The organism is Paracidovorax sp., assembly GCF_057642795.1.
On sequence record NZ_JBXYZY010000037.1, the window covers coordinates 280,991 to 337,075 of the forward strand.

Sequence of the window (56,085 nt, forward strand, 5' to 3'; positions counted from 1 at the left end):
GGGCTGTGGCGCAGGTCCTCGTGCATCACCACCCAGGTCTCCAGACCCCAGGCGAAATCCCCGGGCAGTACGCGCACCAGGGCCGGCGCGCGCAGTGCCAGCCCGGTCTGGCAGATGCCCAGACCCAGTCCTGCGCGGATGCAGGCGAGCTGCGCCAGGTCGCTGTCGCTGCGCAGGCTGAAGCGCTCGCGCTGCCAGGCGGGGAAGCGCTGGCGTGCCGAGCGGATGAAGGGCGTCTCCGCATCGAAGCCGATCAGCCGGTGCCCCTCGAGTTCGGCCAGCGACTGCGGGGTGCCCTGGCGCCGCAGGTAGTCGGGGTGGGCATGGAGGCCCAGATCGACGGCACCCACGCGGCGCGCCACCAGCGCCTCCTGGCGCGGCTCGGTCATGCGGATGGCGATGTCGGCCTCGCGCTGCAGCAGGTCATGCATGCGGTCGCTCAGCGCCAGTTCCACGGTCAGCGCCGGGTAGTCGGCCTGCAGGCGCGCCAGCACGGGCGGCAGCACCTCGGTGCCGATGACGTGGCTGGCGCTCACGCGCACCGTGCCGCGCACGCCGCCGCCCTGCGCATGGGCGGCGCGCACCAGGGCCGCCGCCGCATGGCCCATGGCCTCGGCATGGGACTGCAGCGCGAGCGCCGCCTCGGTGGGCAGCAGGCCCTGCTGCGAGCGGGTGAAGAGCACCAGGCCCAGCGCCTCTTCCAGCGCCGCGATGTGCCGGCCGATGGTGGGCTGGGTCAGGCCCAGGGCGCGGGCCGCCGCGGAGAGCGAGCCCTCGCGCAGCACGGCGAGACAAGAGCGGTACAGCTCCCAGCCGATGTCGTGGGTACGGGGCGAATCCATACGCCAATGTATAGCCGCCCCACTTTTTTAGGCAATTTCCTTTTGACCGCCGCAGACCCAGACTGGCGCCATTCCTTCCAGGAGCACGGACATGGCAGACGACACGGCAGACGGCAGAACGGTTCTGGTCCTCGGGGCCACGGGCGGCATCGGCGGCGAGGTGGCGCGCCAGCTGCGCGAGCGGGGCTGGCAGGTGCGCGCGCTGCGCCGCAGCCTGCCGCCGGGGGCGCCGGCACGCACCACCCGCTGGCAGAGCGAGGGCATCACCTGGCTGCGCGGCGATGCGATGCGGCGGGGCGACGTGCTGGCCGCCGCGCGCGGCTGCGCCGTGATCGTGCATGCGGTGAACCCGCCCGGCTACCGCCGCTGGAACGAGCTGGTGCTGCCCATGGTGGACAACACCATCGCCGCCGCGCAGGCCGAAGGCGCCACCGTGGTGCTGCCCGGCACGGTCTACAACTACGGGCCGGGCGCCTTCGGCGCGCTGCATGAAGATGCGCCGCAGCAGCCCCTGACGCGCAAGGGCGCGATCCGTGTGGAGCTGGAACGCCGGCTGCGCCAGGCCACGGTGGAGCACCCGCTGCAGCGCGGCTGCCGTGTGATCGTCGTGCGCGCCGGCGATTTCTTCGGGCCCCGGGCGGGCAACAACTGGTTCGCACAAGGGCTGGTGCGCCCAGGCCGCCCGGTGGCGGTGGTGCGCAACCCCGCCGCGCCCGGCACGGGCCACCAGTGGGCCTACCTGCCCGACGTGGCGCGCACCATGGCGCTGCTGCTGGAGCGGCGCGCCGGCCTGCCGGCCTTCGCCACTTTCCATATGGCTGGCCACTGGGACGCGGACGGCACGCAGTTGGCCGCCGCCATCCAGCGCGCGGCAGTGCAGCAAGGCGACAGCGCCGTGCCCCCGGTGCGGCCGTTTCCGTGGTGGCTGGTGACGCTGGCCTCGCCCTTCGTCCCCACGCTGTGGGAGATGCGCGAGATGCGCTACCTCTGGCGCCAGCCCGTGCGCCTTGGGGGCGAGCGGCTGCGCAGCGTGCTGGGCGCGGAGCCGCACACGCTGCTGGACGAGGCCGGGCGCACCACGCTGCAGGGACTGGGCTGTCTTCGGGCGCCGCACGGGCGCTGCTGAGCGGGGCCGGCTCGCCGCTTTACCGGGATCGCTTCGCCCCCACATCAGCGGACTGCGGGCGACGCAGCCCCTTCCATGCGCCTCGGTGCTACCAGCCGAAGAACGCCGCCAGCACCAGCGCCGCCTCGGGCGTGAAGGCGCCGGCGGCCAGCCGCGCCTGCAACTCGGCCGGGGCCAGCGCCTCGAAGCGCTCGACCTCGCCATCCTGGTTGGCGGGTGCCAGGCCGTGCGGCACCGTGGCGCGGAACCAGTCGATGCGCTCGACCATGTACCCGGCGCCAGCCGCCTCGGCGCCGGCGCCGCCATCGCCGCCGGCCTCGCAGGGTCGGGCGAAGTCCACATGGCCGCCATGCTCGACGGTCTGCAGATCGGCAATGGCGAGGCCCGCCTCCTCCCAGGTCTCGCGGGCCAGCGCCTCTTCGAGCGTGTCGGCGGCGGAGACCATGCCGCCCATGAGGGTGTCCCACTGGCCGGGGTGCGTGGCCTTGCCGAGCGAGCGCTGCTGCACCCACATCGCGCCCTCGGGCGTGCAGGCCACGAGGTGGACGGCGCGGGTGGCTATGCCCAGCGGCCGCACGGCGCCGCGCTCCACCGTACCGACGCGCCGGCCGGCCGCATCGGCCACGGCCAGCTGCTCGTCGCGCCAGGGGCCGCAGCGGCCGGCGGTGCGCAGGAGCCGGGCCAGGGCATTGAGCGCGGCGGTGGCATCGCAGGCGCCGGCATCGGCCCGGCGCAACTGCCAGACTCCCGAACCGGATTGCTCCTCTTTTGATAGCGAAAGGCCGAGATCAATCAAGGGCAGCAGGTCGATTCCATCGAAAACATCGGCAGCCACCGAGCCCACCACCTGCCCCGCCACCGCGAAAGGCAGCCGGGGCCGCACGGGCGGACGCTGGGCGGCGGCGCGGGCCGGAGCGACCCACGCCGGGCGCGGCGGGCAAGGCTGCGCGCTCACGACAGCGTGAGGATGGTGCAGCCGGTGGTCTTGCGCGCTTCCAGGTCGCGGTGCGCCTGCTGCACGTCGGCCAGCCGGTAGCGCTGGTCGATGTGCATCTTCACCGCGCCGCTCTCCACCACCTTGAAGAGGTCATCCGCCATGGCCTGGGTGGCCTCGCGGCTGGCGATGTGGGTGAACAGCGTCTGGCGGGTGACGTAGAGCGAGCCCTTGGCGCCCAGGCTGCCGGGCGCGAACGGCGGCACCGGGCCGGAGGCGTTGCCGAAGCTGGCCATGAGGCCGAAGGGCCGCAGGCAGTCGAGCGATTTCTCCCAGGTGTCCTTGCCCACCGAGTCATACACCACCTTCACGCCTTTGCCGCCGGTGATCTCCTTGACCCGCGCGGCGAAGTCGTCCGTGGCGTAGTTGATGGCGTGCGCCGCGCCGTTATCCAGCGCCAACTGGCATTTGGCGTCGGAGCCGGCTGTGCCGATGAGCTGCAGGCCCAGCGCCTTCGCCCATTGGCAGGCGATCAGGCCCACACCGCCCGCAGCGGCATGGAACAGCACGAAGTCGCCCGGCGCGAGGCCTTCGACCGGCAGCGTCTTCTTGAGCAGGTATTGCGCGGTGAGGCCCTTGAGCATCATGGCCGCGCCGGTTTCGAAGTCGATGCCGTCCGGCAGGCGGCAGACGTTCTGCGCGGGCATCACGCGCACCTCGCAGTAGCTGCCGGGCGGGTTGGCGGCATAGGCAGCGCGGTCGCCCGCGCGCAGGTGGGTAACGCCCTCGCCCACGGCCTCGACCACGCCGGCGCCCTCCATGCCGATGCCGGCGGGCATCTGCAGCGGGTAGAGCCCGGTGCGGTGATAGACGTCGATGAAGTTCAGCCCCACGGCGTGGTGGCGGATGCGGATCTGGCCGGGGCCGGGCTGGCCGACTTCGACGTCGGCCACATGCAACTCTTCGGGGCCGCCATGCTGGCGGATCTGGACGGCGAGGCTCATGGGGAAGGTTCTCCGGAAAAGAAGAGAAAGAAGCGGAAGGACGGACGATGGCGCGCGCAGCATCCTGCCATGTTTCAGGGCGCACTGCAGGGCGGGCTGCGCGGGCCAGCGGCTACAGTTGCGGCCCATGACGCAACGACTTTCGCCCTCCACGGTGGGCATGCTGACCGCCGCGCCGCTCCTGTGGGCCGGCAATGCCGTGGTGGGCCGGCTGGTGCACACGATGGTGCCGCCGCTCACGCTGAATTTCATCCGCTGGGTGCTGGCCTTCGCGATCCTGCTGCCGCTGGCGTGGCGCGTGCTACGGCCGGACAGCCCGCTCTGGCCGCACTGGCGGCGCTATGCGCTGCTGGGCCTGCTGGGCATCGGCTGCTACAACGCGCTGCAATACCTGGCGCTGCAGACCTCCACGCCGCTGAACGTGACGCTGGTCGGTTCGGGCCTGCCGGTGTGGATGCTGGTGATCGGCGCCCTCTTCTTCGGCGCGCCGGTCACCCGCCGGCACGTGACGGGCGCGCTGCTGTCCATTGCCGGGGTACTGGTGGTGCTGAGCCGGGGGGAATGGGGGCAGCTGCTGGCGCTGCGCCTGGTGCCGGGCGATCTCTTCATGGTGCTGGCCACCGTGTGCTGGGGCTTCTACAGCTGGCTGCTGGCACGCACCAGCGAACCCGCCTCGGTGCGCACGGACTGGGCCGCCTTCCTGCTCGCGCAGATGGTGTTCGGGCTGGCCTGGTCGGGCGCCTTCACGGGTGCCGAATGGGCGCTGGCGCCGCGGCACATCGCCTGGGGCGGGCCGCTGGCGGCCGCGCTGGCCTTCATCGCCGTGGGTCCGGCCGTGCTGGCCTACCGCTGGTGGGGCGTGGGCGTGCAGCGCGCGGGCCCGGCGGTGGCCAGCTTCTTCATCAACCTGACGCCGCTCTTTGCGGCAGTGCTCTCGGCCGCGTTCCTGGGCGAAGTTCCGCACCTCTATCACGCGGCCGCCTTCCTGCTCATCGTGGCGGGCATCGTGGCCTCTTCGCGGCGGTGACGGCCCCGACCCATCCCCCTCCGGATAGCCCCCAGCGCTCACGAGGGCGGCACCAGCAGCTATTCAAACGATAGCATCGGGATCCACCGCCGGTGCCGTGACCTGCTGGACCTGGCCCTGCTCCAGCGACCGCTCCAGGGCCAGCGCACGCAGTTGGTCGGCCGGCATGGGCCGGCCCAGCAGGTAGCCCTGGTAGAGGTGGCAACCGAAGCTGGCGAGAAAGTCGCGCTGCGCCTCGGTCTCCACGCCTTCGGCGATCACTTCGAGTTCCAGGTTGCGTGCCATGCCGATGATGGTCTGCACGATCACGCTGTCGGTGTGGCGCACGCCCAGGTTGCGCACGAACGACTGGTCGATCTTGAGCTGTTGCAACGGCAGCTGCGTGAGGTAGGCGAGCGACGAGTAGCCGGTGCCGAAATCATCCACCGAAAAGCGCACGCCCTTGGTGCGCAGCAGGTGCATCTTCGCCACGGATTCCTCCACGTTGTCCAGCACCAGCGACTCGGTCAGCTCCAGCTCCAGCAGGTGCGGGCGGATGCCGGTCTGCTGGATGACCTGGATCAGCTGGGGCACGAAGTCGGCCTGGTGGAACTGCCGGGCGCTCACGTTCACGGCCAGGTGGAGGTGGCGCAACAGCGGGTCGCCCTCCCACAGGGCCAGTTGCTCGCAGGCCGTGCGCAGCACCCATTCGCCCAGCGGCACGATGAACTCGCTGTCCTCGGCCACCCCGATGAACTGGCCCGGCATCACCAAACCGCGCTCCGGGTGCTGCCAGCGGATCAGGGCCTCCACGCCCACCAGCCGGCCCGCGAGCGTGCATTGCGGCTGGTAGTGCAGCACGAACTGCCCCAAAGTCAGCGCCTCGCGCATGTCGGCCTCCAGCTTGGCGCGTGCGCTGATGGCCTCCTGCATGGCCGGGTCGAAGAAGCACAGCCCGTCGCCGCGCTGCGCCTTGACCTGGTACATGGCGATGTCGGCCTGCCTGAGCAGTTCAGCCGCTGGCTGCGGCTTATGGCCGAACAGGGTCACGCCGATGCTGCAGCTCTGCTGGTGCGCATAGGCGCCCAGCTGGTAAGGCTGGTTCAGTTGATGCAGGATCTTCTCGCCAATGCGGCGGGTGGTGGCGGCCGCCTCCTCGTTGTCGCTGGAGAGGTCGCGCAGCATGACGACGAACTCATCCCCGCCCAGCCGGGCCACGGTATCGGTGGAGCGCACGGCGCCCGCAAGACGCCGCGCCACCTGCTGCAGCAGCTGGTCGCCCACCTCATGGCCCAGCGTGTCGTTGAGCGTCTTGAATTCGTCCAGATCGAGGAACAGCAAGGCGCCGCGCTCGCCCGAGCGCTCGGCAGCAGACTCGGCCTGATTCAGCCGGTCGAGCAGCAGGCGGCGGTTGGGCAGGCCGGTGAGTGGGTCGTAGAAAGCCAGGCTTTCGATTTCGGCCGAGGCCCGGCGCATGTCGGTCACATCGTTGTAGGAGATGACCATGCCGCCGTCGGGCGTAGTGCGCTCCGTGATCTGGATGCAGTGGCCATTGGGAAGTGCCTGCTCGTGCGTGGCCCGCGGAAAACGCTGCTGCAGCATGCGCTCCGCTACCCACTCGCTGCGGGCAGCTCGATCTCCGTTGGGCAGCAGGTGGCGCGCCGACTCCTCCAGCAGCTCCTGGAACGGCATGCCGACGCGCACCACCGGCCCCAGCCACGGATAGATCTCCACGAACCGCGGATTCCACTGCAGCACGCGGTGCATGGAGTCGAGCAGCAGAAACCCCGTGATGAGCGAGGTCAGCGCCTGCTGCAGCGTGGCCTGCGACTGCTTCATGGCCCGGCGCGCCCGGTTCATGCGGTTGAGATAGGCGACCGAGAACCCGGTCGCCGCCAGCAGCGTGACGCCGAACATCAGCGTGACCAGCACGATGGCGTTGCGCTCCGAGCGCCAGTTCGCCAGCGCGGCTTTCACCGGCAGGCTGGCGGAAACCCACAGGTCCGGGTAGAGGATGGGCCGGGCCACCACGAGCGCCGGCATGCCGGACAGGCGCGCAGGCAGGCTCCAGCGCGCAAGGCCGCTGTTCACCTGCAGCGAAGCGTCCGGATCGCTGTGGCCGCCCGAGGCGCCGAGATCGCTCGGGTCGCTGGCAGAGGATTTGGACTCGCGGCGGGCGCCTGGAGCGGCCGCGCCGGACATCAGCATCAGGTCGGCCAGCGGCATCACCGCTGCTGAGCGGCGCATCTCTCCCCGACCAGAGACGCCCAGCAACACGTCGCCCGCACCGTGCTCCATCGTCACTTCGAGCGCGGGAATGTCGGCCCCCTGCATGAGCACCGCCACCAGCATGCTGACCGGCACCTGGGCCAGCGCCAGCAGCTGCCGCTCCGGGGCCACCCGCAGTGTGCGGGCGAAGAAGATCACCCGCTCCGAACTGGAGAAGCTGACCGTGGGCTGGCTGGCCACCAGCACCGGTACGGGCTGGCTCATGGCCTCGTCGAAGAAGCCGGCCGGCAGGTCGCGCGCCGCGTTGAGCCCCGACAGATCAGACGCTGCCACGACCTTGCCGCGCTCGTCCATCACCGCCACGTAGCGCACCAGGAGGTTCTGGCGCGCCGCGCTGCGCAGCAGCTGCCGCACCCCATCCTGTCCCGACGGCCCCTCATCGGGGGCGCCGGGCAGTTCGAGCAGCTCGCCGGTGCTGGCCAACAGCACGTCGAACGACAGCAGCGAACGGTTCATCGCCGCCTCCGCCCCCGAGATGAAGCGCACCACCTGGGCTTCGCTCTCGGACAAGGCCGTCTTGCGCACATTCCAGATCAGCAGCGTGGTCGCCAGTACCAGGGCCACCAGCAGGCAGCCGGCCACCGCCCACAGGGCGATGCGGGTGTTGGTGGAGCTGGGCTCGAATTGCTTCATGGTCCTACGGATAGGTCCGCGCTGCGGCCCTGGGCACCGATGGTACGTGCCCAGATCTGGTCACAGCGCCCGGCGCAGCGGCGCAGCCAGCGGGGCAGCACGGCCGTGCGGAAGATTTCAACGCGCTGGCGCTCGTCCGCAGGGGACACGGGCACCAGCGTCATGGAGCCTCGCCGGCCGGTGCGGCAATCCGCACGGCCGAGGTTGCAGGCTACGCCCTCTGCAGTCTCACGCTCGGCGTTGTCCCAGATCGCAGCCTCCAGCCGGGCGAGCTCGGTGCGCAGCAACTGGCGATCCGCCGGCGGCAGTGCGTTCCAGGCCGCGCGGTTGGCCCCGAACACCGCCATGCCCCAATTGAGCGGCAGCGGGTGGAGATAGCTGGTGAGAGTGTCCACCCCGAGCGTGTTGCCCGCCATGCCGCCCGTCACCGCGCATTCGGTCTCGCCCGACTCCAAGCTGTTGCGCTGTTGCGTGAAGCTGGTCACCACGGGCTCGGCACCTACGGCCGCGAGGAAGTCCGCCTGCGCCGAAGAGGACACGCGCACGCGCCGGCCCTTGAGGTCGCCCAGCCCCTTCAGCGGACGTTTGCAGAACGTGATTTGCGCGGGGTAGATGTAGAGCGCGAGCATCTCCACGCCCTGCTCCTGCCGCAGCGCCTGCTCAAGATACGGACGGAACGCAGCAGTCGTCACACGCAGGCCGGCGACGTCGCCGCTCAGGCCCGGCAGATCGGCTGCGGTGTATTGCGGATAGAACGCAGAGAAGGAACTCATCAGCGCGGTCCCGAACGGCACCACACCCAGCTGCAGCAGCCGCAGCATCTCGACGCCGGGAATGCCGGCGCGATCGAACGGCACGATGTCCGCGGAGAGCCGGCCGCCGCTCAGGCGGGGCAGCTCGGTGGTCCAGAAAGGCTGCTCGAAACGGGTGTACTGGCTGATGCCGCCCAGCCCGCCCACCACGCGCAGGCGGATGGGCGCACCGGCATACTGGACCGCACGCTGCTGCGCGCTGGACGCACTCGCCGATGCTGGTCCCGATCCAGGCGCTGCAGAAGCCGATGCCATCTGCACGGCCGCTGCAGCCGATGCGCACACGTACGCACACAAACCCGCCGCCAGCGGACGGGGGCCGCACCGGCCCAGGAGCGCAAGCAGTGAAAGCGACAAATACGGCATCTGCGGCATGGCTTCCTCCCTTGGATCGGACACAACCTAGGCAGCAGTCTCCCGGCCCGTATGGCCGCCATTGTGCGCGGAGACGGTGCCGAAAGGTGCAATGACCACCCACAGCATATCCACGCAAGAGGCCCGCCCCTGGAGCATCCGCCCGCGCCTCAGAAGGTGCCGCTGTAGGCGCCTCCGTCCGCCAGAACGTTCTGGCCTGTCATGTAGCCGGCCTGCACGCTGCAGAGAAAGGCGCAGATGGCGCCGAATTCCTGCGGCGTGCCATAGCGTCCGGCGGGGATGGATGCCTGCTGCGCGCGGCGCACATCGTCCACGCTCTTGCCCGACTTGGAAGACGCCGCCATCACCGTGGCGGCAAGACGGTCGGTGTCGAACTTGCCGGGCAGCAGGTTGTTGATGGTCACACCCCGCGCCGCGATGCCGCTGCGCGCCGTGCCGGCCACGAAGCCCGTGAGCCCGCTGCGAGCGCCGTTGGACAGGCCCAGGATGTCGATGGGCGCCTTCACAGCGCTGGAGGTGATGTTGACGATGCGGCCAAAGCCGCGCTCGGCCATGCCGTCCACCGTGGCCTTGATGAGTTCGATGGGCGTGAGCATGTTGGCGTCCACCGCCTTGATCCAGGCCTCGCGGTCCCAGTCGCGGAAGTCGCCCGTGGGCGGGCCGCCCGCGTTCGTGACCACGATATCGAACGCCGTCCCAGGCCCGCCCGGCACCGCGAACGCGGCGGCGCGGCCCTCGGGCGTGGTGATATCGGCTGCCACAGAGAGCACCACGGGCTGCGGCCCTTTCATGCCGCCGGCCCGCGTGGCGTCTTCGGAGGCTGCGACCAGATGCCCGACGGAACGGTGCAGCGCCTCGGCATTGCGCGCATTGATGACGACGTTCACGCCCTCGCGCACCAGGGCCTCGGCGCAGCCCAGCCCCAGCCCCTTGCTGGCGCCACACACCAGCGCCCACTTACCAGCGATACCCAGATCCATAAATCAAACGCTCCTTTGGTGGCCTCGGGGCCGGGATGTCAGGTCGCAGGAATCATAGTGGCGAACCACGCGATCCGGCTGCTCCAATGGCTATGGCACGGCGCGACCGGTAGCCTTCACCTCAGCCCCCGCGCACCCGGGCCAGGCGCGTGAATACGAAGATCCCCACCAACACCAAAGCCGTGCCCGCAGCGATGGCCGGCGTGAAGGGCTCGCCCAGCAGCCACACCCCCAGCAGGATGGTGGAAAGCGGCCCGATCATCCCGGTCTGCGCCGTCAGGTCGGCGCCGATGCGCTCGATGGCCAGCATCACCAGCAGCACCGGAACCGCGGTGCAGAGCGTGGCGTTCAGCAGCGACAGCCCGATCACCTCAGGCGCCACCCACGCAGCCGACAGCGGCCGCAGCACTACGAATTGCACCAGACAGCACAGGCACGCCACCGTGGTGGCCAGTCCCACCAGCCGCAGGGCGCCCAGGCGCCGCACCATCTCGCCGCTATAGACGAGGTACACCGCATAGCTCACCGCCGAGAGGAACACCAGCAGCACGCCCCAGGCCACGTGCGCGCCCTGCAGGCGCACCTCGGTACCGAACACCAGCAGCACGCCGCAGTAGCTGATGACCATCCCCAGCAGCTGCCCCCAGCGCACGCGGCGCCCGTAGAGCCCCCAGCCCAGCAGCACCACCAGCGTGGGGTTGAGATACAGGATCAACCGCTCCAGACCGGCGCTGATGTAGGCCAGACCCGCGAAATCGAGAAAGCTCGCCAGGTAGTAGCCCGTGAAGCCCAGCCACGCCACCCCAGCCCAGTCGCGCCGCGTGAGCGGTGCGCAGCCCCGGCTGGCCCACCAGGCCATGGCCGCGAAGATGGGCAGGGCGAACAGCATGCGGTACATGATCAGCGTCACGGCATCCACCCCGTGCCGGTAGGCCAGCTTGACGATGATGGCCTTGGCGCTGAAGGCGATGGCGCCGAAGAAGGCCAGCACCAGCCCCAGTCTGAGCGAAGGAGTGCGCTGCTGCGGCGGAGGTGGGGAGGAGGTATCGAGCGGCATGGGGATGGGAAGTGGCGAGAAGGGCGCAGCGCCAAGGCGAGGGATCAGCGCACGGGCAGTCCCGATTGTGGTGGCGTGCCGGCGACCCCAATGCAAACGGCACCCGAAGGTGCCGTCTTGTTGCAGCAGGCCAGGCACCGCCAGTCGCGGTGCCTGCCTGCGGGAAAGGCGCCGGTCAGTCCTCGACGAAGGCCTCTTCGCGCTTGTTCTTCACGGCCGGCAGCAGCACGATGATGAGCAGCAGCACGGCGGCGGCCAGCAGTCCCGCAGAGATGGGACGCGTGACGAACACACTCCAGTCGCCGCGCGAGAGCAGCAGTGCCCGGCGCAGGTTCTCTTCCATCATCGGTCCGAGGATGAAGCCCAGCAGCAGCGGCGCAGGTTCGGTGCCCAGCTTGTGGAAGATGTAGCCGATGAAACCGAAGATGCCCACCAGCCACACGTCGAAGGTGTTGTTGTTGGTGCCATACACGCCCACCGCGCAGAACAGCACGATGGAAGGGAACAGCCAGCGATAGGGCACGGTCAGCAGCTTGATCCACATGCCGATCAGCGGCAGATTCAGGATGATGAGCATGGCATTGCCCAGCCACATCGAGGCGATCAGGCCCCAGAACAGCTCGGGGTTGCTGGTCATCACCTGCGGGCCCGGCTGGATGTTGTGGATGGTCATGGCACCCACCATCAGCGCCATCACCGCGTTGGGGGGAATGCCCAGCGTCAGCAGCGGGATGAAGGAGGTCTGCGCACCGGCGTTGTTGGCCGACTCGGGAGCCGCCACGCCGCGGATGTTGCCCTTGCCGAAGGGCACTTCGCCCGGCTTCAGCTTGGTCTTCTTCTCGATCGTGTAGGCCGCGAAAGCCGCCAGCAGAGCGCCGCCGCCGGGCAGGATGCCCAGAGCGGAACCCAGAGCCGTGCCGCGCAGCACCGCGGGAATCATGCGCTTGAAATCTTCCTTGGTGGGGAACAGGCCCTGCACCTTGGCCGTGAACACCTCGCGGTCTTCCTCGGGCTTGGAGAGGTTGGCGATGATTTCACCGTAGCCGAAAACGCCCATGGCGATCACGACGAAGTTGATGCCGTCGGTCAGCTCGGGGATGTCGAAGCTGTAGCGGGCCACGCCCGAGTTCACGTCGGTGCCCACCAGGCCCATCAGCAGGCCCAGCACGATCATGGCCACGGCCTTGAGCAGCGAGCCCGAGGCCAGCACCACTGCGCCGATCAGGCCCAGCACCATCAGCGAGAAGTATTCGGCCGGGCCGAACTTGAAGGCGACTTCGGTCAGCGGCGGGGCGAAGGCGGCCAGGATCAGGGTGCCCACGCAGCCCGCGAAGAACGAGCCCAGGCCGGCAGCGGCGAGCGCGGGGCCCGCACGGCCCTTGCGCGCCATCTGGTAGCCGTCGATCACGGTGACCACCGACGATGACTCGCCCGGCAGGTTCACCAGGATGGCGGTGGTCGAGCCCCCATACTGCGCGCCGTAGTAGATGCCGGCCAGCATGATGAGCGCGGCCACGGGGGGCAGCGCGTAGGTCGCGGGCAGCAGCATGGCGATGGTCGCCACAGGCCCGATACCGGGCAGCACGCCGATCAGCGTCCCCAAGATACAGCCGATCAGGCAGTAGATGAGGTTCTGGAAGGTGAAGGCGACGCCGAAGCCAGTCGCCAGGTTGTCAAACAATTCCATGGTTTTCGATGCTCCCGCTCAACCCGAAATGAAACTGGGCCACACGGGGAACTGCAGTTTCAGCGCCCAGACGAAAGCCACGTAGCTACCCACCGCCAGGATGGTGGCGAGGATGAAGACTTCCTTGGCGTTGAAGGTGTCGCCGGCCAGACTGGCGATGAACACCAGCGCGTAGATGGCCACGATCAGCCCCATGGCCGGCACGCCGAAGCTGGGCAGGCCCGCCAGCAGCACACCGAACGCGAAGTTGGAAGCGAGGATGAAGAACAGCGGCTTCCAGGCCCACTTGCCGATCTTGTCGCCGTCGGCGCTTTCCACCACGGTGGAATAGAACACGATGGCGCCACCCAGAATGGCCAGGAGGATGCCCAGGATCAGCGGGAAGTAGCCCGGGCCCATGCGCGCACCGGAGCCCACGCTGTAGGTGGTGGCACCCACGGCGAACGCGACCCCCACGCCCATGAACATGAGCCCTGAGAAGAAGTCTTTCTGACTCTTGATTTTCACGAAAACATCTCCTTACGGGAAATTGACAGGCGATTGTGCAGCCCGCTCTTGCCCGTATCGTTGTGGATACCACCTACCGGGCGCCTAGGGAAAACCGCAGGTCGCGCAGGGCCCGCGACGCTCACTCCATCGGAGGGGTAGAGGCGATGACTTCGTCGAGCGTGGTCAGGCCCTCGGCCACGCGCAGCGCGCCCGCAAGGCGCAGCGGGCGCATGCCGTCCTGCACGGCCTGGCGGCGCAGCTGGTCGATGGAGGGCGTCTGGTGGATACGCTCCTTGAGCGCCTCGCTCACGGTCAGCAGCTCGTAGAGGCCCATGCGGCCGCGAAAGCCGGTCATGCGGCAGTCCACGCAGCCCGCCGGGCGGTAGGGCTGGTAGCTGCCGTTGAGCTTCCAGGGCTTGACGACCTCGGCCAGCGCCTCGGGCCGGGCCTCGGTATCGCGCACGCGGCACTGGCGGCAGAGCGTGCGCACCAGCCGCTGCGCCAGCACGCCCAGCAGCGTGGCGTTGATGAGATAGGGCGGCACGCCCAGCTCCATGAGCCGGGTGACGGCGCTGGGCGCATCGTTGGTGTGCAGCGTGCTGAAGACGAGGTGGCCGGTGAGCGCGGCCTGCACCGCCATGTCGGCCGTAGCCAGGTCGCGGATCTCGCCCACCATGAGCACGTCCGGGTCCTGGCGCATCAGCGCCCGCAGGCCTTCGGCGAAATTGAAGTCCAGCTGCGGCTGCACCTGCGTCTGGTTGAAGCTGGGCTCGATCATCTCGATCGGGTCCTCCACCGTGCTCACGTTGACCTCTTCGGTCGCCACGCGCTTGAGCGTGGAATAAAGCGTGGTGGTCTTGCCCGAGCCTGTGGGCCCGGTCACCAAAATGATGCCGTGCGGACGCTTGACGAGCTGCTCCCAGCGCTGCGCGTCGTGCTGCGAGAAACCCAGCGCATCCAGGTCCTTGACGGCGTTGTCGGGGTCGAAGATGCGCATCACCATCTTCTCGCCGAAGGCCGTGGGCAGGGTCGAGAGGCGCATTTCCACCTCTTCGCCGCGCGGGTTGCGGGTCTTGATGCGGCCGTCCTGCGGGCGGCGGCGCTCCACCACGTCCATGCGGCCCAGCAACTTCACCCGGGCCACCATGGCGTTGAGCACGCCCATGGGCATCTGATAGACCGGGTGCAGCACGCCGTCGATGCGGAATCGGATCACGCCCTGCTCGCGGCGCGGCTCCAGGTGGATGTCGCTGGCGCGCTGGTCGAAGGCGTACTGCCAGAGCCAGTCCACCACGCGGACCACGCCCTGGTCGTTGGCGTCGAGCTGCTTGTTGCTCTGATTCAGCTCCACCAGCTGCTCGAAGCTGCTGGCACCGCTGTTGCTGCCGGATTTCTGCGCAGCGCGCACCGACTTGGCCAGCGCGAAGAATTCGGCCGTGTAGCGCTGGATGTCCAGCGGGTTGGCGACCACGCGACGCACGCGGCGGCGCGACTGGCGCTCCACCTCGGTCACCCAGTCGTCGATGAAGGGCTCGGCCGTGGCCACCACCACTTCCTGCGGCGTCACCTGCACGGGCAGCACCTTGTGGCGCTCGGCATAGCTCGCGCTCATGGCGTCGGCCACGCGGCCCACATCCACCTTCAGCGGGTCGATGCGCAGATAGGCCAGGCCGCTGCGGTTCGCCACGTACTGCGTGAGCATCTCCACGTCCAGCGGCTTGCCGTCGGCCGCGCGCGCCATGGCCACGTTGGCCAGCCGCACCAGCGGGTGCTGGCGGCTCTCGGCCTGGGCGCAGCGGGCGATGGTGCGGTCGGCCTCCTCGCTGGCGATGACGCCGTCAGAGCGCAGCCATTCGACGATGCGGCGCCAGTCGAGCGGGCCGGCTGGGGTGGCGGGAGCGGCAGCAGCGGTGGCGGGGGCATCCATGGCAGGTCTTTCGATGTCAGGCCACGGGCTTGAAGACGCGCGGCCACTTGGCGGCCGGCAGGTCCCAGCGGGCCTGCACGGCCTCCGCGCGGGCCAGCAGTTCAGCGCGCTTGGGCGCCGTGGGCGTGCGCTGGGCCAGCACCACGGTGTTGCCCTCGCGCGTGGGCTTGAAGGCCCAGAGCGCGTCGGCGCCGAAGGCCTCGACCATCTTGCCCAGGCTGCGTTCGTAGCTGGAAGAGCGGCCGAAGAGGTTGACCGTCATGGCACCGTCGTCGGTCAGCAGGGCGCGGCAGTCGGCGTAGAACTCGGCGCTGTCGAGCACGGGCGCGGCGGCCTCGTGGTCATACAGATCGACCGCCAGCGCATCGACCGTGCCCAGCCATTCGGGCTTGCGGATCTCGCGGGCGGCATCGGCCAGCACCACGCGCAGCTTGGCGCCGTCGGGCGGCAGCTTGAACCAGCTGCGGCAGACGGCCACCACCTGCGGGTTGAGCTCAATGGCGGTGCAGCACATGCGCAGCTTCTTGTGGCAGAACTTGGTGATGGCGCCCGCACCCAGGCCCAGCTGCATGGCGTGGCGCTTGCCCACGCTGGCGGGCTCCACGAAGAGCAACCAGGCCATCATGCGCTGCACGTATTCCAGCTCAATATCGAAGGGCTCGGCCACGCGCATGGAGCCCTGGATCCAGGGCGTGCCCAGATGCAGGTGGCGCACGTCTCCGTCTTCGGAGACGCTGACTTCGGGCAGCTCGGCCGCGGGCGCGGATTTCTTGCGGGCCGGCGCACGCGCGGCGGAGGGTTGGGGGACGGTCGTCGAATCAGTCACATCAAAAATCAGGTCAGGTCAGTTAGTCGCATCCATCCAGCAGGCCGAAAGGGGCCAGCGCCTCGGCCCAGGCCGCGCATTTGCGCTCGAAGCTCCAGGAAGCGTTCGCCGGGCTGGTCGAAGGCAGCCTCAAGGAGGCGATGGCGCCCTCGCCTCCCGCATCCTGGGGCGGCAGCCCCAGGCTGGCGCGCACGGCACGGGCATGGCGGAAGCTTTCCCCGCCATTGTGGGCGATGGCGGCCAGCGCCGGCACGGCGGCGCGCAAGGCCGCGAAATCGTTGACCACGGCGTTGCGGATATCCGCGTCCAGGCTGCCTTCGCGTTCGCAGGCGGCATAGACATCCCACAGGCCCAGCCCTCGCTCCAGCAGCCAGGCGCAGCGGCCGGCGTAGTCCCCGGGCCCAGGCTGCGGCTGGCCCGGCCAAAGTGCCTGCAGGATGCGCCAGAACTGATTCTGCGGATGGCCGTAGTACTGCCCCGCCCGCAGCGAGGCCACGCCCGGAAAGCTGCCCAGGATGAGCACGCGCGTGCCGGCCGACACCACGGGCGGCAGGCCGGTGAGCTGCGGCGCGGCGGGCGGGGTAGGCATGGCGGGCACGGGGCTGGGAGTCATCTGGGGCTTGCTACTAAAAATATAGCTCATTGCCCAGAAAATACCTGGGCTGGCGGCCCAAAACGCTCAGATCTCCGGGCACAGGGCACGCAGGCGCGGCAGCGCCTCGATGGCGTTGACGCTGCTGGCGCGGGCCAGCTCGGCCACGGGCATGCCGCGCAGCGCGGCGATCGTCTCGGCAATGCGCGGCAGTTCGCCGGGCGCATTGCGCGCCGCGGGCACGCCGGCCGCGCGCTGGGCGGCCGTCACATAGAGCCAGTGCGGCGGGATGTCGGGCGCATCGGTTTCCAGCACCAGCGACTCGAGCGGCAGCTCGGCCGCGAGCCGGCGCACCTGCAGCGCCCGGTCGTAGGTGACGGCACCGCCGAAGCCCAGCTTGAAGCCCAGGCCGATGAAGGCCTCGGCCTGCTGCCGGCTGCCGTTGAAGCCGTGGGCGATGCCGCCCGCCACGGGAATGTCGCGCAGGCCCTTGAGTACCTTGTCCACCGAACGGCGCGTGTGCAGGATCACCGGCAGGCCGAAGCGCTGCGCCAGCCGCAGCTGGGCGCGGAAGATGACCTCCTGCCGCGCCGCATCCAGGCCAGGGACGAAGAAATCCAGGCCGATCTCGCCCACGGCCGCCAGGTGCGGGTCGGCGTGGTGCGCGGCCAGGGCCTCCTGCAGCGCAGGCAGGTCATCGTCCTGCGCACCGGGAGTAAACAGCGGGTGGATGCCCAGCGCATAGCTGTCGCCATGGCGGTGGGCAAGCTGGCGCACGGTGTCCCAGTTGGCCCGCTCCACCGCCGGCAGCACGCAGTGCGCCACGCCGCGTTCTGCGGCCTCCCGGCGCGTGGCGTCGGCATGCGCCTGCCCGCCATGGGCGACGAATTCGTCGAGGTGTACGTGGGTGTCTATCCATGCGGCCATGGGCCGATGATGCCAGCCGTACCATGCCCGGGCCGGAGCCCGCCCAGGAAACACGCAGACACAAATGGGCGCGCTCGTTCCGTGCTACCGTCAGCGCAGCAATTTTTCCGGGGCCGCAAGCGTTCCGGCGTGCAACGCCAGCCCTGGCACGCGCACGCCTGGCGACACTGGCCCCTTTCTTTGGTTATGAGGTGACAGACAGCATGCCCCGGTTCGGCCGCTTGCGCTCATCACAGTCGGCCGGGCAGGAGGGCCTCGGCACCGCCCGCACGCCCGCATCCGATCCGGGCGTGCCGGCCCGCCACCCGCATGCCCTCTGGTATGTCAGCGCCATCGGCGTGCTGGCCCTGCTGCTGGCCCTCAGCCTGTGGTGGGGCCTGCAGCGCGTGCCTGCGCCCGCCTCCGCCCCCCCGCAGTCCGCCCCGGCAGCCACGACGGCCTTCACCCAGCATGAGATCGACGAAGCCGTGCGGCGCTCCCTGGAAAGCCGCCCCCTGCCCTCGCCCGCCACACGCGCCGCCGCCGCGGTGGCGCCCTCGGTCGTGCGCGTGGTGGGCTACGGCCGCACCCGCAAGGGCCGGGAGTTCGAGCGTGGCATCGGCACCGGCGTGGTGGTGGTCGAGCGCGGCGTCATCCTCACCAACCTGCACGTCGTCAAGGGAGCGCACCGCATCAATGTGACCTTCGCCGACGGCTCCGATTCGCAGGCCAAGGTGACCGGCATGCAGCCGCAAAACGACATCGCCGTACTGCAGGCCCAGCGCGTGCCGGACCACCTGCAGGCCGCGCCGCTGCGCTCCACCCACAATCTGAAGCCTGGCGACCAGGTAGTGGCGTTGGGCTTTCCGTTCGGTATCGGCCCGTCGGTGTCGGCGGGTGTGGTTTCAGGCCTGCAGCGCGAATTCGAATCGCCTGACGGCGGCCAGGAGATCAGCAACCTGATCCAGTTCGACGCCGCCGCCAACCCCGGCAACTCGGGCGGCCCGCTGGTCACCATGGACGGCGAGGTGGTCGGCATCGTCACCGCCATCCTCAACCCCACGACGGCGCGCACCTTCATCGGCATCGGCTTCGCCGTGCCCATCGAGAACGCGGCCGCAGCCATCGGCAAGCAGGTGCGCTGATTCATGCAGGCGGCGCACGCGCCGTTTGCCTCACAATCCGGCGCCTTTCCCCCTTTTCCCTTTCACTTTCCCTCGATACAGCCAGGACTGTCCAGTGACCACCGCAGCGCAACGCCCCGAACTCCCCGACCATCTCTCCATCGACCCGCGCAGCGCCTTCCATGTGCCCGCCGTGTTCGAGCACGACATCGGCATCCGCCTCAACGGCAAGGAACGGTTCGACGTGGAGGAATACTGCGTGAGCGAAGGCTGGGTGAAAGTGCCCGCCGGCAAGACGCTGGACCGCAAGGGCCGGCCGCTGCTGATCAAGCTCAAGGGCACGGTCGAAGCGTTCTACAAGTAAGCGGCACGCAAGAGAGTACGCGCCCCTGGTGCGATGCAAGCGAGGCATCGCATTGTCTCCGGCGGTATTGTGGCTGATAACTATTTTCATTTAGAATTTTCAGCAGATCCGCCCGACTGACCTGCGGCCCGGCCTCTGGGCTTCGGGCCCGGTCTTCTTTCTGGCGGCCCCCGGCTGCCCCGCAGCCGGTCGGGGCCTTCGTTGACCACGCCTTGCCGCCGCCCATGACCGCTGATACTCCCCGCCCTTTTTCCGGCGCGCCACGCCTTCACGTGAGCGATGCCGCGCGCCACCGCGGGGCCATCGTCTCCCGCGCCATCGCCGCCATCGCCGGCGGCTATGTGCTGGCGGCGCTGTGCTCGACGGCGCTGGCACTGTGGCTGCCCCTGGCGCGCGCAGAGGCGGTCACCACCGGCGCCCTCGCTTCGTTCGCGGTCTATGCGGGTGCGGTGATGTGGGCCTTCGCGGCGCGCACCGCGGGGCGTGCCTGGGCCGGCATCGCCGGGCCGTGCGCCGTGCTGGGCGTAGCGGTCTGGCTCACGCTGCGTGCCGCGGGGGTGGCGGCATGAAGGGCGGCTTCCGCCAGTCGATGGCCTGGCTGCACACCTGGTCGGGACTGCTGGTCGGCTGGGTGCTGTTCATGGTGTTCGCCTCGGGCACCTCGGCCTATTTCCGGGAAGAGATCAGTTTCTGGATGAAGCCCGAGCTGCACCGCACGCCGGCCGAACCTGCCGCGGAGCAGGCGCAGGCGGTGAAGCAGGCCATCCGCCTGCTGGAGCGCGAGGGCGCAGGCAGCCCACGCTGGACCATCGTCCTGCCGGACGAACGCGATCCCTCCGTGCAGGTGTCGTGGCTGCAGCCCAAGCCCCCCGCAGGTGGCGGTACCCGCCCGCGCCCCCTGGCCGTGAACCTCGACCCGGCCACAGGCGAGCGCCTGGCCGACACCCGTGCCACGCGCGGAGGCGACTTCCTCTACCGACTGCATTTCGACCTGCACTACATGCCCGTCAAGTGGGCGCGCTGGATCATCGGCTTTTGCGCCATGTTCATGCTGGTGGCCATCGTCAGCGGCATCGTCACGCACCGGCGCATCTTCAGCGACTTCTTCACTTTCCGCCCCCGCAAGGGCCCGCGCTCGTGGCTGGACGCGCACAACGCCGCCGCCGTGCTGGCGCTGCCCTTCCACCTGATGATCACCTACACCGGGCTGGTCACGCTGATGTTCATGTACATGCCCTGGGGCGCGCAGGCGGTCTACAAGGGCGACGAGAAGACCTTCACCGCGGAGGCCTTCCCCAACGCCCGCGCCAACGTGCCTCAGAAGGCCGCCGGCCGCCCCGCCCCGCTGGTGCCGATCGCGCCGCTGCTGGAACAGAGCCGCGCGCACTGGCTGGGCCGTTCCGCAGCACGCGTGGTGGTCACGCTGCCGGGCGATGCGAACGCAGCCATCACCATCTACCGCGACGACTCCGCGAACCTGTCGGCCAACTACGCCTCGATGGTGTTCGACGGCACCACCGGCCGGCTGATCGAGACACGTGGCGAGAACATCCCCCCCGCCTCCGAGACGCGCGGCGTCTTCGTGGGCCTGCACATGGCGCATTTCGCCGGGCCGCTGCTGCGCGGTCTGTTCTTTCTCTCGGGCCTCGCCGGCTGCCTGATGGTGGCGACCGGCCTGCTCATGTGGGCCGTGAAGGAGCGGCCCAAGCACGCCAAGGCGCTGGCGCGCGGCGGGCGCATCGGCTTCGGGCTGCGGCTGGTGGACGGGCTCAACATCGGCGCCATCGCGGGCGTGCCACTCGCCATCGCAGCGTACTTCTGGGCCAACCGGCTGATTCCGGTGGGCATCGCCGGCCGCCCGGACCGGGAAATCGCCGTCTTCTTCGCATCGTGGGGCCTGGCCGCACTGGCGGGCATCGCCTGGCCGTCACGGCGCATGTGGCAAGTGCAACTCACGGTGGGCGGCATGCTCTTCGCGCTGGTGCCCCTGCTCAACCCGCTGACCGGCGGCTCCGGCCTGTTCACTGCCGCTGCCAGCGGCCACTGGAATCTGGTGGGCTTCGATACCGTCTGCCTGCTGCTGGGCGCCGGCCTGCTGAGCAGCGCTTGGTGGCTGTCTCGCCGCCAGGCCACGGCACGCAGCGCGGGCACGCAGGCATCGCGCCGTACAGCCACGAGCGCCACCACTCGTCAGACCGCCCCCCTGCATCCCGAGCCGCCTCTGGTGCCGGCGCGCCATGCGCTGGGCGCGGCAGAGTCCCCATCGCCATGAGCGCGCCGCATTACGTTCTGGCCATCACGGCCTGCTTGGCTGCGTTCGCCGCGCTGGGCCTGGCCATGGACCGCCACTACGCCGATGCCCATGGCCGCGGCTGCGAACCCAGCCCCGGCCAGCGGCGCAACCTGCGCTGTGCCGGCGCGGCCGGGCTGCTGCTGTCGCTCTGGGCCTGCCTGGCCGGGGCGGGCACCGCGCATGGCTGGGTGCTCTGGTTCGGGGTGATGACGCTGTCGGCGCAGGCCGTGACGCTGCTGCTGAGCTATGCGCCGCGCCGGGCCCAGCACGCGCTGCAGGGGTTGGCCCTGCTGGCCCTGGCCAGCGCGGCCTGGTCCGTATTGAGCGCTTGAAGCCCCAGGGCGCACCGGCACCGATGCGCCCTGCCCCGACTAGAACCGCGCGTGGATGATGCCGCCGCCCTGCAGCTGGCATTCGCCATCGCCGCCGCCCGCCATGCCGCGCACGGGGTCGGCCATGTGCAGGCGGCAGCGCATGTGCTGGCCGCCGGGGGTGCGCAGGTTCGCCAGCACCTTGCCGGAGTAGCGGGTGGTGAAATCGCGCCAGACATAGGTGTCTGCGCTGCCCCAACCCCAGTAGGGCCAGTCGGTCCAGCCTTCCGTCCAGCCGTCCCACAGCGGGGCGACGCCTTCGCGCTCGGTCTGCTGGGTGATCTGGAAGAAATGGCCCTGGTAGGTGGCCTTGGGCAGCGTCGCGGTCATGGTGCCGCTGATGCCACCGTTCTGGCTGGTCCAGGAGATCAGCACGGGTTCAGCCGCCTTGCCGTGGCGAACCAGGTCACCACCACCCATGCCGGACGTGACGGTGCTGCAGGCGCTCAGGCAGGCCAGCACGGCGCAGGCCGCCAGGCCCATGGCGGCGCGGGATTGCGTGGAAGTTTTCATGGCGAAATATCTCGGTGCGTTGAAGTCGTGAGCAGAAGCCGTGCGGGCCGCCGGGGCGCGCTCAGCTGGCACGCTTGGCAGCGGGCGAAGCGACTGCAGCAGCGGCGGCACCGCTTCCGCCGGCATGCCCCAGCCGCGCCAGTCCGTTCTGGATGGCATCGAAGCCATGGGCCAGCTCATGCTGCGTCCAGCGGGCGCCGCTCAGCAGCTTGTCGCCCACATCGCGGGCATCGTGGGCGGCGGAGCCGGCAGCGCTGCGGGCCTCGTCCCCGCTCCAGGTCGCGGCGTTCTCCAGGCCCTGCGCGGCCGCCTTGAGTTCGTAGCCAGCGTCGTGATAGGCCTTGTGCTCCAGCGATTCGGCGGCCTTGTCGTGGTAGGCCAGCGCGAGGGCATGGTCCGCCCGGGCAAAGGCGGTGGTGAGCTCGCGCTCGGTCTTGACCTTGCCCCGGCCCAGCGCGGTGGCCGTCCGGTCCAGCTGCGCCTCGGCCCCCTGCAGGGCATTGCGGGCAGCGCCATGGGCGCGGGTGCCCTCCAGGCGCAGCAGGGCCGAGGCTTGCCGCACGTCCAGCGCTGCGGTCTGGTAGTCCTTCTTCGCGAATTCGGCCAGCGCGGCGGTGAAGTGGCGCTGCGGCTCCTGCGTGAACGGGTACCAGCTCTGCACATCCGTGAGCACCCAACGGCGGTCCAGGTCAGCGCGCTGGGCGCGGGTCAGGGTGCGGTCGAGCCCGGCCGTGTCGTGGATCTTGCCGGCGCGCACCTGGTCGGCCGTGTGGTCGATCTGCTGGACCAGCGCCGCCATGCGGGCCTGCACATCGTGCGCCTGCTTGGCATCGGTGGCGGCCTGCGCCTTATCAGCCTTGGCAGCCTGCTCGGCCTGGGCATGCAGGGCGCGGGCCGCGGCCTGCAACGATTCGGCGGCCCTGGCGTTGTCCTTGGCGGCCAGCGCGGTGCGCGCCGCCGCCAGTGCGCGGCTTACGTCATCAACCACCGGGGTCAGGCTGAGGTCGTCGTACTGGATCCAGTCGGCGGGCGCGGCGCCGGCCACAGCCGGGGCGGCAGGTAACACCGGCTGGGAGGCTGCTGTGGCGGGCGGTGCAGCGCGGGTCTGGGCCATGGAGGCCACGGGGAACTGGGCGAACAGCGCCAGTACGGCGACAGCGGCCGGATAGCGGCGAAGGGACGGCATGGTGATTTTTCTCAGGGCGGGGCGATGGGACGGGGAGCGGTCGAGTTGCCTGGCAAGCGCGCCTTTTCAGGCGTTGATGGCGGCATCGTGTGTCTGCACGTCGGTGCTGCTGGCGGCCAGCACTTCATGCGCGCGGCGGACCTGGTCGGCGTCGCCATGCACCAGCACCAGGAACTTGCTGGCCTTCAGGGCGGTTTCGTAGCGGAGCACCGAATCCTTGGGCACGCCCAGCGCCGTGAGGGCGCCCACCAACGCGCTGAAGCCGCCGCCCAGCACTGCGCCCTGCAGACCACCGGCAATGGTGGCGGCCAGCGGGCCCAACACCACGATGTGGCCCACGACCGGCACGAACATCAGCGCCGAGCCGAACAAGATGCCTGCCAGGCCGCCCCAGAAGGCGCCGAGCTTGCCGAAGAACCGGGCGCGATCGCCGGCATTGAAGTAGCCCACCACGTTCTCTTCCGTGTGGTAGTCCTTGCCGATGATGGAGATGGCCTTCATGTCGAAGCCGGCATGCGCGAGCTTGCGGATCGCCTCCTCAGCCACCGAGTGCGAGTCGTACACCGCGACGACGATGCTGTTGAGAGGGGAAGTGCTGAGGGTGTTCATGGCATGACTCCTTGATCGAAATGGCCCCGGCAGCGCCCGCTGCCGATGTGAATCCAATGTAGGCAGCGCCGCCGCGGCGGCACAGTGCGCGTCGTCACGGCGGGTACGTGCCAAAGGTCACCCCGAAGTCACGAGCTGGCGCCATGAACGCGGGAATGCAGCCCGCGATCCAGGCCAGCGGCCCTCGACCGAAAGCCCGCCGAACTTGTCGTGAATGAGGGTGGTGCGCTGCGCGGTGGCTGCGCGCCGAGGGACCCGTGGGCGTGCGGGGCGGCATCGCGCAGACGCCGCGTCGCCCAGCACGCTGGCGGACGGAACGTGCCGCGGGTCCTGTGGTTCAGCGCCTGCTGAAGGACCGCAGGGCCACGCGATGCGCAAGAGGCGGGCGGGCTCGCTGAGCCCGCCCCTGGAGACATGGAAACGGATGGAGCCGAGCCCCGCGTGCTGCCACGCGGGGCTCGGCGATGCGGCGGCCCCAGCCCGGTGGGCGGGATGCTGGCGGCAGGCCGCCGTCAGCTGGCGGACGCGGCGCTCACGGCGGCGATCTTGGGCGTACCTGCCCAGTGGAAGAACACGTCGCGACCCTGCTTGCCGTCGAGCGTGACCTCGCGCGACTCGGTCAGGCCGTTGGCGGTGGCCGTCACGCGGTACTTGCCAGGGGGGAGCTTGGCATAGGTCATGGGCCCGGCGCTATCGAGCACCAGCAGGGGCGCGCCGCGATCGTCGGTCACCAGCAGCTTGACGCCGGCCTCGAATTCGTTGTCCTTGCGCGCCGAGAAGACCATGCGCAGCGGCCATTCCTTGGCCGTCTTGCGCATCGCCTCCTGCTCGCTGTGGCCGATGCCGCCGTTCTCGTAGGTCGTGGCATGCGCCTTTTCGAGCAGGATCAGTTCGTCCTGCGCGCGTGCCGGCAGCGTGACGGCAGACATCAGCACAGCCAGGGTGATGGCGCCCAGCGTGGCGCCGCGGGAAGTGGTCTGGAAACGCATCATGAACTCCTTCGGATCGGGTTCGGGGCTGTAGCCGCTGCGACCATCGCACCGGCCGCCCACGGAACGGAATCTAGGCCTGGGCGGCAGCCCCGGGCAGTGCCGAAGGTCACTGCGTGGGCACGACTTCGGACGGCCCTGCGCAGGGCCGCGATGCGCGCGGCTCGGCTCGGCTCGGGGAGGCTCAGGGCGCGAAGCTCAGGCGCAGTTCGGTGCCAGCGCCCGGCCGGCTGTCGATGGCGAGCGCGGCGCCGATCAGCGCCGCCTGTTCCTGAATGCCCACCAGCCCGTAATGGCCGGCATGCGGCGCCTGCGGATCGAAGCCCACGCCGTCGTCGCGCACGCGGAGCACGGCGCGCTCGCCTTCCGCCTCCAGCGCCACGACCACGCCGCGGGCCTGCGCATGGCGCTCCACGTTGCGCAGGGCCTCCTCGGCAATGCGGTAGAGGGTCTCGGCCCGCTCGTCGGCCAGATCGGCGGCCGCGCCGGCGAAGCTGAATGCGGTGGCGAGCCCCGTGCGCTCGCCGAAGCGCCCGAGCAGGTCGCGCAGCGCGGCGGCCAGGCCCTTTTCGCGCACGGTGCCGTGGCGCATCTGCGTGATGGCGGCGCGCGCATCGGCCAGGCCCGAGGCAGCCACCTCTTCGGCGCGGCCCAGCTCAGCGGCCAGCTCCTCGGGCGCCATGCGGCCCTGCAGCTTGCGCACCAGCCGGATCTGCTGCAGCAGCGCCATCAGCGAATGCGCCAGCGTGTCGTGCAGCTCGCGCGCCAGCCGCAGCCGCTCGCGCGTGACGGCGGCGTGGCGCGCCTCTTCCGACAGGCGCTGGATGCGCGCCGTGCGCTCGGCCACGCGCTCGTCCAGCTCCGCGTTCAGCACCGCCAGCGCCGCCTTCTCGGCCTGCAGCTGCGCGATCAGCCCGGCCATGGCGGCACCGATGCGGCCGACCTCGTCCTGCCCGCGCGGCGGCTCGATGTCGCTGCGCAGGCCGTCGCGGATCTGCTGCGCCTGCACGGCCAGGGTATTGAGCCGGCGCGTGAGCCAGCGCGTGAGCAGCGGCGCGCTGCAGGCTGCCAGCAGACCGGCCAGCAGCACCGTGAGCAGCACCGTGCTGCGCAATTGCTCGTCGCTGCGCAGCGCGATGCCGGCCGGCTGGCGCACGACGACCGTCCAGCCCGGGCCGCCCGGCACCGCTGCATCGGGGCCCTGCCGCCCCACCACGAAGCGGCCGCCTTCCGTGAGGTCGGCACCCTCCGCATCGCGCCCGACCCAGGCGTTCGGGCCCAGCAGCACGTCGCCATCGCGGCCGATCAGCAGCAGATCGGGGGGGCTCTGGGCACCCAGGCCCGCGGCCAGTTCGCGGCCCTGACGCTCCAGCCAGCCCCACTCCAACTGGGCGGCGAGCACTCGGCCCTGGGCGATGGGCACCGCGGCATCGAAGGTGCGGCCGCGCACCCCCTTGCCCCCTGCGGCTTGGCCCACGAACGGTGCGGCATCGCGCGCGGCCCCCCACTGGCTGCGGCGCAGGGGCACCGCGCCCTGCGCCGCGCCCTCCTCCGCCAAGACATCGCCATCGGCATCGACCACCGCGAGCCAGGCAAATTCCGGGAACTGGGCGCGCAGGGCGGCCAGGTGCAGCTGCAGATTCGGCTGCGCCTGCGGCGCCTCGGCGGCACCTTCTGCCGGGCTGGAGACGGCCAACTGCGCGGCCGTAGCCTGCATGACGGCCATCTGCAGCCGCAGGTCCATGTCCAGCCCACGCTGCACCTGGCGCGCGAACTGCGCCATCAGGCGCTGGGTGGCGACGCGTGCGGCCTGCTCAGCATCGGACGAGGCCAGCTGGCCCGCCACCACCGAGGCCAGCGCGACCACCGCCAGCATGGACCAGCCGATGGCCGCAGCCAGGTAGCGCCGCGGGTCCAGCCAGCCCAGCCAGACGGCGAAGGCCGGGGTGGCGCGAGTGGGGGAAGAAGATGACTGCATGGTGCCGTTCGTCACTGTGCGCGCCTGCGCACGTGGCCTATATTTCGAGCCGAGGACGATCTTGCCATGCTCGATGAACTGATCCGCACCGTCGGCGCCGCTGCCGGCCTGCCCCCCGAACAAGCCGCCCTGGCGGTGGCTGCGGTGCTGCGTTTCTTCACCGCGCGCATGCCATCGTCGCTGGTCGGGGAACTGCACGAGCGCCTGGGCATGCGCCTGCGGTCCGCTGCGCCTGCCGCACCGACACCGCCGGAACCACGTCCATGAGCGAACCCGAGATCTGCCCAACCCGCCCGCTGCGCCTGCTGCGCCTGCTGATCGTGGACGACCAGCCGCTGATCCGCCGCGCACTGGCCATGACGCTGGGCGTGGAGGCCGACATCGAGGTCGTGGGCCAGGCCGCGGACGGACAGGACGCCATCGACCAGGCCATGGCGCTGCAGCCCGACATGGTCGTGATGGACCTGCAGATGCCGCGCGTGAGCGGCGTCGTCGCCACGCGCGAGATCACGGCCCGGCTGCCGGCCGCGCGCGTGGTGGTGCTGACCACCTTCGACCATGACGACCTGGTCTTCGAGGCCATCCGCGCCGGCGCCCGGGCCTATCTGCTCAAGGACGCGGCGGAGGATGAGGTACTTGAGACGATTCGTGCGGTGCAGCGCGGCGAGTCGCGGCTCTCACCCCAGATCGCCTGCAAGGTGCTGGAAGAATTCCGCCGCCTGGGGGTGGGCAGCCCGCCGGCCGGTCCAGTGCCGGAACTCGCCCCCGGCGCCGCACTCGCGCAGCAGGCGCCCGGCCAGCCGCTGCCGGAACCGCTGACCGACAAGGAAGCGCGCATCCTGGAGCTCATCGCTGACGGCCTGAGCAACAAGAAGATCGCCGCCAGTGTGTTCCTGGCAGAGGGCACGGTGAAGAACTACGTGAGCCGCATCATGGAGAAGCTGCACGCCCGCAACCGCACCGAGCTGGCGGTGATGGCCACCGCGCGGCGCGGCTGAGCGGACGGGGCCGGCCCGTGCCTCGCGGCCAGGGGCGCAGCCTCTAGAATGCTGCCTGGGTGGCGCGCCATGCGGGCGCGCCAGGTACAGCGAAGGTCGGGCCGCCTCGCGGTGTCCTCCTGTCCGCCCCATGACCGAATCGTCCCTGCAGTGGCTCGCCGCTGCCCTCTTCGCCCTCGCCCTGGCCCACACCTTCGCGGCCAAGCAGTTCGAGCGGCTTTCTTACCGTTTTCCGCGCCATTCCGGCCTCTTTCACCTGCTGGGCGAAGTCGAGGTCGTGTTCGGCCTCTGGGCCATCGTGCTCGTGTGCTGCATGGCCCTGCTGGCCGGTGGCCCCGCAGCCCTGGCCTATGCCGAATCGCGCAACTACACCGAGCCGCTCTTCGTCTTCGTGGTGATGGTGATCGCCGCCTCGCGCCCCGTGCTGTGGGCGGTGTCGGCGCTCACGCAAGGGCTGTCGCAGCGGTTGCCGATCTCCACGCCGGTGGCCAGGGTCTGGCTGGGGCTGGCGGCCGTGCCGCTGCTGGGCTCGGCCGTGACCGAGCCGGCAGCCATGACCATTGCTGCGCTCATGCTGGCGCCGCTCGCCTTCCGGCCCGAAGTGCCGGCCATGCCCAAGTACCTGGCGCTGGGCGTGCTGTTCGTCAACATCTCCATCGGTGGCACGCTCACCGCCTATGCCGCGCCCCCGGTGCTGATGGTGGCCACGACCTGGCAGTGGGACAGCGCCTTCATGTTTCAGCACTTCGGCTGGAAGGCCGCGCTGGCCGTGTGCTGCAACGCCACCATCGCCACGCTGGCGCTGCGCGCCCATCTGCACGGCGCGCAGGACGAAGGCGATTCCCTGCCCCAGGTGCCCCGGACAGTGGTGGCCGTCCATCTGGCGCTGCTGGCCGGCGTGGTGATGTTCGCCCACCATCCGGTGATCTTCCTGGGCCTCTTCCTGATGTTCATGGGCTACACGCAAGCCTATGCCCGCCACCAGAGCCCGCTCATCCTGAAGGAGGCACTGCTGGTGGCCTTCTTCCTGGCCGGGCTGGTGGTGCTGGGCGGCATGCAGCGGTGGTGGCTGCAGCCCATCGTGGCGGGGCTGGAGCCACTGGCGCTCTTCGCCGGCGCGCTGGGCCTCACGGCCGTGACGGACAACGCGGCGCTGACCTATCTGGGATCGCTGATCCAGGGCCTGTCGGAGGAATCGCGCTACATGCTGGTGGCCGGCGCGGTGGCGGGCGGCGGCCTCACGGTGATCGCGAATGCGCCCAACCCGGCCGGGCTGGCGCTGCTCAAACGCGGATTCAGCGACGAGACGGTGAGCGCGGGCGGGCTGCTGCTGGGCGCAGCGCTGCCCACGGCCATCGCCGCGGCGGCCTTCCTGCTGCTGTAGCGGCGGCAGCGTGCGCCGTCCGCTATCGATTCAATAGCTGCCCGCCCTTGATAGAAGCGGGCTGGCGGCTGATTCAGGCCAGAACGCCGGAATTCATGCGCAGCATGCGGTCGCAGCGCACGGCCAGTTGCTCGTCGTGCGTGACCATCACGAAGGCCGTGCCCTGCTCGCGCGCCAGGCGCAGCATGAGCTGGAACACGCCGTCGGCCGTGGAGCGGTCGAGGTTGCCGGTGGGCTCGTCGGCCAGCACGCAGGCCGGTCGGGTGACCAGGGCGCGGGCGATGGCCACGCGCTGGCGCTCGCCGCCCGACAGCTCCGCCGGCCGGTGCAGGGCGCGTTCCCCCAGGCCCACGGCGGCCAGCATCTGCCGGGCCTGCTCCAGGCAATCGGCATAAGGCAGGCGGCGGATGCGCAGCGGCATGGCGACGTTGTCCTGCGCGCTGAATTCGGGCAGCAGATGATGGAACTGGTAGATGAAGCCCAGGTGCTGGTTGCGCAGCTCGCCCTGGCGCGCGGGCGAGAGCGTGTGCAGCGCCTGGCCCTGCAGCTGAACCGTGCCGGCACTGGGCGCATCGAGCCCGCCCAGCAGGTGCAGCAGCGTGCTCTTGCCCGAACCCGAGGCGCCGACGATGGCCAGCGTCTCTCCGGCGCGCACGTCCAGGTCCACGCCCTTGAGCACGGTCACGTCCAGGCGCCCTTCGGTGAAGCGCTTGGTCAGGCCCCGCGCATGTAGCACCACTTCGTTGTTCCCCGCGTTCATCTCGATTCTCCAGCGCGCAAAGCGCTACCCACAGCCCATGAAACCGGCATGTCCCAGTCCAGTGGCAGCCAAGCAAGGGCCGCCCCGCAGCGAGGGCTGCGTCCACCCGCCCGACGTGCGCAGCACGCCGAGAGCGGGGGGAAGCCGCGAAGCGGCTCAGGGGGGTGTTCCCGACTACTCATAGCGCAGGGCCTCCGCCGGGTTGACGCGGCTGGCACGCCAGCTGGGGTACAAGGTGGCGACGAAGGCCAGGATCAGGGAGATGACGGCGATGGGCACGATGTCGCTGCGCTGCGGATCGCTGGGCATCTTGCTGATGAGGTAGATGTCCTTGGGCAGGAAGTTGGCGTGCAGCGCGTGCTCGATGGCCGGCACGATCACGTCGATGTTGAAGGCGATCAGCAGGCCCAGGGCCAGTCCGCCCAGCGTGCCGATCACGCCCACCATGGCCCCCTGCACCACGAAGATGCCCATGATGCTGCGCGGGCTGGCGCCCAGCGTGCGCAGGATGGCGATGTCGGCGCGCTTGTCGGTCACCGTCATCACCAGGGTGGAAACGAGGTTGAACGCGGCCACCGCCACGATCAGCGTGAGGATGATGAACATCATGCGTTTTTCCAGCTGCACGGCGGCGAACCAGGTGCGGTTCTGCTGCGTCCAGTCGCGGATCAGCAGATCGCCCGAGAGCGAGTGCGCCAGCTGCTGGGCCACCTCGGGCGCCTGCTGCAGGTCGCGCAGCTTCAAGCGGATGCCGGTGGGGCCTTCGAGGCGGAAGATCCGCTCGGCGTCGGCGTAGTGCATCAGCACCAGGGTGGAGTCGTATTCGTAGTGGCCGGAATTGAAGGTGCCCGCCACCGTCATCTGCTTGAGGCGCGGCAGCACGCCGGCCGGCGTCACCTGCCCGCCGGGGGCGATCAGCGTGATCACGTCGCCCGCGCGCACGCCCAGCGCCCGGGCCAGCTCGCTGCCCAGCACCACGCGGAATTCGCCGGGCACCAGCGCGGCCAGCTCCTGCTGGTTGGCGGCGGCCAGGTCGGTCACCTCGCCCTCGTGGGCCGGGTCGATGCCGCGCACCAGCGCACCGCGCATGTCCTCGCCCCGCGCCAGCAGCGCCTGGGCCGAGACGAAGGGCGCGGCGCCCACCACCTCGGGATTGGCGCGCGCCTCGGTCATGGTGCGCTGGATGTCGGGCAGCGCCCCGCCGTTCGGCGCGAAGATCTCGATGTGCGAGACCACGCTCAGCATGCGGTCGCGCACTTCCTTCTGGAAACCGTTCATGACGCTCAGCACGATGATGAGCGCCGCCACGCCGAGCGCGATGCCCAGCATGGACACGCCGGAGATGAAGGAGATGAAGCCATTGCGCCGCGTGGCGCGGCCTGCCCGGGTGTAGCGCCAGCCCAGGGCCAGTTCGTAGGGGATTTGCATGAAATGTGAAGTGGCCCAGGCGCCGCTCGGAAAGAGCTCGGGAGAGGGTTGTTGGCGGCTGCCGGGCGGCGCCGATTGTGGCATCCCCGAGAATAAGAGGATGTCGGACGCCAACCATTTGCTGATTCCCTTCGCTGCCAGCACCGCCGACGGGTGCCGCGACGCCTTGCAGGGCCTGGCCCTGCCCCACCTGGACCGGCTGCTGCAGCGGCTGTCCCCCCACCCCGCCAGCGACCCTGGCGAAGAGACCGACTTCACCCCGCCGCACGAGCGCGCCCTGGCCCGCCACCTGGGTCTGCCCGCCAGCGCCGAGGGCACCACGCCCTGGGCCGCATGGCATCTGCGGCAGGCCGGCGCCGACGGGGGCGACACGCCCTGCGCCTTCGTCACCCCGTGCCAGTGGCAGGTGACGACCGACCGCGTGAACCTGACCGACCCGGCCGCGCTGCATCTCTCCGAGGCCGACTCCCGCCAGCTGCTGGACATCCTCGCGCCCTGGTTCGCCGAAGACGGCATCAGCCTGGCCTACGACCAGCCCACCCGGTGGCTGGCGCGCGGCACGGTGTTCGATGGCCTGGCCACCGCATCGCTCGACCGCGTGGTGCAGCGCGACGTGCGCGCCTGGCTACCCGACCCGGCCCGAGCCCGCACCCTGCACCGCCTGCACAGCGAGATGCAGATGCTGCTCTACACCCACCCCTTCAACGACGAGCGCGCCGCACAGGGCCTGCCGCCCGTCAACGCCTTCTGGGTGCATGGCGCCGGCCGTCTGCATGCGCCGCCTTCGAACGTACCCCACCCCGAGATGCCGATGGCCCTGCGCGACGCCGCCCTGCGGGAAGACTGGCGCGCCTGGGCCGCCGCCTGGGCCGAGATCGACGCCGGCCCCGTCGCCCGCCTGGCCGAGCATGTGGCCGCCGGCGGCATCGCCCGCCTGACGCTCTGCGGCGAACGCACGGCCCTGGCCTGGCACACGGCGCCGCGCGGCCTGTGGAAGAAGATTCAAAGCGTTTTCCGCCCGCAGCGCTTTGCCGACGTGCGCAACCAGCTATGAAAATAGTAGCAAGAGACATTCCCCCCCGCGCCGCCTGGGCGCTGGAGCAGGCCGGCGTCCACCCGCTGCTGGCCCGGCTCTACGCCGCGCGCGGCATCCGCCTGCACGACGAGCTGGACGATGCCTTGAAGCGCCTGCTGCCGCCTGAGACCCTGCTGGGCGCCCGCGAGGCCGCCGTGCTGCTGGCCGACGCCATTGCCGCCGACCGCCGCATCGTCGTGGTGGCCGACTACGACTGCGACGGCGCCACCGCCTGCGCCGTGGCCGTGCGCGGCCTCAGGCTGCTCGGCGGGCGGCAGGTCGATTACCTGGTGCCCGACCGCGTGGCCGACGGCTACGGCCTCACCCCCACCATCGCCCGGCGCGTGCATGAACGCGGCGCCGACCTGCTGGTCACCGTGGACAACGGCATCGCCAGCGTGGACGGCGTGGCCGAAGCCCGCGCCCTGGGCCTGTCGGTGCTCGTCACCGACCACCACCTGCCCGGCCCCGCCCTGCCCGTGGCCGACGCCATGGTCAACCCCAACCAGCCCGGCTGCGCCTTCGAGAGCAAATCCATCGCCGGCGTGGGCGTGATGTTCTACGTGCTGATGGCGCTGCGCACCGAACTGCGCCGGCGCGGCGTGTTCGACGCCGCCAGCCAGCCCCGGCTGGAACCGCTGCTGCCGCTGGTGGCCCTCGGCACCGTGGCCGACGTGGTGCGGCTGGACAGCAACAACCGCCGCCTGGTGGCGCAGGGCCTGAAACGCATCCGCGCCGGCCAGATGCAGCCCGGCATCGCCGCGCTCTTCACCGCCGCCGGGCGCAAGGCCGACGCGGCCACCACCTTCGACTTCGGCTTCGCCCTCGGCCCGCGCATCAACGCCGCCGGCCGGCTGGCCGACATGACGCTGGGCATCGAATGCCTGCTGACCGACGACCCCGGCCGCGCGGCCGAACTGGCGCGCACGCTCGACGCCATCAACCGCGAACGCCGCGAGATCGAAGGCGGCATGCGCGAGCAGGCCCTGCTGCTGGCCGAAAGCCTGTTCGGCGACACTGACACGCCTCCCCCCGCCATCAGCGTCTTCGACCCCGACTTCCACGAAGGCGTGGTCGGCATCGTCGCCAGCCGCCTGAAGGACAAGCTGCACCGTCCGACCTTCGTCTTCGCGGCCAGCGCCGCGCCGGGCAAGGAACACGAGATCAAGGGCTCGGGCCGTTCCATTCCGGGCTTTCACCTGCGCGACGCGCTCGATCTGGTCGCCAAGCGCCACCCGGGCGTGCTGCTGAAGTTCGGCGGCCACGCCATGGCGGCCGGCTGCACGGTGGCGCGCGAGGCGTTCGAGACCTTCGAGCGCGCCTTCGCCCAGGTCGCCCAGGAATGGCTGGACGCCGCCACGCTCACCCGCCGCATCGACACCGACGGCCCGCTCGCCCCTGAATACTGCCGCGCCGACATCGTGGACACGCTGCACCGCGAGGTCTGGGGCCAGGGCTTCGCACCGCCCACCTTCAGCGAAGAGGTCGAAGTCGTCAGCCAGCGGCTGGTGGGCGAAGGCAAGAACCACCTCTCGCTCAAGCTCATCCACCAGGGCAACCCCATCGACGCCATCTGGTTCGGCCACACCGACCCGCTGCCCGCGCGCGTGCTGCTGGCCTTCCGGCTCGACGTGAACGAGTGGAAGAACGAGCGGCGCGTGCAGTTCCTCGTCGAAGGCGCCCAGCTCTGACCGCCCCCTCCCCATGCCTGCTGATTCCTCCCCCGTTCACGACGTCGCCATCATCGGCGGCGGCATCGTCGCGCACCAAATCGCGCTGCAGCTGCTGAGGCGTGGCCAGCGCGTCGCCCTCATCGACGATGGGCCGCCCGGCGGCCGGCAGGCCGCCAGCTTCGGCAACGCGGGCTGGCTCTCCAGCCATTCGGTCATGCCGCCGGCCTACCCCGGCGTCTGGAAGCAGATCCCGCGCTGGCTGCTCGACCCGCTCGGCCCCCTGACGGTGCGCATGCCCCAGGCGCTGCGCGCCACGCCCTGGCTGCTGAACTACCTGCGCGCCGCCAGCACGCCCGAGAAGGTGCGGCGCACGGCCGCCGCGCTGCGCACCCTGCTGAAGGACGCGCCCGCGCTGCACGCCGCCGTGGCGCAGGAGGTCGGCGCACAGGACCTGATCGACGCGCGCAGCGGCCTGCTGCACGCCTTCCCCGACCGGGCGTTCTACGAGCGCTCCCGCTTCGGCTGGGACGTGCGCCGTTCGCTGGGCATCGAGGTGCAGGAGCTCGATGCCCCCGCCCTGCACGCGCTGGAGCCCTACCTGAGCCGCGACTACCGCTTCGGCCTCTTCGTGCCCGAAGCCGGTCGCTGCCGGCATCCGGCTGCCTACGTCCAGCGCATCGCCGCGCATCTGGACGCGCACGGCCTGCAACGCGTCACCGCGCAGGCACGCGGCTTCGACCTGCAGAACGGGCGCCTGGCCGCCGTGCGCACCACGCGGGGCGCCATCGCCTGCCGCCAGGCCGTGGTCGCGGCCGGCATCGGTTCCAAGGGCCTGGCCGACGCGCTCGGCGACCGCCTGCCGCTGGAAAGCGAGCGCGGCTACCACGCCATGGTGCTGGGCGAAGGCCTGCGCGGCCCACAGGTGCCCGCGATGCTGGAAGACCGCAAGGTCATCGTCCACCAGATGCAGCACGGCGTGCGCTGCGCGGGCCAGGTCGAGATCGCCGGCACCCGCGCCGCACCCCGCTGGCAGCGCGCGGACGTGGTGCGCTCGCACCTGCTCGCGGCCTTCCCCACGCTCTGCGCCGACCGGCCCGACGCCGCCACCGACCGGTGGCTGGGCCACCGCCCCAGCACCTACGACGGCCTGCCCGCCATCGGCCCCTCGCCGCGCTGCCCCCAGGTGGTCTATGCCTGCGGGCACGGCCACGTCGGCCTGGTGGGCTCGGCCCGCACCGGCCGCGTGGTCGCGCAGCTGCTGACGGGCGAGCCGACGGACATCGATCTCGCACCGTTTTCGCTCAAGAGGTTCTAGCGATGGGGCTTTTCATTCCGCAAGACAGCGGTCTTCTGGCGCGCGCACGGAACATGCAGATAGCTGGACATTACGACCAAGACGCCTTAAGCCTGAAACCTAGCCCTTTCCTTTTGACGTAACAGAACTCAGGTCTCCAACGTCACCACCAATTCCTCGCCCAGCATGTCGATGACCTTCACCGCCACCGTGCTGCCTAGGGGCGGCGCGAGCAACTCATAGCGGCCCGCCACCAAGTCTTGCTTGCGCTCGGGCACATCAGCCAGGGCCACGTTGAACACCTGGCCGTTGTACGCAGGGTCGATCAGGATGCAGTCCACCACCGCTCGCCAATCGGTGATCTGCGCGCGGAACACGCCCTGCTCCAGATTCAGGCGCTGCATGATGGTGGGCGACACCACGTCCTGCACCTCTACCACCAGTTGATCGCCCTCGCGCCGGGCGCTGGCCTGCACCGCCAGGGGTTCGTGCCGGATGATGCCGCCCAGCTTGCGGTCGGTGCGCAGTTCCACCACATGCAGCTTGTTCACCGGGCGGTTGCGGTTGTAGGCCTCCACCCAGGCGCGGGCGTCCAGTTGCCAGCCCAGGCACACCACCATCACATCGCGCTCTTCGCTGGGGCGGGTTCTCAGCTCATCGCGCACCGCCTCCAGGTCCAGCGGGGCCAAGGGGTGGTTGAACGGCACGATCTTCACCAGCCGCCCGCCCTGCGTGCCGTCAAAAAACCTATCAGTGCGCGTGCGCGCCACGCCCAGGTGCTGGCAGGCCAGCTCCACCGCCTCGTTATGCTGGATCTGCAGGTCGTAGTCGTTGACGCGGTAGGTGGCAAAGCCAAGCTGGCTGGGGCGCTGCGGGACGTCGCCACCCTCTACCAAATCGCTTTGCTTGGGCTCGGTAGCAGTTGCGGCTTGGCTACGCATTAACTCCTGAATGCGTTTGGCGGTGGTTTGGATCGCGCCTTTGTTGATGTCGCAGCCGATCCAGCGACGGCCTAGGCGCTGCGCTACAGCTACCGTTGTGCCAGACCCGACAAAGCAGTCAAGCACGATATCACTTTCCAAGCTCGATGAATTTATCAGGCGCTCCAATAGAGTTTCCGGCTTTTGAGTTGGATAATCCTCACTCTCTTCGGAGTTGCTAGCTAAAGCGGAAAAATCTGCCCAAATCGACTGCAGTTCGACACCGGGAAGATCATCTAGATATTGAATAAAGTTTGGTCGACCATCACCATCCTTCGCCCATCGGATGCGACCAATTTTTTCCAGTGCATCAAATGCTGCTTGCGGACTCTCTGCTTCTTCGGATTTGATCAACCCTTTCGCGACTTCGGGAACCGCCCAGTGCCGCCCCTTACCAATGGTGGCTGGATCTAGCCCCTTCCAAGGAGACCCGGAAGGTCCGACACGCCGACCCGGCGCAGTTATTGGTGTCTCGCGAAACAGTCGGCCATCGGGGCCACGTTTGAAGTTCGAGTCGATGTACTCTTTGCTGTAGGGCAAGTACTGCTGATTCCAAGTAGATCTCTCGCCCTTTGAGACAAAGAGGATGGTGTCGTGAATATGATTGAAGGTACCGCTACCAGAGCGGGCTGTTGTCCTCTTCCACACGATCTCATTTTTAAAATGATCTGAACCAAAGACTTCTTCTAATAAGCAACGAAGGTGATGGGACTTATTCCAATCGCAGTGGAGATAAAGAGCACCACCCTCACAGAGCAACTCCCGCAAAATCAACAACCGTTCATACATAAACTGCAGATAGTTGTCGTTCGCCCAAATATCGCTGTACTGCACCTGCTCGCCCAGCGTGTAGTCCTCGCCGTCGATCTTGACCGTGCCCTTGGCCCCGCGCAGTTGCACCTTGCGCACATAGGCGGCGCCGCTGTCAAAGGGCGGGTCGATGTAGATCAGCTTGACCTTGCCGCGAAAGCCATTGGCCAGCAGGTGGGCCAGCACGTCTTTGTTGTCGCCGTGGTAGAGCAGGCCGCCTTGGGGCAGGTCTTGGGGCCAGTCGCTCCAGTCGGCAACGTGCAGGGCTGCGCTTCGGGTCTGGTGCTGGCCGCTGGCGGCGTCGAACCGCTCGATGGCCTGCGCCGGGTAGGCGCGCACGCGGGCCAAGGGCTTTTTGCCCACCCAGGTGAGCATGGGACGGCCCTTGGCCTTGGTGATGGTGACGTCTTTGGGCTTTTTAGTGTTCTCTGTCATGGCGGTATGTGTTCGGGGGTGCGGGCGCGCAGCGATCAGGCGCGGGGCGTAGCAGTGGCTGTTTCGGTATCGGCGTCTGTGTTCAAGCGCCGCGAATGAAGTCGCGCACTTGGGCGTAGCCCTCGGGCTTCAGGTCGCTGCCATCGGCGAACATGACGTGGTAGGCCAGCTTGTCGGGATTCAGGCCCTCCCACTGCTTCAGAGCCACGGCTTTCTTGCCTTCCAGCGTTTGCGCGGCCTCGCCCCGGCCCAGCCGGGCCAAGTCGGCGGTAATGTCGGGGCTGAAGCCGTCGCGCTTGATCTCGACCACCAGATACTTGCCGTCGGCACGACGCAGCACGAAGTCGGGGGTGTAGCGGTGCCAGCGGCCATCGTCGCCCAGGTATTCGGCGTACAGGTCGGTCTTGGCGGGGTCTGTGATGCCGCCGGTAAACCACACGCCTTCGATCTGGTGCGCCTCGATCTGCAACTGGCCCAGCGTCCATTGCAAAAAGCCCGCTTCGGGCAGCGAGTCAAAGTTGTAGCCCTCGTAGTGAAAGCTGCGCGCCAGTGCGTGGGTGGCATCGGCCGTATCGGTGGCGCTGAGGTAGAGCTTTTCTTTGTCTTTGGCAAAGCTGATGCGGGCGGTGTACACGCTGTGACCACCGCGCTCGCTGCGGTCAAAGCCGTCGGCCTTGACCAAGGCAATGGCCACGTCGATTTCTTCAAAGTGGGCTTCGTACTGCGCCCGCTGCGCTTCGATTTGCAGGCCCAGCGCGTCGAGGTGGTAGTTGGGCACGTCGCCACCCGCGCCGTAGGCTTGGCGCAGGGCGGCCAGCACTTCGGCGGTGGGCAGGTGGTAGTTGGCAGCCAGTTCGGCGGCGGCGGTGTAGGCGTCCAGCTCGGGCGGCGGGGCGGGCAGCTGGTCGCCACCGCCATCCACCTTTTGCAGTGTGGTGTTGCCCGATGCGGTTTGCACGGGCGTCAAGGTTTCTACCGTGATGCCTGCGGGGGCGGCCACATCGGTGGGCACGATGAAGTGCAGCGGTGCGGTGCTGGCGGGGTCATCCAACTTGCGGCGGTAGCGCAGCACGCGCTTTTTGATGAGCAGCGGCGGCAGGTGCGGCCGGTGCAGCACGATTTCGCGCTCCACCCGCTCGGCCTGCTGGGCACCCAGGTCTTTGAGCGATGTGCCGTAGGTTTCGGCCAGTTGGGATTCGAGCGTTTTTTTGTTGCTGTCGGTCAGGTACACGCGGGCGGGCACGGTGTTGCCGGGCACCTGGCGCAGGCAGCGGGTGGCGGCTTGCAGCACAAAGTTGTTGCTGTTGGCCAGCTTGCGCACCAAGGCGGTGGCAAACAGGCTGGGGCAGTTCCAGCCCTCGGTGCCCATGTTGACCAGCAGCAGCACGCGCTCGGGGGCCTCGGGGTTGCGGGCCACGGCCTCAAACTGGCGGCGCGTGGCTTCGCTGCTTTTGCCGTCCACCGCCAAAATGGTGTCGGTGCCAATGCCGCGCAGGGCCAGGGCCGACTCCACCGCGCCGCGCAGCTCGTCGCGGGTTTCGATGTTGGGAAAGTACAGGGCCAGGCGTGCGGGCGCGCCGGGGCTGCCACCCACAGGCGGCAGGCGCACAGCCCAGTAATCGCGCACAAAGTCCTCAATCACGTTGGCCACCAGGGTGTCTGCCTCGCCGTCGCCCAGGTCAAACACCTTGATGTTGTTGGCCAGCTCTTTCAACACACCGTCGCGAATGCCTTCGCCCAACCCGTACCACACCACCACGTCGCGCAGGGGCTGGCGCTCAAAGTACGGCGTGCCGGTGGCGTTGATGACGACGACGAGGTTGGTTTCGGCAGCCAGGTAGTCGATGGTGCGGCGCACTTTTTTAATGCCGTCGTCCTTGAACACCAGTTCGCCGGTTTCTTTGTTCTTCTCCCACTTGCCCAGCAGTTTTTGGCCGTAGGTGTGGTGGGCTTCGTCGGAGAACACGGCCAGGTGCGGCAACGAGGCCACGGCCTGCAGGCGCAGGTTGGCCAGCTCGGTTTGCTCTTCCGCCTTGGTGCCCGCAAACAAACGCGCTTGCTGGGCATTGGCGCGCACGTTGGGCTTTTGGATGCGGATTTTTTCCGTGTTGGTGACGATGACGTTGAACGTGCTGCTCCAGACGATGGGGATTTGCTTGTCGCCGTCTCGGGTGAAGGTGAGCTTGAGACTGGCCGCAAAGGGCTTGTGCATGCGGGGCGGCAGCAGCTTGTCGTAGGGCACGTCGGCCAGTTCGCGCAGCGCGCTCAAGATAGTTTTGCCGGGCGCGAAAATGAGCGCGTTTTGCACGAACGGGCCTTCGGGGTATTCCATGGCCATGGCAAATTCGGTGGCCACGATGGAGCCCATCAGGATGGTTTTGCCCGCGCCCATGGCCAGCGCTAGGATGTAGCTGGCGTAATCGAGCGTGAGCGATTCGCGCAGGCTCTCCAGGTGGTTGTCGCGAACGAACTGGTTGTCTTCACGCACCCGCCGGATCAAGGCGCTGTAGTTGTACTTGGCTTCCTTGAACAGCTTTTCGTTGACGCCCATGGCGTCGAGCCGGTCGGGCAAGTCTTCAAACAACTGCTCGTACAACTCGGGCACCTTGGGGGTACCCAGCACCAGGCGCAGGTACCAGTAGGTTTCCAGGGCGCGCAGTTGGGCGCGGCGCAGGTAGCGCAGTTGGCCAGAGTCGCCTTCTTCCAGCGCGTACTCCAGAATCTCCCGGATGGCGGGAAACTCGTCGCACGAATAGTTGGCAGTGCGCCATGTGTCAACGCGCTGGGCCAGCGCTTGGTACAGATACGTCATTGACTTCTTCTTGCTCCCGATGGGCCGCCATTCTCGCCGCTCCACCACCCGGTTGCCCTCCAACCGGGAAAGGCTGGACTGCAGAGCGTGTTTGCCCGCGCTCGCGCTAATGTCAAGCAGTGGAGCCGGCCGGCCCCGGCGCCGCGCTTCTACAATGGTTCGGTGACCATCCTCCTCAACGCCGACCTGCATTGCCACTCCGTGGTGTCCGACGGCACGCTCACCCCCGAAGCGCTGGCCGCCCGCGCGCGCGGCAACGGCGTGCAGCTCTGGGCACTGACCGACCATGACGAGATCGGCGGCCAGCACCGCGCCGCTGCGGCCGCCCGTGCCGAGGGGATGGCGTATCTCACGGGTACCGAGATCTCCGTCACTTTCGCCACCGCCACGGTCCACATCGTAGGCCTGGGCTTCGACCCCGACGATGCACGGCTGGCCGAAGGACTGGCCGCCACCCGAGGCGGGCGCGGCGAGCGCGCGCAGGAAATGTCGCGCCAGCTGGCGCAGGTGGGCATCCAGGGCGCCTACGAAGGCGCACTGAAATACGTCGGCAATCCCGAACTGATCTCGCGCACGCACTTCGCCCGTTTCCTGGTGGAAACCGGCGTCTGCCACGACACGCCCGAGGTCTTCCGCAAGTACCTCACCGAAGGCAAGCCCGGTTACGTGCCGCACCGCTGGGCCGCGCTGGGCGATGCCGTGCGCTGGGTGACCGAGGCCGGCGGGGTGGCTGTCATCGCCCACCCCGCGCGCTACAAGTTCACGCCCAACGAGGAATACGCGCTCTTTTCCGAGTTCAAGGAACACGGCGGGCGTGGCGTGGAGGTGGTGACGGGCAGCCATTCGCCGGCCGAATACGTGACCTATGCCGCGATGGCGCAGGAATTCGGCCTGGCCGCCTCGCGCGGCAGCGACTTCCACAGTCCCGACGAATCCCATACCGACCTGGGCATGCTGCCCGATCTGCCGGGCCAGCTCACGCCCGTGTGGGAACTGCTGGCGGATCGCATCCGCCCGGCGCACTGAGCGCGCGAGGGCACCGCCATGGCGCAGTATTTCGAAGTCCATCCCGACAACCCCCAGCCCCGCCTGCTCAAGCAGGGCGCCGCGCTGCTGCAAAAGGGCGGCATCCTGGCCGTTCCCACCGACTCCAGCTACGCCCTCGTCTGCCAGCTGGACGACAAGGACGCCGTCGAGCGCTTGCGCCGCATCCGGGGCGTGGACGAAAAGCACCACCTCACGCTGCTGTGCCGCGACCTTTCGGAGCTGGCCAGCTACGCGCGGGTGGACAACCGGCAGTACCGGCTGCTCAAGCTGGGAACGCCGGGGCCCTACACCTTCATCCTCGAAGCAACCAAGGAAGTGCCGCGCCGCGTGAGCCACCCCTCGCGCAAGACCATCGGCCTGCGCGTGCCCGACCGCAAGGGCCTGCAGCTGCTGCTGGAACTGCATGGCGCGCCACTGCTGGCGACCACACTGATCCCCTCCGGCGAAAGCGAGCCGCTCAACGATCCACAGGACATCCGCGCCCGCTACGAGAAGCTTCTGGATGCCATCGTCGATGCCGGCGCCTGCCCGCTGCAACCCACCACCGTGCTGGACCTGACCCCGATGGGCACGGGCGGCGAGGCCGAGGTGATTCGCGAAGGCCGTGGCAGCCTTTCGGCGCTGGGGCTGTGACAGCACGTTAACGATCCATAGCCACGGGCCCCAGCGCGGGCCATGCGTGCTCTCTGAGACAATTGCGCCCGTGGACTTCTCGAACCTACTCCAAACCGTTCTCATCTACGCCCTGCCGGTGCTGTTCGCCATCACCGTGCACGAAGCGGCCCACGGCTACGCCGCGCGGCACTTCGGGGACAACACCGCGTCGATGCTGGGCCGCATCACGCTCAACCCCTTCAAGCACATCGACCCGGTCGGCACCATCCTGATGCCGCTGCTGCTGTACTTCGCCACCTCGGGCGCCTTTCTTTTCGGCTATGCCAAACCGGTGCCGGTCAACTTCCAGCACCTGCGCAACCCCAAGCGCGACATGATCTGGGTGGCGCTGGCCGGGCCGGCCAGCAACTTCCTGCAGGCCTTTCTGTGGGCCATCGTGCTGGTGGCGCTGGTGGGCCTGCAGATTGACGAGCGCTTTTTCCTCGAGATGGCGCGCGCCGGCATCCTGGTCAACCTGGTGATGTGGGCCTTCAACCTGTTCCCGCTGCCGCCGCTCGACGGCGGCCGCATCCTCGTCGGCCTGCTGCCCTGGCGGCAAGCGCAGATGGTCTCGCGCATCGAACCCTACGGCTTCTTCATCGTGCTGGCGCTGGTCGTTGCCGGCGTCGTGGGCACGGTGTGGCTGCGCCCGTTGATGTCGCTGGGCTACAGCGCCATCGGCCTGCTGATCTCGCCCCTGAGCGCGCTGCTGCGCTGACCGGCATACCGGGCAGGCGCCGCAGCGCCCACGCCTGGCCGTCCCTCCCATAGCCCCTGAGCCTTTCATGACCCCCTCCCAGACCCCGGCCACTACGCGCTTTCTCACCGGCATCACCACCACGGGCACGCCCCACCTGGGCAACTTCGTGGGTTCGATCCGCCCCTCGGTCGAGGCCAGCCGCCGGCCCGGCGTGCAGAGCTTCTACTTCCTGGCCAACTACCACGCGCTCATCAAGTGCGAGGACCCGGCGCGCATCCAGCGCTCCACGCTGGAGATCGCGGCCAGCTGGCTCGCGGCCGGGCTGGACCCCGCGCATGTCGTCTTCTACCGCCAGTCCGACATTCCCGAAATTCCCGAGCTGAACTGGCTGCTGTCCTGCGTGACCGGCAAGGGCCTGCTCAACCGCGCCCACGCGTACAAGGCATCCCAGGACAAGAACCAGGCCGCCGGCCGCGAGGCCGATGACGGCGTGACCGCCGGGCTCTTCATGTACCCGGTGCTGATGGCCGCCGACATCCTGATGTTCAAGGCGCACAAGGTGCCGGTGGGGCGCGACCAGGTTCAGCACATCGAGATGGCCCGCGACATCGCGGCCAGCTTCAACCACCTCTACGGCGAGCACTTCGTCGCGCCCGAAGCGGTGATCGACGAGCATGTGGCCATCCTGCCCGGGCTGGACGGCCGCAAGATGAGCAAGAGCTACGACAACACCATCCCGCTCTTTGCGCCGCGCGAACAGCTGCGCCGCCTCATCCAGGGCATGTTGACTGACTCGCGCGCGCCGGGCGAGCCCAAGGACACCGAAGGCTCCGCCCTCTTCCAGATCTACCAGGCCTTCGCGACCGAAGCCGAAACCGCCGCGCTGCGCCAGCGTTTCGCTGAAGGCATCGCCTGGGGCGATGCCAAGCAGGTGCTGTTCGAGCGCGTCGATGCCGTCGTCGCGCCCATGCGCGAACGCTACGAGCACCTGATGGCCCACCCCGCCGAGATAGAAGCAACGCTGCTCGCCGGCGCAGAACGGGCCCGCGCCGTCGCCACGCCCTTCCTGCGCGACCTGCGTGCGGCTGTCGGCCTGCGCAGCCTGAGCGCGCAGCCCGCCCCGGCCCAGCCCGCCGCCAAGGCCAGCCGCGCCGCGCTGCCCGCGTTCAAGCAGTACCGCGAAACCGATGGCCACTTCTACTTCAAGCTGGTGGCAGCGGACGGCCGCCTGCTGCTGCAGAGCAAGGGCTTCGCCGCCCCCAAGGACGCCGGCCAGGCCATTGCCCGGCTGCAGCAAAGCGCAGCGGACGCCACCGAGGCCCTGCAGGCGCTGCAGCCCCAACTGGCGGCCGTCGATGGCGTGGCCACGGCCGACGTGGTGGCCGCCCTGCGGGCACTGCACGCCGCCGCCTGAAGCCGGCGGCACATGCCCCTGAGGCGCGGGGCCTGGCCGGCCTTCGCATGTGAGGAGCCGCGGCAGCAAGGCCTGGTGTAGGCGTCCTACAGCGGGGCGTGGAGAGGCGCCTTTAAGTTGGGTGCCTCAGCCACAGAAAGCCCACCATGCCCCGCAAAGCCCAGAAGCCCACGCACGACGCGCAGCACGTCGCAGCGCTCTCCGCCGCACGCAACACGGACAGCGGCCCGGCGGAGATTCCGCCCCGACCCGGAACCGACGATGCCCACGCGCGCAAAGCTGCGGGGACCCAGGCGCTGGCGGCCTCCATGCCCCACAACGCGCTCAAGGCCCTGGAGCACGGCACGGATAACGGCCTCGCGCCCAATGCGGGGCTCACCTCGGCGCCCGATCATCCTGACGTCACCGGCAGCACCTTGTCGGAGCCGCATGCCACAGGCAAAACCGGCGCTGGCGCCACCCCCGGCCTGAACGCCAACGACGGCGTGCTGGACCGCGTCCGCGCGGATTCCTCGGGGCAGCAGCTCACCACCAACCAGGGCGTGCCGGTATCGGACAACCAGAACTCGCTCAAGCTCGGCGTGCGCGGCCCGGTGCTGCTCGAAGACTTCGTGTTGCGCGAGAAGCTCACCCACTTCGACCACGAGCGCATTCCCGAACGCATCGTGCATGCGCGCGGTTCCGGCGCGCATGGCACCTTCGAGTGCTATGAATCGCTGGCCGACCTGACCATGGCGGCGCCGTTCCAGGAGGCCGGCAAGAAAACGCCGGTGTTCGTGCGCTTTTCCACCGTGCAGGGCGAACGCGGCTCCAAGGACACGGCGCGCGACGCGCGCGGCTTCGCCGTGAAGTTCTATACCGACGCGGGTAACTGGGACCTGGTGGGCAACAACATCCCGGTCTTCTTCATCCAGGACGCGATGAAGTTCCCCGACCTCATCCACGCCGTCAAGCCCGAGCCGCACCACCAGATGCCCCAGGCCGCCAGCGCGCATGACACGTTCTGGGACTTCGTCTCGCTCATGCCCGAATCCGCGCACATGCTGATGTGGGTGATGTCGGACCGCGGCATTCCGCGCAGCTACGCCACCATGCAGGGCTTCGGCGTGCACACCTTCCGCTTCGTGAATGCCGAGGGCACCTCCGTGTTCGTGAAATTCCACTGGACGCCGCTGGCCGGAACCCATTCGCTGGTGTGGGATGAGGCCGTGAAGATCTCCGGCGCGGACCCGGACTTCCACCGCCGCGACCTGTGGGAGCGCATCGAATCGGGCGCCTTTCCCGAATATGAACTGGCCGTGCAGGTCTTCACCGAAGAGCAGGCCGAGGCCTTCAGCTTCGACATCCTGGACGCCACCAAGCTGATCCCCGAAGAACTGGTGCCGCTGCGCCCCATCGGCCGCATGACCTTGCACCGCAATCCTGACAACTTCTTCGCCGAGACCGAGCAGATCGCGTTCTGTACTGCGCACGTCGTGCCCGGCATCGACTTCTCCAACGATCCGCTGCTGGCAGGCCGCATCCACTCCTACGTGGATACGCAGATCTCGCGCCTGGGCGGACCCAACTTCCACGAACTGCCCATCAACGCGCCGCTCGCGCCGGTGCATAACAACCAGCGCGACGGCATGCACCGCCAGACCATCCCGCGGGGCCGGGTGTCTTACGAACCCAACTCGCTGGGCGGTGGCTGTCCCTTCCAGGCCGGCGCCGTGCAGGGCTTCGTCTCGGTGGCGGCCCGAACCGAGGCCAAGCAGGAACAGGTCAAGGTCCGCGCCAAGCCCGAGAAGTTCGCCGACCACTACACACAGGCACAGCTCTTCTACGCGAGCCAGGCGGAGCATGAGAAGGCCCACATCGCTGCGGCCTTCCGCTTCGAGCTGAGCAAGGTGACGGTGCCCGCCGTGCGCGAACGCACCGTGGCCATGCTGCGCAACGTGTCGGAAGAGCTGGCCGCGAACGTGGCGCAAGGCATCGGCATCCGCAAGCTGCCCGCGGCCCTGCCCAAAGCGATCGAGCGCCCCGCCAAGCCCGAGGTGAAGGAATCCCCTGCCCTGTCGCTGCTGGCACGCCCGGGCGACGGCGGCATCAAGGGCCGCAAGGTGGCCATCCTGGTGGCAGACGGCGTGGAGCCAGCCGCCTTGCACGCGGTGCAGGCCGCGCTGCTCGACAAGGGCGCCGTGGGCCGCTTCGTGGCGCAGCACATCGGCCCGGTGACGCTCGCGGACGGCACTGAGATCGACGCTGATGCCTCGCTGGAGAACTCACCCGGCTTCCTGTTCGACGGGCTGGTGCTGCCCGACGGCGAGGCTGGCGTGAACCTTCTGGCAGGCGATGGGCATTCCGCCGAATTCGTGCGCGACCAGTTCCGCCACTGCAAGCCCATCCTGGCCCTGGGCGCATCCAAGGCCCTCCTGGCCGAGGCAGGCATTCCGTTGCCGGAGGACGACCCCGCCTTCATCATGGCCGCGGGCAACGATCAAGCCGCCGTGCAGCGGTTCATCACCGCTCTGGGCCAGCCGCGAAACTTCGCGCGGGAGTCCGATCCGCCAGTGGTGTGACCGGGGCCGGCGCACGCGCAAGGCGTGCGCCCTGCATTGCAAAGGCCGCAGGCCGGCTGTCGGATGACAGCCGGCCTGCGGCCTTTCGAACTGCATGCTTACGAATGGCGGCCTTCAGCGATCAGCATCCATACGGCGCTTTTCGCCGATCAGCTCAGCACCTTGCCGGGAGGACAGTTGCTGGCCTTCCAGGCGCTCGCCGCCATAGTCGTAACCCAGCTCGCGCGCAGATCCGCTGGCGGACACGTCGGCCATGGGCGCGGGGGAGCCCTGCTCTTGCGCGCTCCGGTGCGCCAGATACGAGCGGACGGCCTGCGGCGAATGGCCTACGGCCTGCACGGCGGCACGCAGGGCCTCCTCGCTGCACTCCAGCGACTGGCTCCAGGCAAGCACCTCGTGCGCCTGATCGAGATTGATCAGAGAACGGCCTTGCGCGATGTTTTCGGTGGGGAGGGACACGTCGGGCTCCTGCAATGAAAGGGGTTTTCATCGTGGGCGGACCGGCCGGTCCGTGGCGTAGGACAAGCCCATCGTCCCGTGCGGTCGTCACGACGCCACGGAAGTACGGCCGCCAACTCCCTGACGGCTCAGAAAACGCCATACCGATAGGCCACATACAGCGCGGCCATCACGCCGACGATCGAAAGAAAGGTCATCAGCCTGGACATGGAGGCTCCCGTAGCGACAGAGGCCCCATCATGCGCCCCCATCGACCGGCCACGGCGGATCCATGCTCCCTGCCACAACAGCACGCAGTGCAGCGCCACGCCCTGAATCGCTGAGCGCGAATTGCTCCTGTGGTGCGCCAGACAGGTCGTCTCCCGCATGAGCGTGCAGGCCGCGATCAAGCCCCGCATCGCCAGCACGAGCCGGCTCGCCACCCATCCGATCGAACGGAATGCCCATTTCGTTGCCCAGGAAGAGCGAGCCGATCAGCGCGCACGGTGGGCACGCCCCACGGCGAGCTGAACCACGCGCCAGGCATCGGCATGCAGGGTGAGCATGGGGTAGCGGTAGGGAACGTTCCGCGCCCCCGATCGTGCTCGCACCCGCAGCCGGGCGCACTCAACACGCGCGGGCAGGCAGGCCCTCGTCGCAGCGAGGCCGTTGCAAGGTTTGCTGATTGACACGCGAAATCACCCATGACGGGGGTCCGCCCGCCCTACACTCGCCGGCCGCATGAAATCCAAGACCCGCAAGAAAAACCCTCGCCCCTCCTCCCGTTCCCGGGCATCGCAACCCCTCAGCCCCAGCAGCAGTGCAAGGCGCCTGTTCGTCACGCTGGTCACCACCTGCATCATGGGCCTGCAGGCTACGAGCTGTGGCCTGGCCCCTTCAGCGCTGAACCGCGCGCCGGTATCACCTCCCGCTCCTCCAGCAGCAGCCGGCGCTTCGGCCGGCCGCTTCCAGGACTGCCCCCAGTATTTCGCCGGCGGGCGCCCGCCGATCACCCCGGCAGCGCCCCACCTGCGCGCGCTGTGTTTCGATGGCTTTGCCGTGCTCCACAGCGGGAACACCCGCACCCCCGTTTATGTCGCTGAGCGGCTGAACCGCCAGACCCTGCTCGCAGGCCATCATCTGGAGCGCACCGACAAGTTCTTCGCAGACGCGCGCCTGCCCCGCGCGGAGCGTGCGGAACTGAGCGACTACAAGGGCTCCGGCTGGGCACGCGGCCACATGGCGCCTGCGGGCGACATGGGCACGCCGGAGTCCATGGCGCAGTCCTTCAGCCTGTCGAACATGGTGCCGCAGAACTCCCGGCAGAACAGCGGCCCCTGGGCCCGGATCGAAGACGACACGCGCAAGTACGTGATGCGCGCGCAGGGCGATGTCTATGTCATCACCGGCCCCGTGTTCGAACCCGGCGCTCGGACCATCGGAGCCAACCAGGTGGCCGTGCCCTCCCACCTCTTCAAGCTGGTGTACGACCCGGCTACGGGAAGGCGCTGGGCCCATTGGCAGGACAACGCCCCTGATGCCAGGGTAGGCCCGCCAATCAGCTATGAGGAAGTGGTGCGCAGGACAGGCATCGACCTGCTGCCCGGGCTCAGGATCTGAACGGGAACCGCCGGATCTGCGGGCCGCTGCCCGCAGCCCCCTGCCGTGCAGCAGAAAACGCCAGGGTCGCCGGCACGAATGCCTTGACATCGCCCACCGTAACCGCCGTCACCGGTGTGCCTCGATCGGATTGCCGTAGAGCGGCCGTGCGCCGAACTGCGTGCTGATCGCATAGGCCACGGCGCAGGCCAGCATCACCGGCACCGTGAGCTGGAACCGGTTCGTCATCTCCAACACCATCACGATGGCCATCAAAGGGGCGTGGGTCACTGCCGTGAGCACGGCAGCCATGCCGATGATGGCGAGCGCACGCGGATCCCCCACCCAGGCCACAGGCAGCACCAGTGCAGCCAGCTGGGCGAGCACGCTGCCGGCGGTGGCCCCCACGAAGAGCGAGGGAGTGAACACCCCGCCGATGGCGCCGCTGCCCGAGCTCACCGCGGTGGCCAGGATCTTGGTCAACATCACCACCACGATCCAATGCCACGGGTGGCTGCCCAGCAGCACCGAAGACACGACGCTGTAGCCATTGCCCCAGACCTCGGGCACCCCGACCGAGAGCATGCCCACAAGCAACCCGCCCAGCCCCAGGCGCGCAGTCCGTGAACGTACGCGGTCGAAACCCCTGCGGCTGATCTCCAGCAATTGCAGCAGCGTCCAGCCGACCGCGCCGAACAGCACGGCAGCCGCCAGCGCCATGCCCAGGCTGGTCGGCTCCACGGCCACGGCCGGCACGTGATAGAGCGGCCTGGGGTCCACCAGCATCTGGATGAGCGCGCTCGCCGTTCCCGCCGCGATGAGCACCGGCGCCACCGCATGCCGCGCGAAGAAGCCGAGCGCCAGTTCGAGCGCGAACACCACGCCCGCCACCGGCGCGTGATAGGCCGAGCCGATGCCGGCGACGATGCCGCACACCATGATGGCGCTGCGCAGCTCCGGCGCGATCGGCACCACCCGCGCCAGCCCTGCGGCGAGCCACGCCCCCAGCTGCACCATCGGCCCCTCGCGCCCGATCGACGCGCCGGAGCCGACCGAGAGCAGCGCCGACACTGAACGCACGAGCGTGGTGCGGTCGTTGAGGTCCACCCGCCCGGCCCTCGCCGCATCGATGTAGTCCAGGTGCTCGTCGCCACGCGGCCCGGCAGCCGCCCAGCGCCCGCCCCAGTCGAGCACCGCGCCCGCCAGCACGCCGCCCGCCGTGCAAACCCATACACGGTGCCAGGGCTGCAGGGAACGTGCGGCCTCCACCAGGCCACCCGTATGGCCCGTCGCGAGGTGCTCCACCCACTGGATCAGGACATGGAACACCAGGGTGGCGGCCGCCGCCAGAGCCCCCGCCACGGCGGACCACAGCCATAACTGGAGCGTGCGGGCAACCGGGCCAAGGATTCGGAAGCGCGTCGCAGCAGCGGACGTCGCCAAGGATGTGTGTTGGGGTTCGGGATGGGGCATGGAGGGCAGCGCGCAAGCGTGGCGTAATGGGGGCGCACGGGCCGCAGGCCGGGCAGGCAGGCAGAGCGCCGGGAATCGTACGTCGCGGCCAGGGCGACGGCAACGCTCGCTCGCGGACCCATGAAAAGACCCCGCTCAGACCTCAGCCCGCCCTCTTCGTTCCGCCCCGCTTGAGCAGCACGGGAACAACGACCCGAGTGCCCCAAGGCAATGCAGCACACAGCGACAATGCCGCATGCGACAAGAGACATCCACCCCGCCACGCCTCTGCCGGCGCCAGCCCGCAAGCCGGGCTCCCGATGCAACGCCCATTGGCAGCACTCCTGGCCACAGGGCCCAAGGCGGCAACCAGTGATGGCAACGCCCCCAACCACTCCGATCCTGCGCACGCTCCCCAATGGCGTCCGGCTGATGGCCCTGCCCATGCCGCACGTGCAGAGCGCCAGCGTGGGTGTCTTCCTGCGCGTCGGCTCCCGCGACGAGACGCCGGCCACCAACGGCATCAGCCACGTCCTGGAGCACATGGCCTTCAAGGGCACGGCCACGCGCTCCGTGCAGGCCATCAACCTCGATGCGGAGCGGCTGGGCGCGGACGTCAACGCCTATACCGGCAAGGACAGCACCGGCTACTTCATGACCGGACTGGGGCACCACGCGCCGCAGCTGCTGCGCATGACGGCCGACATCGTGCTCCACAGCACCTTTCCTGAGGCAGAACTGCAGCGCGAGCTGGAAGTGATCCGCCAGGAGGCCATCGAGTACGACGAGGACCCGGAGGACAGCTCCAGCGACCTGCTCGACCGCGCCCTCTGGGGCGACGACCCCATGGGCATGCCCGTGATCGGCACGGTCGAGAACATCGAGGGATTCACCCGCGGCGATCTGATGCGCCACGTGCAGCAGCATTACGTGGCAGGCAAGACCGTCGTCGCCGCAGCCGGCCACTTCGACGTGGAAGCCTGGATGCGCCTTGCCGAAGAGCTCTTTACGGCAATGCCTTCATCGCCCGGCGGGGCCGTATCGCAGCCGCCCGAGCCCGCACCTTATGCCGGCCAAGCCGTGGCCCGGCGCTTCACGCAGGTCTCGCAGGTGTTTCTTCATCTCGCCTACCCGCTCGCGCCTGCCGGCCCCGAAGGCGACGCACCGCAACGCTGGCGCCTGGCCGCCGCGCTGGCTGCCAACCTGTTCGGCGGCGGCATGTCCTCGCCCTGGGTGGATGTGGTGCGCGAGCGGCTGGGCCTGGCCTACACGGCCGACGCCACCGTTGACAGCGGCGATGCCTGGCTCAACTTCGTGGTGCATGCCGTGACCACGCCGGACAAGGTCGAAGCCCTGGTCCAGGCCACCGGCGAGCAGCTGCACGCGCAGTCCATAGCCATCGACCCGGTCCATCTGGAACGGGCGAAGAACCAGCTGACCGTCTCCCGCGTGCGCGCCGCAGAGCGCCCCTTTGCCACGATGGAGCGGGCCGTGGAAGAGCTCTTCGCGCACGGCACGGTGACGCCGCTGAGCGAGACGATTGACCTGATAGGCGATATCCGTTCGGAAGAAGTCCGGCAGGTGTTCGTGCGGATGCTCGCCCATGCGCCGGCTCTGTCGATCACGGGCAAAGGGGTCAGCGCGAAATCGGCCAAACAGCTGGCAGCTTCTTTGGTTTCCAGTGCCAGTCGATAGGCATAACCAAGCGCACGCAAGAAAAAAGCCCTTGATGGATCATCAAGGGCTTTGTTCATTTGGCGGAGAGGGTGGGACAACCGTGTCCAACCTCAAAAAACCTTTTAAATCAACAACCTAGGCGGTAGATGACATAAAAAACTCGCGACTAGAAGTGCTACGAGCGAGACGAACCTTGGTTGTACCACAGTCGCTTCAAGTGCTGTTCTCTCGCGACAGCGCTGCATGGAGGCACAATGTTGTAAGCCGGTTCCATCACCCCCGCAGGCACTGTATAAAATACCAGCATGGACACTCTTACGCCGGCTGAGCGGTCAGAACGGATGTCTCGGGTACGTGGACGCGACACGGGGCCAGAAGTCCGCTTACGCAAGGCTCTGCACGCGCGCGGTTTTCGCTACAAGTTGCATGACAAGAAGCTTCCCGGCAAGCCTGACCTTGTGTTCCCAGGTCGACGAAAGGTGGTGCTCGTGCATGGCTGCTTCTGGCACATGCACGGGAATTGTGCGCTGGCTCGTATGCCGAAGTCACGCGTCGACTTTTGGAGCGCGAAGCTTCATGGCAATCGGGACAGGGATGCGGTGAAGCAGGCCGAGTTGCGGGCGCTGGGGTGGGATGTGATGGTTGTGTGGGAATGCGAACTGCGAGACCTGGATGCAGTTGTTGCGCGTGTACAGGCATTCTTGAACGAGGACGAAGGAAAGAAATGATGCGAGCTGTGGAGTTGTTCGCGGGAGCGGGGGGGCTGGCGATGGGCGTCAGCCTCGCCGGCTTTAAGTCCCTGGCTGTTGTCGAGTGGGACAAGTGGGCCTGCGATACCGTTCGGGAGAACCAGCGTCGCGGCTATCCCCTCGTAGACGGCTGGCCGTTGCATGAAGGCGATGTACGCGCAATAGATTGGACCGGCGTTCCGCAAGACATCGAGTTGCTTGCGGGCGGCCCCCCGTGCCAACCGTTTTCGATGGGTGGCAAGCACAAGGCACATGATGACAAGCGCGACATGTTCCCCGCCACCGTTCAAATCGTGCGCACGCTGCGTCCCAAGACATTCATCGTTGAGAACGTGAAGGGACTAACGCGCTCGAGCTTTGCCAACTACTTCGAGTACATCAAGCTGCAGTTGGAGTTTCCCGAGGCTCCGAGGCGTGCTCACGAGTCTTGGTTCGACCATCTTCTGCGTCTCCAAACCGAGAAGACGTCAGGGCGCATGCATGAGAGTGGCCTGACCTACAACGTCACGGCGACGTTGGTGAGCGCCGCCGACTACGGGGTGCCACAAAAGCGCGAGCGGGTGTTCATTGTGGGGACTCGCTCAGACCTCGACATTGACTGGCATTTTCCCGAAGCCACGCACAGCGAGGATGCCTTGATTCATTCCCAGTGGGTGACTGGCGAGTATTGGGAGCGTCACAAAGTCGCTAAACGCGACCGCCCTCTTCCGCCAGTCAAGTTGGCCAAGCGCATCCAAGCATTGACGGCCAAGCCGCCAAAGTCTCTCCCATGGCGAACGGTTCGTGATGCTCTTGCCGATTTGCCTGACCCACGAACACGCCTCGCGCTGGGAATTCGTGACCATCGTTTTCAAGATGGGGCTAAGGTCTACCCAGGACACACGGGGAGTCCACTGGACCAACCCGCGAAGACCATCAAGGCCGGCGACCATGGTGTTCCCGGCGGCGAGAACATGATGGTGCTGCCGGACGGCTCGGTTCGTTACTTCACTGCGCGCGAGACAGCGCGAATCCAGACCTTTCCAGATGGCTATGTCTTTCACGGTTCATGGTCAGAGACCATGCGCCAGTTGGGTAACGCCGTGCCCGTGGCCCTTGGTCGGACCGTTGCAGCTTCCGTAGCAGAGGCACTTATTCGTTCCGAACTTCGTAGGGTCGAGTCGCTGCAACCCAAGAGCAACAAGCGGGCAGCATGATGAGCGTTAGCAAGACAGCCGAAGTCATTCCTTTCAACCCGCTCGACAAAAAGAACCTTGGCGCCAGCGTAGCGGAAGCACTTGTGAGCCAGCCCGCGCATCCGCTCGGAGCCCTAACGTCTTTTTATGGCTCTGGCATTTATGCCATCTACTATCGCGGTCACTATGCAGCGTATCAAGCCATCTCCGCACCCAATCAGGCGGACTCAGGCAACCCGACCCTGCCAATTTATGTAGGGAAAGCGGTACCGCAAGGAGCACGAAAGGGGAAGGTGATGCCAGACCCCACTCGGTCCAAAGCTCTTTTTAGTCGCCTGCAAGAGCACGCCGAGTCTGTCCAGGCGACGGACAACTTAGATATCGCGGACTTCTCGTGCCGGTACTTGGTTGTCGATGAAATTTGGATTCCGCTAGGCGAATCACTGATGATTGCCAAGTTCTCTCCCTTGTGGAATTTAATTGTCGAGGGCTTCGGCAATCACGACCCCGGAGCCGGACGCTATAACGGTCTTCGCCCCCGTTGGGATACCCTCCACCCTGGGCGCTCATGGGCATTGAAGTGCAAAGACCGCGAGGAGTCGCAAGCCGACATCGCACGGGAAATTGGGAGCTATCTGGCGTCCACCACGTTGCCTTCCACCCCGCATTTCTTGGGCCGACAGGACTTGGCCAGCTAAAAACCTCTCGAACGCCAGCGCTTCGAAAAACGCCCCGCTGCAAGACTCTGATCAGCAGCCCAGACCGCTAAGTGTGGGGCGTCGCTGGCTCATCCAAAGCTCTGAAAAATTGTGACGGCTGCATGTCTAGCGCCCTGACAATTTTCTCGATGTTTACCAACGCGATGTTGCGTTCCCCACGCTCAACGCCTCCCATGTAGGAACGGTCGATTCCACATCGGTCGGCAAACGCTTCCTGCGACAAGCCTTTGGCTTTGCGAGCCTGCCTTACAGCCTGCCCGAAAGACAGCAGCACGGTAGGTCGCTCTTCAAGAGGAGGAGGTACTCGGGGCATAGCCAATCGTCGGTGGACACGGCCCAAAGCACCACGGAACATGCGGCGTCGGAACAAGAGTTCACGGAACATAAGCACCATTTCGGCTACCATCCTCGAAGTCGCGGCATGTCGCCGATGACGGTTCTTAGAGAGGACGGTTCCATGAAAGCATCGGCAGCCCTCGCGCTCGCCTTAGCGCTGGCGCTCCACAGCATCGGCGCACAAGCCAACGACATTGCTGGCGTAAAGCTCGGCATGTCCATCGCCGAAGCAAAAGCCGCGTTTACGAAACCGGCCGGCATGAAAGTGACACCTGTTAGGACCGACCAGGTAGAAAGTGGCTTTGCTGGCTGGGTGAGCCCAACTTACGAGAGTGAGTTTGGTAGCCAATGGGGCGGCCCGCCCGATGAATTTTTCGCCTTTAAGGGCAAAACGGAGAACATTTGGTTCATCCAAAGAAATCAGCGCCTTGAAAAAACGGAGCGTTATGCCAAGCAAACCTTACTGGATGCGGTTCGCAAGAAATTCGGCAAAGAAAGCTATATTCGCGGAGAGCTGAACGACCAGTATGGAACCATCGTGGTAGGTTGGGAATACGACCAAAATGGAAAACAATATTTCGGCCAATACTCAGAAGGTGGAAATTCAATTACAGGCGCTCCCATTCCGGCACCTCCATGCCGTATGTTCGACCTGAATAGAATTGGAAACAATCGCACCGGAGGGGAAAATTTCCTTCCCACTCCCATGAAAATATATCCCCCATCGGATTTCCAGCGTTCGTGCAGTCGTGCCTATTACGTTGAATTTAATCATGGCGAAGGCTTGGTGGAGGCTGTCGCAATTAGGGCAATAGACTCAGCCGCCATGATTAAAGCTATTGATGGAAAAAATGCGCGCAATGAAGCAGATGGCAAACAAAAATCCCAACAGCAAATCAACAAAGGTATAAAGCCAAGCCTGTGAACTGCTCCGGGACAAGCCAAAACGGGCCAAGCCGATTGACTGCATGCGATAGAAAGTGGGCAAAAGCCGGTTTACCCT

General features: G+C 68.2%; 50 protein-coding genes (1 of these 50 running past the window's edge). 25 read left to right on the forward strand and 25 right to left on the reverse strand.

What is annotated here, in order from left to right:
- A protein-coding gene (locus AC3A84_RS15905; RefSeq protein ID WP_487971000.1) for a LysR family transcriptional regulator crosses the window boundary here: on the reverse strand, positions 1-842 show its 5' portion. 79 nt of this gene lie to the left of the window's left edge; the window shows 842 of its 921 coding nt (coding positions 1-842); the start codon lies at positions 840-842; the stop codon falls past the left edge of the window.
- Positions 843-933: 91 nt separating this feature from the next.
- Between AC3A84_RS15905 and AC3A84_RS15910 the strand changes: the two genes are divergently transcribed.
- Positions 934-1,968, forward strand: coding sequence for an NAD(P)H-binding protein (locus AC3A84_RS15910; protein ID WP_487971001.1), 1,035 nt, complete (start codon positions 934-936; stop codon positions 1,966-1,968).
- Positions 1,969-2,056: 88 nt separating this feature from the next.
- Here the strand turns inward: AC3A84_RS15910 and AC3A84_RS15915 are convergent, their stop codons facing one another.
- Positions 2,057-2,923: an NUDIX hydrolase gene (locus AC3A84_RS15915; protein WP_487971002.1), complete on the reverse strand. Its 867-nt coding sequence runs from the start codon at positions 2,921-2,923 to the stop codon at positions 2,057-2,059.
- A complete protein-coding gene (locus tag AC3A84_RS15920) occupies positions 2,920-3,906 on the reverse strand; it encodes a quinone oxidoreductase family protein (RefSeq protein WP_487971003.1) in 987 nt (328 codons plus the stop codon). Before AC3A84_RS15920 ends, AC3A84_RS15915 begins: the two co-directional genes overlap by 4 nt.
- Positions 3,907-4,033: 127 nt before the next feature.
- Here AC3A84_RS15920 and AC3A84_RS15925 point away from each other — a divergent pair, with 127 nt between their 5' ends.
- A complete protein-coding gene (locus AC3A84_RS15925; protein WP_487971004.1) occupies positions 4,034-4,933 on the forward strand; it encodes a DMT family transporter in 900 nt (299 codons plus the stop codon).
- A gap of 63 nt (positions 4,934-4,996) precedes the next feature.
- On the opposite strand, the gene AC3A84_RS15930 is transcribed toward AC3A84_RS15925, so the two are convergent.
- The 10 genes from AC3A84_RS15930 to AC3A84_RS15975 all read right to left on the reverse strand — a co-directional run bounded on the left by AC3A84_RS15930 (position 4,997) and on the right by AC3A84_RS15975 (position 17,506).
- Complete coding sequence (locus AC3A84_RS15930; RefSeq protein WP_487971005.1) at positions 4,997-7,834, reverse strand: bifunctional diguanylate cyclase/phosphodiesterase; 2,838 nt, start codon at positions 7,832-7,834, stop codon at positions 4,997-4,999.
- Positions 7,831-8,901, reverse strand: a complete 1,071-nt coding sequence (locus AC3A84_RS15935; protein ID WP_487971006.1) for a TRAP transporter substrate-binding protein — start codon at positions 8,899-8,901, stop codon at positions 7,831-7,833. The genes AC3A84_RS15930 and AC3A84_RS15935 overlap by 4 nt, the downstream gene beginning before the upstream one ends.
- Before the next feature lie 269 nt (positions 8,902-9,170).
- Positions 9,171-10,001 (reverse strand): SDR family oxidoreductase, encoded by an 831-nt coding sequence (locus AC3A84_RS15940; protein ID WP_487971007.1) that lies wholly within the window; start codon positions 9,999-10,001, stop codon positions 9,171-9,173.
- A 121-nt stretch (positions 10,002-10,122) separates the two neighbouring features.
- A complete protein-coding gene (locus AC3A84_RS15945) occupies positions 10,123-11,058 on the reverse strand; it encodes a DMT family transporter (protein ID WP_487971008.1) in 936 nt (311 codons plus the stop codon).
- 175 nt (positions 11,059-11,233) lie between these two features.
- On the reverse strand, positions 11,234-12,745 hold the full coding sequence (locus AC3A84_RS15950) for a tripartite tricarboxylate transporter permease (RefSeq protein ID WP_487971009.1): 1,512 nt from the start codon (positions 12,743-12,745) through the stop codon (positions 11,234-11,236).
- A gap of 18 nt (positions 12,746-12,763) precedes the next feature.
- Positions 12,764-13,252 carry a tripartite tricarboxylate transporter TctB family protein gene (locus tag AC3A84_RS15955; RefSeq protein ID WP_288512178.1) on the reverse strand — a complete coding sequence of 163 codons (489 nt, stop codon included), beginning with the start codon at positions 13,250-13,252 and terminating at the stop codon, positions 12,764-12,766.
- 121 nt (positions 13,253-13,373) lie between these two features.
- Positions 13,374-15,161, reverse strand: a complete 1,788-nt coding sequence (tfpB, locus tag AC3A84_RS15960) for a type IV pilus assembly ATPase TfpB (RefSeq protein WP_487971010.1) — start codon at positions 15,159-15,161, stop codon at positions 13,374-13,376.
- A gap of 16 nt (positions 15,162-15,177) precedes the next feature.
- Positions 15,178-15,909 (reverse strand): class I SAM-dependent methyltransferase, encoded by a 732-nt coding sequence (locus AC3A84_RS15965; protein ID WP_487971061.1) that lies wholly within the window; start codon positions 15,907-15,909, stop codon positions 15,178-15,180.
- A 100-nt stretch (positions 15,910-16,009) separates the two neighbouring features.
- Positions 16,010-16,600, reverse strand: a complete 591-nt coding sequence (locus AC3A84_RS15970; protein ID WP_487971011.1) for a DNA-deoxyinosine glycosylase — start codon at positions 16,598-16,600, stop codon at positions 16,010-16,012.
- 66 nt (positions 16,601-16,666) lie between these two features.
- Positions 16,667-17,506, reverse strand: a complete 840-nt coding sequence (locus tag AC3A84_RS15975; protein ID WP_487971012.1) for a TatD family hydrolase — start codon at positions 17,504-17,506, stop codon at positions 16,667-16,669.
- Between the two features lie 203 nt (positions 17,507-17,709).
- Between AC3A84_RS15975 and AC3A84_RS15980 the strand changes: the two genes are divergently transcribed.
- The 5 genes from AC3A84_RS15980 (at position 17,710) to AC3A84_RS16000 (ending at position 21,598) form a co-directional block, all read left to right on the forward strand.
- Positions 17,710-18,630 carry a S1C family serine protease gene (locus tag AC3A84_RS15980; RefSeq protein ID WP_487971013.1) on the forward strand — a complete coding sequence of 307 codons (921 nt, stop codon included), beginning with the start codon at positions 17,710-17,712 and terminating at the stop codon, positions 18,628-18,630.
- Positions 18,631-18,724: 94 nt separating this feature from the next.
- Complete coding sequence (locus AC3A84_RS15985) at positions 18,725-18,973, forward strand: DUF3297 family protein (protein WP_487971014.1); 249 nt, start codon at positions 18,725-18,727, stop codon at positions 18,971-18,973.
- Between the two features lie 224 nt (positions 18,974-19,197).
- Positions 19,198-19,542: a DUF3649 domain-containing protein gene (locus AC3A84_RS15990; protein ID WP_487971015.1), complete on the forward strand. Its 345-nt coding sequence runs from the start codon at positions 19,198-19,200 to the stop codon at positions 19,540-19,542.
- A complete protein-coding gene (locus AC3A84_RS15995; RefSeq protein WP_487971016.1) occupies positions 19,539-21,245 on the forward strand; it encodes a PepSY-associated TM helix domain-containing protein in 1,707 nt (568 codons plus the stop codon). The genes AC3A84_RS15990 and AC3A84_RS15995 overlap by 4 nt, the downstream gene beginning before the upstream one ends.
- Complete coding sequence (locus tag AC3A84_RS16000; protein WP_487971017.1) at positions 21,242-21,598, forward strand: DUF3325 domain-containing protein; 357 nt, start codon at positions 21,242-21,244, stop codon at positions 21,596-21,598. Before AC3A84_RS15995 ends, AC3A84_RS16000 begins: the two co-directional genes overlap by 4 nt.
- Before the next feature lie 39 nt (positions 21,599-21,637).
- Here AC3A84_RS16000 and AC3A84_RS16005 read toward each other — a convergent pair whose 3' ends face one another.
- The 5 genes from AC3A84_RS16005 to AC3A84_RS16025 form a co-directional block, all read right to left on the reverse strand.
- Positions 21,638-22,150 (reverse strand): hypothetical protein, encoded by a 513-nt coding sequence (locus AC3A84_RS16005; protein WP_487971018.1) that lies wholly within the window; start codon positions 22,148-22,150, stop codon positions 21,638-21,640.
- Positions 22,151-22,211: 61 nt separating this feature from the next.
- Positions 22,212-23,336 carry a hypothetical protein gene (locus AC3A84_RS16010; RefSeq protein WP_487971019.1) on the reverse strand — a complete coding sequence of 375 codons (1,125 nt, stop codon included), beginning with the start codon at positions 23,334-23,336 and terminating at the stop codon, positions 22,212-22,214.
- 66 nt (positions 23,337-23,402) lie between these two features.
- Complete coding sequence (locus AC3A84_RS16015; protein WP_487971020.1) at positions 23,403-23,945, reverse strand: general stress protein; 543 nt, start codon at positions 23,943-23,945, stop codon at positions 23,403-23,405.
- 512 nt (positions 23,946-24,457) lie between these two features.
- Positions 24,458-24,934 carry a peptidase associated/transthyretin-like domain-containing protein gene (locus AC3A84_RS16020; RefSeq protein ID WP_487971021.1) on the reverse strand — a complete coding sequence of 159 codons (477 nt, stop codon included), beginning with the start codon at positions 24,932-24,934 and terminating at the stop codon, positions 24,458-24,460.
- Positions 24,935-25,118: 184 nt separating this feature from the next.
- Positions 25,119-26,912, reverse strand: a complete 1,794-nt coding sequence (locus AC3A84_RS16025; RefSeq protein WP_487971022.1) for a histidine kinase — start codon at positions 26,910-26,912, stop codon at positions 25,119-25,121.
- A gap of 66 nt (positions 26,913-26,978) precedes the next feature.
- Between AC3A84_RS16025 and AC3A84_RS16030 the strand changes: the two genes are divergently transcribed.
- From AC3A84_RS16030 to AC3A84_RS16040, 3 genes are all read left to right on the forward strand, one after another.
- Positions 26,979-27,179, forward strand: a complete 201-nt coding sequence (locus AC3A84_RS16030) for a hypothetical protein (protein ID WP_487971023.1) — start codon at positions 26,979-26,981, stop codon at positions 27,177-27,179.
- Positions 27,176-27,910, forward strand: coding sequence for a response regulator (locus tag AC3A84_RS16035; protein ID WP_487971024.1), 735 nt, complete (start codon positions 27,176-27,178; stop codon positions 27,908-27,910). Before AC3A84_RS16030 ends, AC3A84_RS16035 begins: the two co-directional genes overlap by 4 nt.
- Before the next feature lie 130 nt (positions 27,911-28,040).
- Positions 28,041-29,294: a putative Na+/H+ antiporter gene (locus tag AC3A84_RS16040; RefSeq protein WP_487971025.1), complete on the forward strand. Its 1,254-nt coding sequence runs from the start codon at positions 28,041-28,043 to the stop codon at positions 29,292-29,294.
- A gap of 73 nt (positions 29,295-29,367) precedes the next feature.
- Here the strand turns inward: AC3A84_RS16040 and lolD are convergent, their stop codons facing one another.
- Positions 29,368-30,054, reverse strand: coding sequence for a lipoprotein-releasing ABC transporter ATP-binding protein LolD (gene lolD, locus AC3A84_RS16045; RefSeq protein ID WP_487971026.1), 687 nt, complete (start codon positions 30,052-30,054; stop codon positions 29,368-29,370).
- A gap of 174 nt (positions 30,055-30,228) precedes the next feature.
- Positions 30,229-31,482, reverse strand: a complete 1,254-nt coding sequence (locus AC3A84_RS16050; protein WP_487971027.1) for a lipoprotein-releasing ABC transporter permease subunit — start codon at positions 31,480-31,482, stop codon at positions 30,229-30,231.
- A gap of 100 nt (positions 31,483-31,582) precedes the next feature.
- On the opposite strand from AC3A84_RS16050, the gene AC3A84_RS16055 reads away from it, so the two are divergent.
- The 3 genes from AC3A84_RS16055 to AC3A84_RS16065 are packed head-to-tail and all read left to right on the forward strand — an operon-like array spanning position 31,583 to position 35,545.
- Positions 31,583-32,536, forward strand: coding sequence for a phosphoglycerate mutase (locus AC3A84_RS16055; RefSeq protein ID WP_487971028.1), 954 nt, complete (start codon positions 31,583-31,585; stop codon positions 32,534-32,536).
- On the forward strand, positions 32,533-34,248 hold the full coding sequence (gene recJ / locus AC3A84_RS16060; protein WP_487971029.1) for a single-stranded-DNA-specific exonuclease RecJ: 1,716 nt from the start codon (positions 32,533-32,535) through the stop codon (positions 34,246-34,248). Before AC3A84_RS16055 ends, recJ begins: the two co-directional genes overlap by 4 nt.
- A 13-nt stretch (positions 34,249-34,261) precedes the next feature.
- Positions 34,262-35,545, forward strand: a complete 1,284-nt coding sequence (locus AC3A84_RS16065) for an NAD(P)/FAD-dependent oxidoreductase (RefSeq protein WP_487971030.1) — start codon at positions 34,262-34,264, stop codon at positions 35,543-35,545.
- 128 nt (positions 35,546-35,673) lie between these two features.
- On the opposite strand, the gene AC3A84_RS16070 is transcribed toward AC3A84_RS16065, so the two are convergent.
- Together AC3A84_RS16070 and AC3A84_RS16075 are read right to left on the reverse strand one after the other, a co-directional pair.
- Complete coding sequence (locus tag AC3A84_RS16070; protein ID WP_487971031.1) at positions 35,674-37,749, reverse strand: site-specific DNA-methyltransferase; 2,076 nt, start codon at positions 37,747-37,749, stop codon at positions 35,674-35,676.
- Between the two features lie 82 nt (positions 37,750-37,831).
- Positions 37,832-40,561, reverse strand: a complete 2,730-nt coding sequence (locus AC3A84_RS16075; protein WP_487971032.1) for a DEAD/DEAH box helicase family protein — start codon at positions 40,559-40,561, stop codon at positions 37,832-37,834.
- A 162-nt stretch (positions 40,562-40,723) separates the two neighbouring features.
- On the opposite strand from AC3A84_RS16075, the gene AC3A84_RS16080 reads away from it, so the two are divergent.
- The 5 genes from AC3A84_RS16080 (at position 40,724) to AC3A84_RS16100 (ending at position 46,937) form a co-directional block, all read left to right on the forward strand.
- Positions 40,724-41,587 carry a 3',5'-nucleoside bisphosphate phosphatase gene (locus AC3A84_RS16080; RefSeq protein WP_487971033.1) on the forward strand — a complete coding sequence of 288 codons (864 nt, stop codon included), beginning with the start codon at positions 40,724-40,726 and terminating at the stop codon, positions 41,585-41,587.
- An 18-nt stretch (positions 41,588-41,605) separates the two neighbouring features.
- Positions 41,606-42,241: an L-threonylcarbamoyladenylate synthase gene (locus AC3A84_RS16085; protein WP_487971034.1), complete on the forward strand. Its 636-nt coding sequence runs from the start codon at positions 41,606-41,608 to the stop codon at positions 42,239-42,241.
- A gap of 70 nt (positions 42,242-42,311) precedes the next feature.
- The gene (locus AC3A84_RS16090; protein WP_487971035.1) at positions 42,312-42,980 is read left to right on the forward strand and encodes a site-2 protease family protein; all 669 of its coding nucleotides are present in this window, start codon (positions 42,312-42,314) and stop codon (positions 42,978-42,980) included.
- A gap of 67 nt (positions 42,981-43,047) precedes the next feature.
- On the forward strand, positions 43,048-44,376 hold the full coding sequence (locus AC3A84_RS16095) for a tryptophan--tRNA ligase (protein ID WP_487971036.1): 1,329 nt from the start codon (positions 43,048-43,050) through the stop codon (positions 44,374-44,376).
- A 146-nt stretch (positions 44,377-44,522) separates the two neighbouring features.
- Positions 44,523-46,937: a catalase gene (locus AC3A84_RS16100; RefSeq protein ID WP_487971037.1), complete on the forward strand. Its 2,415-nt coding sequence runs from the start codon at positions 44,523-44,525 to the stop codon at positions 46,935-46,937.
- A 114-nt stretch (positions 46,938-47,051) separates the two neighbouring features.
- Here AC3A84_RS16100 and AC3A84_RS16105 read toward each other — a convergent pair whose 3' ends face one another.
- Positions 47,052-47,396, reverse strand: a complete 345-nt coding sequence (locus AC3A84_RS16105; protein WP_487971038.1) for a DUF3606 domain-containing protein — start codon at positions 47,394-47,396, stop codon at positions 47,052-47,054.
- A 366-nt stretch (positions 47,397-47,762) separates the two neighbouring features.
- Between AC3A84_RS16105 and AC3A84_RS16110 the strand changes: the two genes are divergently transcribed.
- The gene (locus AC3A84_RS16110) at positions 47,763-47,906 is read left to right on the forward strand and encodes a hypothetical protein (protein WP_487971039.1); all 144 of its coding nucleotides are present in this window, start codon (positions 47,763-47,765) and stop codon (positions 47,904-47,906) included.
- Between the two features lie 210 nt (positions 47,907-48,116).
- On the forward strand, positions 48,117-48,995 hold the full coding sequence (locus AC3A84_RS16115; RefSeq protein ID WP_487971040.1) for a DNA/RNA non-specific endonuclease: 879 nt from the start codon (positions 48,117-48,119) through the stop codon (positions 48,993-48,995).
- Between the two features lie 108 nt (positions 48,996-49,103).
- On the opposite strand, the gene AC3A84_RS16120 is transcribed toward AC3A84_RS16115, so the two are convergent.
- Positions 49,104-50,336, reverse strand: coding sequence for a chloride channel protein (locus AC3A84_RS16120; RefSeq protein WP_487971041.1), 1,233 nt, complete (start codon positions 50,334-50,336; stop codon positions 49,104-49,106).
- A 465-nt stretch (positions 50,337-50,801) separates the two neighbouring features.
- On the opposite strand from AC3A84_RS16120, the gene AC3A84_RS16125 reads away from it, so the two are divergent.
- From AC3A84_RS16125 to AC3A84_RS16140, 4 genes are all read left to right on the forward strand, one after another.
- On the forward strand, positions 50,802-52,121 hold the full coding sequence (locus AC3A84_RS16125; RefSeq protein ID WP_487971042.1) for a M16 family metallopeptidase: 1,320 nt from the start codon (positions 50,802-50,804) through the stop codon (positions 52,119-52,121).
- Between the two features lie 287 nt (positions 52,122-52,408).
- Positions 52,409-52,831: a very short patch repair endonuclease gene (locus AC3A84_RS16130; RefSeq protein WP_487971043.1), complete on the forward strand. Its 423-nt coding sequence runs from the start codon at positions 52,409-52,411 to the stop codon at positions 52,829-52,831.
- Positions 52,828-54,048 (forward strand): DNA cytosine methyltransferase, encoded by a 1,221-nt coding sequence (locus AC3A84_RS16135; protein ID WP_487971044.1) that lies wholly within the window; start codon positions 52,828-52,830, stop codon positions 54,046-54,048. Before AC3A84_RS16130 ends, AC3A84_RS16135 begins: the two co-directional genes overlap by 4 nt.
- On the forward strand, positions 54,045-54,725 hold the full coding sequence (locus tag AC3A84_RS16140) for an Eco29kI family restriction endonuclease (RefSeq protein ID WP_487971045.1): 681 nt from the start codon (positions 54,045-54,047) through the stop codon (positions 54,723-54,725). Before AC3A84_RS16135 ends, AC3A84_RS16140 begins: the two co-directional genes overlap by 4 nt.
- 67 nt (positions 54,726-54,792) lie before the next feature.
- On the opposite strand, the gene AC3A84_RS16145 is transcribed toward AC3A84_RS16140, so the two are convergent.
- Positions 54,793-55,152 carry a helix-turn-helix domain-containing protein gene (locus AC3A84_RS16145; protein WP_487971046.1) on the reverse strand — a complete coding sequence of 120 codons (360 nt, stop codon included), beginning with the start codon at positions 55,150-55,152 and terminating at the stop codon, positions 54,793-54,795.
- 15 nt (positions 55,153-55,167) lie between these two features.
- On the opposite strand from AC3A84_RS16145, the gene AC3A84_RS16150 reads away from it, so the two are divergent.
- Complete coding sequence (locus AC3A84_RS16150) at positions 55,168-56,007, forward strand: hypothetical protein (protein ID WP_487971047.1); 840 nt, start codon at positions 55,168-55,170, stop codon at positions 56,005-56,007.
- The last annotated feature ends 78 nt before the right edge of the window (positions 56,008-56,085 follow it).

What these genes read in the sequence shown, in the direction of transcription:
- AC3A84_RS15910 (WP_487971001.1), top strand. Translation starts at nt 934, where the DNA reads ATGGCAGACGACACGGCAGACGGCAGAACGGTTCTGGTCCTCGGGGCC.
- AC3A84_RS15920 (WP_487971003.1), bottom strand. Translation starts at nt 3,906, where the DNA reads ATGAGCCTCGCCGTCCAGATCCGCCAGCATGGCGGCCCCGAAGAGTTG.
- AC3A84_RS15925 (WP_487971004.1), top strand. Translation starts at nt 4,034, where the DNA reads ATGACGCAACGACTTTCGCCCTCCACGGTGGGCATGCTGACCGCCGCG.
- AC3A84_RS15930 (WP_487971005.1), bottom strand. Translation starts at nt 7,834, where the DNA reads ATGAAGCAATTCGAGCCCAGCTCCACCAACACCCGCATCGCCCTGTGG.
- AC3A84_RS15935 (WP_487971006.1), bottom strand. Translation starts at nt 8,901, where the DNA reads ATGGCATCGGCTTCTGCAGCGCCTGGATCGGGACCAGCATCGGCGAGT.
- AC3A84_RS15940 (WP_487971007.1), bottom strand. Translation starts at nt 10,001, where the DNA reads ATGGATCTGGGTATCGCTGGTAAGTGGGCGCTGGTGTGTGGCGCCAGC.
- AC3A84_RS15945 (WP_487971008.1), bottom strand. Translation starts at nt 11,058, where the DNA reads ATGCCGCTCGATACCTCCTCCCCACCTCCGCCGCAGCAGCGCACTCCT.
- AC3A84_RS15950 (WP_487971009.1), bottom strand. Translation starts at nt 12,745, where the DNA reads ATGGAATTGTTTGACAACCTGGCGACTGGCTTCGGCGTCGCCTTCACC.
- tfpB (WP_487971010.1), bottom strand. Translation starts at nt 15,161, where the DNA reads ATGGATGCCCCCGCCACCGCTGCTGCCGCTCCCGCCACCCCAGCCGGC.
- AC3A84_RS15970 (WP_487971011.1), bottom strand. Translation starts at nt 16,600, where the DNA reads ATGACTCCCAGCCCCGTGCCCGCCATGCCTACCCCGCCCGCCGCGCCG.
- AC3A84_RS15975 (WP_487971012.1), bottom strand. Translation starts at nt 17,506, where the DNA reads ATGGCCGCATGGATAGACACCCACGTACACCTCGACGAATTCGTCGCC.
- AC3A84_RS15980 (WP_487971013.1), top strand. Translation starts at nt 17,710, where the DNA reads ATGCCCCGGTTCGGCCGCTTGCGCTCATCACAGTCGGCCGGGCAGGAG.
- AC3A84_RS15990 (WP_487971015.1), top strand. Translation starts at nt 19,198, where the DNA reads ATGACCGCTGATACTCCCCGCCCTTTTTCCGGCGCGCCACGCCTTCAC.
- AC3A84_RS15995 (WP_487971016.1), top strand. Translation starts at nt 19,539, where the DNA reads ATGAAGGGCGGCTTCCGCCAGTCGATGGCCTGGCTGCACACCTGGTCG.
- AC3A84_RS16000 (WP_487971017.1), top strand. Translation starts at nt 21,242, where the DNA reads ATGAGCGCGCCGCATTACGTTCTGGCCATCACGGCCTGCTTGGCTGCG.
- AC3A84_RS16005 (WP_487971018.1), bottom strand. Translation starts at nt 22,150, where the DNA reads ATGAAAACTTCCACGCAATCCCGCGCCGCCATGGGCCTGGCGGCCTGC.
- AC3A84_RS16010 (WP_487971019.1), bottom strand. Translation starts at nt 23,336, where the DNA reads ATGCCGTCCCTTCGCCGCTATCCGGCCGCTGTCGCCGTACTGGCGCTG.
- AC3A84_RS16015 (WP_487971020.1), bottom strand. Translation starts at nt 23,945, where the DNA reads ATGAACACCCTCAGCACTTCCCCTCTCAACAGCATCGTCGTCGCGGTG.
- AC3A84_RS16020 (WP_487971021.1), bottom strand. Translation starts at nt 24,934, where the DNA reads ATGCGTTTCCAGACCACTTCCCGCGGCGCCACGCTGGGCGCCATCACC.
- AC3A84_RS16025 (WP_487971022.1), bottom strand. Translation starts at nt 26,912, where the DNA reads ATGCAGTCATCTTCTTCCCCCACTCGCGCCACCCCGGCCTTCGCCGTC.
- AC3A84_RS16030 (WP_487971023.1), top strand. Translation starts at nt 26,979, where the DNA reads ATGCTCGATGAACTGATCCGCACCGTCGGCGCCGCTGCCGGCCTGCCC.
- AC3A84_RS16035 (WP_487971024.1), top strand. Translation starts at nt 27,176, where the DNA reads ATGAGCGAACCCGAGATCTGCCCAACCCGCCCGCTGCGCCTGCTGCGC.
- AC3A84_RS16040 (WP_487971025.1), top strand. Translation starts at nt 28,041, where the DNA reads ATGACCGAATCGTCCCTGCAGTGGCTCGCCGCTGCCCTCTTCGCCCTC.
- lolD (WP_487971026.1), bottom strand. Translation starts at nt 30,054, where the DNA reads ATGAACGCGGGGAACAACGAAGTGGTGCTACATGCGCGGGGCCTGACC.
- AC3A84_RS16050 (WP_487971027.1), bottom strand. Translation starts at nt 31,482, where the DNA reads ATGCAAATCCCCTACGAACTGGCCCTGGGCTGGCGCTACACCCGGGCA.
- AC3A84_RS16055 (WP_487971028.1), top strand. Translation starts at nt 31,583, where the DNA reads ATGTCGGACGCCAACCATTTGCTGATTCCCTTCGCTGCCAGCACCGCC.
- recJ (WP_487971029.1), top strand. Translation starts at nt 32,533, where the DNA reads ATGAAAATAGTAGCAAGAGACATTCCCCCCCGCGCCGCCTGGGCGCTG.
- AC3A84_RS16065 (WP_487971030.1), top strand. Translation starts at nt 34,262, where the DNA reads ATGCCTGCTGATTCCTCCCCCGTTCACGACGTCGCCATCATCGGCGGC.
- AC3A84_RS16070 (WP_487971031.1), bottom strand. Translation starts at nt 37,749, where the DNA reads ATGACAGAGAACACTAAAAAGCCCAAAGACGTCACCATCACCAAGGCC.
- AC3A84_RS16075 (WP_487971032.1), bottom strand. Translation starts at nt 40,561, where the DNA reads ATGACGTATCTGTACCAAGCGCTGGCCCAGCGCGTTGACACATGGCGC.
- AC3A84_RS16085 (WP_487971034.1), top strand. Translation starts at nt 41,606, where the DNA reads ATGGCGCAGTATTTCGAAGTCCATCCCGACAACCCCCAGCCCCGCCTG.
- AC3A84_RS16095 (WP_487971036.1), top strand. Translation starts at nt 43,048, where the DNA reads ATGACCCCCTCCCAGACCCCGGCCACTACGCGCTTTCTCACCGGCATC.
- AC3A84_RS16100 (WP_487971037.1), top strand. Translation starts at nt 44,523, where the DNA reads ATGCCCCGCAAAGCCCAGAAGCCCACGCACGACGCGCAGCACGTCGCA.
- AC3A84_RS16110 (WP_487971039.1), top strand. Translation starts at nt 47,763, where the DNA reads ATGAGCGTGCAGGCCGCGATCAAGCCCCGCATCGCCAGCACGAGCCGG.
- AC3A84_RS16115 (WP_487971040.1), top strand. Translation starts at nt 48,117, where the DNA reads ATGAAATCCAAGACCCGCAAGAAAAACCCTCGCCCCTCCTCCCGTTCC.
- AC3A84_RS16125 (WP_487971042.1), top strand. Translation starts at nt 50,802, where the DNA reads ATGGCAACGCCCCCAACCACTCCGATCCTGCGCACGCTCCCCAATGGC.
- AC3A84_RS16130 (WP_487971043.1), top strand. Translation starts at nt 52,409, where the DNA reads ATGGACACTCTTACGCCGGCTGAGCGGTCAGAACGGATGTCTCGGGTA.
- AC3A84_RS16135 (WP_487971044.1), top strand. Translation starts at nt 52,828, where the DNA reads ATGATGCGAGCTGTGGAGTTGTTCGCGGGAGCGGGGGGGCTGGCGATG.
- AC3A84_RS16140 (WP_487971045.1), top strand. Translation starts at nt 54,045, where the DNA reads ATGATGAGCGTTAGCAAGACAGCCGAAGTCATTCCTTTCAACCCGCTC.
- AC3A84_RS16145 (WP_487971046.1), bottom strand. Translation starts at nt 55,152, where the DNA reads ATGGTAGCCGAAATGGTGCTTATGTTCCGTGAACTCTTGTTCCGACGC.
- AC3A84_RS16150 (WP_487971047.1), top strand. Translation starts at nt 55,168, where the DNA reads ATGTCGCCGATGACGGTTCTTAGAGAGGACGGTTCCATGAAAGCATCG.